Here is a 57,671-nt window from a genome sequence, read left to right on the forward strand (position 1 = left end):
CTTCAAACTGAAATATATGATTGTAATAGCCAATCTCTAACAGTTGGCGGCTACTGATAAGTGAACCCGCTTTAGGTTCAGTCGCGCCAAAAACCACACGTTTGATTCTTGCATGGATTAATGCACCAACACACATGGTACAAGGTTCAAGTGTGACGTATAAAGTGGCGTCTTCTGGCAGGCGATAATTTTCAATCTTTTGACACGCATTGCGCAGTGCCTGAATTTCCGCATGGGCTGTTGGATCATGCTGAGCAATCGGTTGATTATAACCTTCACCAATGACTTGCCCCTGACTTACAATCACTGCACCAACAGGAATTTCACCGATAGATGCAGCAAATGCAGCTTGCTCTAAAGCCAGCTGCATCCATTGTTGATCTATGTGTTGTTGAGTTTTTTCAGTCATACGACCTTAAATGATACCGTACTGACTTAGCAGCGCATTCCAACTGTCAATCGTTGTGACAGGTGGATTTTTAGCAAGTATTCCACGCAATGTTCGAGACTCAACCTGTTCCCACTCTGGTGATAAATCTTTATCCACCAAACGTGCACGTACCCCTTCAACAAAATCAGGATGACGAATTTTCCAATCAGAAATTTGTTTTTCTAATTCAAAAACCTCAGACCACGGATGAACTTGACGTCCCCACTGCCATAACAACCAGGTAATCGCAGCAGTACTTGGTGAGCCCTTTTGTAGATTCTCACTGGCTTGACGCAACCAATCACTACGCGCATCACTTAGGCCAATAATCGCTTCATAATCATGTTCAAAGTTTACACCACGACAAACACTATGAATCACATCCAAAGAGTTTTGCAACGGTCCTGGTGAAACAGGACGATGTAAACTATTTAAGGTGTCATCTAAAGCACGGAAATCACCAGCAGGATAATGATCCCAATCAATATCAATCAGTTTCTGTAAAACCACATCACGTTGGGCATCACAAATATGAGTTGCCCAACCAATCCCATAACCACCCGCTGCAGTCATGATCGAACCAGTTAAACCTGTGAATAAACCTATCGGACCACGATCTGCCAAGAAACGTGTAGCCCCCACATCTGGATATAGACCAATATTCACTTCCGGCATAGCAAGACGCGAATACGGAGTAACTAAACGAAATGGGGCAGCCATAAATAAGCCTAAGCCACCACCCATGACATAACCTTCACCCCAAACCACTACAGGTTTAGCATAATTATGCAACAGTAAATCTAAAGCATATTCCGTTTCAAAAAACTTATTGGCTGTTTCAACTTCATTGTTGATCACCAATTGACGCAGTTTACGAACGTCACCGCCTGCACAAAAAGCTTTAGGCGTGGTTGAATCTAACCAAATTGCCTTAACTGAGTCATCATGATGAAAATCCTCAAACAGCTTCAATAATGCCGCAACGATAGATTCATCAAGTGCATGAAGCGACTTAGGACGATTTAAGCGAATAATTCGCCATCCCTTTTTCGCTTCTTCGATAATCAGATCTGGGTGATAATTATTTATTTCAGGAGAGTTTGTCATGCGTCCAGCTGCCAGTCGATTGGCTCAATGCCATATTGTTTCAGATAATTATTTGTTTTTGAAAAAACCTTACAACCAAAAAAGCCACCACGATTTGCTGCCAATGGAGATGGGTGCGCAGCTTTTAATACCAGATGCTTCGTTTGGTCTATACGTTGTCCTTTTTTCTGAGCATATGCGCCCCAAAGTATAAATACAATGTGCTCTCTATGCTCATTCAACACATCAATCACATGATCTGTAAAATTTTCCCAACCGCGTTTTTGATGTGATGTTGGTTGCCCAGCTTCTACTGTCAATACACTATTTAAAAGCAATACACCCTGTTGAGCCCATTTGGTGAGATCACCATGTCGGGATATAGGTACAGCTAAATCTGTATTTAACTCATGAAAGATATTACGTAAAGACGGAGGCAATGCAACGCCTCTTTGTACGGAAAAACTCAAGCCATGCGCTTGATCAGGACCGTGATAAGGATCTTGTCCTAAAATCACCACTTTTACGTGATTCAATGGCGTTGTGTCTAATGCATTGAAAATAAGTGAGCTCGGTGGATAAATAGTTTTATTTGCATTTTTTTCAGCAACTAAAAAAGAACGCAAATCATCCATTTGCTGACTCAAAAGAAACTCAGCTAAACCTTCTTTCCAACTTTGATCTAACCGAACTTGATTTAATTTTGTTTGTTCGAGTTCAGATAATTGCATCAACTTTCATCCTAAATTTCATTTTCCTAAAAATTTATTTGTCCTAAAGATGGATTTCACTCATGAATCATCATTTAAATTTTAACCTGTAAATCCACTTCAGGGTTTTGAAACGGAATACCTTGTTTCAATTTTTCATACATTTCTGGGTCAGACCATTCAGATATGACCTGCTCAGAAAAAATAATTTTATCCAGATTCAACAGTCCCATCTGAGCATTTTCAATATCTTCTTGAAAACTTTGCGCATAACCTGTATCGGTTTCATGCACAATCACAGAATAGACTTCAACATCCCCTTCCCCATTTTGGGTAATGGTTGATTTTAAAATCTGTTGCGCGAGAAAAAAGAATATCCGTGAAAACTGTTCAGCCGATGGAGAAACTGGCAAAGCCACCCAACGAGCACTAAAAGTTTTACACGCCTGAATATATTCAGGGTTATCTTCTTGCCAAAAACAGATCGCATGGTCAAAACTGTCGAAAATTTCTTTAATTACACCTTTAAGCAATCCAAAGTCATATACCATTTGACCATGATCAAGTTTTGAAGCTTTAAGTAGTAATTCAACTTTATAGCTGTGCCCGTGTATAGACCGTTTGCAACGATCTGACGTGCAATTGCGCACAATATGTGCATTTTCAAACTTAAATAACTTACGAATTAACATGAGCCAAATTTTATAAACAAATCGGTAAAGAATCTCGATTATAAAGCAAAACTCGAACCCTGAGCATTAATTTTCACGTTGATTGCAATTAGCAAAAAGGATGATCTCATTTTTTAGGCCTATTTAGCTTATCGAATCATGTTCACTCAATCAACCAACCTTTTAACTACCTTTTGACTAACTTTTATAGTCATTTAAAATCATATAGTTAAAATAAATATTCACTAAAATTTTCAAAATGGCGCAAGGCTACGCGAATAAACATAAACTTGCGATTTATCATTACGCATAAAGCGCGTAGTAAATTGACGCTTTCGATTGCTTAAAGATACTTCGATGTTGGCTTTAAAATAATTGGATGTCACACCGAAAATCTTATCTGCCTCGGTTTTACTCGCAGCTTCCAATGTGTCAAATGGTGCGACTTTCATCAACTCACCTACATTGGCAAAGTGCTCAAGTTTTTCTTGTCGCGCTTTTAAAGCTGTTTGTATGCTATTTACGTCTAGTTTTTCATCCATGGCTGCCAAAACCATTGCAGGTGCTGTATTGACATTAATTCGTGTGGCAATATCAGGCAGTGCCGATATATAAGGTGCAATTAAATCATACTTTTTTTCTTCAAAACCACGTACTTGTTTAAGTTCTTCAACACTGGAAAATTTTCGATTTGCAGCCAAATATGGTTTAGGCAAACCTTGGTAATAACTTGTTTCAGCGCCGTATGAACCTATGGTTTCATTGTCTGGATCTTGCCAATCAATCACAGCTTGAACAGCATCAGCAGGTAAACCGACACGAACCAACAGTTTAGAAAAATATTTCTGTGCCGCTTCGTTGGGCTTACCTTCATTGGTTAATAAACTGTTTAAATTGAATTTACCTGACTCATCTTCCAATACACCTGTGACATATCCATCTTCAACGGGAAATGCTGGCATCGGTTTTGCCCATGTTTCTTGTAAGTAATCTGCCTCTTTGCTGTTTTCGCTGTCTTGTACCAATATCTCAGAATAAAATGCTTCCGCACTCTTTGCATAAAAAAGTGCTTGGCTTTGCCGTTTTAAAAACCCTGTACTTTCATTGGTGTAATTTTGACGTTTAGCAATCGTCGCAGCAATGATGGTTGCCAAAGCGACCATCACTAAAATCGTAATTAATGCGATACCCTTTTGCTGCTTTAATTGCATGAATGATTTACCTAAATTGATTGATCCGCATCTACCACAATACCGATTTAATTAGCTTCGCCGTTATTGATCAGATAGTCAGAATTGAGCAAACTAAAAATCCATTCATATTCTATATCACGAATCGTGACTTTAATTTTAATCCCACGCGGCAATTGCCCATCATTTTTAATCATATCGTTTGGCCAACGATCTAATTCTGTTGGATTTAAAACATCAATACGATATTGATCCACATCTGCCAACAACACACTCGACAAGGGCTGTTCTGAATTATTTCGATTTAAATTTGAATATTTTAACCGATAAAGTTTTTTCTCTTGTGCATTGTAAACATATTCAATTCGTTCATAGGGTGACAGCCCCTGTTTAAGCGGGTCGGTTACACCTGTTTTACTGAAAGAAAGTTTTTGATTGTCTAAGCGTAAAGCAGGTTCAATTTCCTCACCACTTCTCGCAGAAATAGGAACAATCTGTAAGGTATCACGCTGAATCTGTTGATAGGCACCTTGCAATTGACCTAAATTTTCCTCATGTATGACATTACGATCTTTAACCTTAATCAGATAGTCAAATATTTTCCAGCCCAATGCTGACAAAACAGCAAAGATTGCAATAGCCACCAAAAGTTCAATTAAGGTAAAACCCGTACTTTTCTGTGAATACACAGTTTGATTTTTTTTATGTTTGATTAGATTCATCATTATTTTTCTTTGATCGGATAATTAAAGAACACCATATTGGTAATCCCTGCTTCTACTTTGCCCGTATCAGGATTAAAAAGGCTCACTTGCACATCTATTTTTTGTACATTTGGGCTCAGTGTAGATTCTACTTTTTTATCTACCTGCCAAGTTTCACCTTGTGTGGTGATTTGTTTGGATGATGTTCCTGACAGCCATTCACGATTAATCATCATCATTGAGATTTCATTCTGTGCAACAAACTGAGCTTTGGTTCGTAAAATCGCGTTGGCTGTCGACTGCGTATATTGCATCGCGACTTTAGTCAAAGCCATTGCTGCGACTGCAAAAATCGCCAAAGCCACAACCACCTCAATTAAAGTAAAGCCCTTATTTTTCTTCATCTACTTTACCCAAATAATCAACTCGAATCACCCCACCCACTGGCTTTTGCTGATAATACATTTGAATTGTGACAGGTTTGACTTCACCATTTCCAAACCAAATCAATTTAGGTGCATTATTCCCCAAGAGTTCTGAGTTATTTGCATTTTGGAATTGATGATCTTCCGTTTCAATAGAAAATGAAACGTATTCTGGCAACGCTCTTTTAGGAAAGTCCGTCACTTCTTTCCATGGTTTATTGTCAACCACTCGAATACGTTGCTCAGCGTCTTCTTTGACTGGAATATATTCAATAACACCATACTGTGCATCTGCAACATCCGTAGCATTGTGTAATTCGAGTGCATAAATACGCGCTTGATCATTGGCTTCACGATTAATCTGCTTTAAATCGAGCAATAACATCTCGCGCGCTTGCATAGCTTTACGCTGATCTACGCCATCAATATTTAAAATGATCAATGAGGCAATAATACTGATGATGACGATCACCACCATCACCTCAATTAAGGTAAAACCTCGCATTTTTTGAGATGATCGTAGATTTTTCATTGCAACTAAGCCACCTGTTCTGAGGCTTGTGGATGTTTTGGCACAGCCAATGCCTGATCAATCAATGCGACACGTAAGGTATCTCGACAACCTAAATAACGTTGATAGAAGCTTGAATTCAATATCGCTGCTCCACCATGCGTAATTGACCAAATCGAAGCCAAATAATCACGTGCAGACATCAAACTTTGAATGGATTCTAGATAGCATTCTGTCATTCGAATAATGATACGTAAACGTTGTTTACGCACTTGATAGAGTTCACTAAATAAATGATGGATGCCTTGTCCAGTAGTGGATAATCGCTCTTCGATCTGATGGAATAACACTGCACGTTCAGGATGGTGTAAATGGTGCAACATAAAAAAAGCCAAATGCTCAGGAAATGCTTTTTCAGTATCACGTACCATTTCAAGTAACATACGTTCATTACGAATGATGAGTAGTATATACAACTCATCTTTACTCTGAAAATGCTTATAAAGTGTTCCCTTAGCTAGATCTAGTTCTGCAGCAAGGGCATCCAATGTCATCCCAGCTTCACCATTTTCTAAAAGCAGTTGTTCAGCAACCTGAAAAATCAATGCTTCTCTTGCTCTAAACTGAGCCTGTCGATCCATCTTCACCCGATAAACTCTCTTGTTAATTCTATCCGTTAATAAATTGACGCACTTCTATTGATTGCTTTTTAAATCAGTGCTTTTCAATCACTTTTGTTGAAGCAGATTTTCAAAATTTTGTGTGGTAATGAAAGCGATCTCTTCAAGCGTTTTATCATATACATCACTCAGCGCTTTGGCTACATAAGGAACGTATTTTGGTTCATTCGGTTTTCCTCGATAAGGCATCGGCGCCAAATAAGGACTATCCGTTTCAATCAACAAGCGATCTAAAGGTACCTGCTTTGCAACATCTCTTAAATCTTGCGCATTTTTAAATGAAACAATCCCAGAGAAGGAAATATAGTAGCCACAATCTAAAACCGCCTTTGCAGTCTCCCAATCCTCTGTAAAACAATGCAAAATACCATGTGTTGATTTTTCAGCCCGAATAATGTCTACAGTTTCATGCTTTGCTGAACGGGTATGGACAACTACAGGTTTTTTAAGCTGTTGCGATGCGTGAATATGTCGTGCAAAACAGGCTTTTTGTTCAGCAATAAATTCAGTACTATGAAAATAATCCAAACCTGTTTCACCCAAGGCCCAAACTTTTTCAGCCTGCGCCAATTCAACCAGTTTTTCAACACTTGCACGTTGCATCACTGCAGGATCTTCACATGGGTGCACACCAACACTATAGCCCACATCTGAATGTCTTGCGGCAATTTCTGCAAGTGCGATATGGTCATCCAAATCTACAGAAATCCCCATAAATTTGGACACACCAGCATCTCTTGCTTGTTGTAATGCGGCATCGAGATCCCCAGCATAAGGTTCAAGATTTAACATGGTTAAATGGCAATGCGTATCAACAAACACAGAAATTCCTAAATATTGAAAATTGGCTTACATTGTAAAGCTAGGACGGTCTAAAGACATACTGCCTGCGAGTAGTTTTTCTGCTTCCATTTTGTAATAGATGCCTTTTTCGCCAGTGAGTTGAATTGCAAAACCTTGTGGCTTAATTCCATTTTGCTTTTGCGAAATCCAAATCACTTTCCCTGTTAAAGGAACTTTCTGTGATTGATCTGGCAAACCTGCCAATACGAAAACTTCATCGCCCATTTTTACAGCATTCTTTGATGGTACAAATAAGCCACCACCTAAAATATAAGGCATATAACTGGCTTGTAAGGTTGCACGATCATTGATGTTGACTTGAATCAAACCGCCCATACGTGGTTGCATGATTATTCCCCCTGAATATTCAAATTTTATGTCACATTCATTAACTGAATCGACAATTGATCAATAATTAGATTTGTTTGTACATTTTGATCAACTTTTAGCTTAGATTGTTGTAAATCCTCATAAATAGAGAACAAAGTTTGCAATTGATACTGCGCTGCAAGCTCATCCAACTGCAAATCTGAATTCTTTACAACTTGATTCAGCTTGACACAAATTATATCTGACAACAAGTATTCAAACATTTGTAAAAAATCATAAAAGCTCAGTTCTTTATTCCATTTTGAAGCGAACTGTAAAGGCATGCTTTTTTGACTGACCAGTTTTTGCCAATCTTGTAAAAATTCCCCACGTCGGTTTAACCAATCCAGCTCAGCAAGCGCCAATGCTTGCAATGGCATGTTATTGGATAAATTCATCAACAAGTTAATTTTAGAATGCATTTCACTTGGTAAATGCTGTTGCAAATATTGTTCTGAAAGCGTGGGGCTAATACGATCCATTGCAAAGTGCTGTAACCGACTACGAATCGTTGCAGGCAGCTTTAGATAATGTTCTGCAAGTAAGATAATCTGTACCCGATCACCTGGCTCTTCTAGTGTTTTTAATAATGCATTTGCAGAAGCAATGTTTAAAGCTTCTGCAGGTTCAATCACAATAACGCGCCAACCATCTACTGTTTGCTGCACAAATGGTAGTAAATCACGGATCTTCTCGATCTTAATTTTCGCGTTTTGCTTCTTATTCTCTTCATCGGTCGTGATATTAACATAGTTAGGGTGGGTATCCGATTTGAGCCACTGGCAACTTGCGCACTCTCCACAAGCACCTTGTGGTGTTTTATTTAAACACAAAACCCATGATAAAAAATGTTGGGTAAATGCATGTTTACCACAGCCTTTTTTACCATAGAACAATAAACCATGCCCTAATTTTGGAAAGCGACCTGTTAAGGTTTCCCATGTCTGTTGCTGCCAAGGATAAACCTGAGAATTAGAAGCATCCATGAATCAAAAACCTAAATACAAGTGAGGTAAAAACAAGTGACGTAAATATAAATAATGCAAAGACAAACTATTCAAAAACCGCTACATCTAAGGCGTTTAAGCGATCCAAATCTGTTTGAGTATCGACACCTGGTGGTAAGTTTACTTGTGCGATATCAATCGCAATACGATGTCCATTTTCTAAAACGCGTAATTGCTCTAAACTTTCCAACTGTTCCAAAACACCCATATCCCAAGTGACATATTCTTGTAAAAGCTTGACACGGTAAGCATATAAGCCCAAATGGCGATAAGCATGCTGATGTGGCTTTTGCTCAGCCTGTTTAACCCCCTCTCGATCATAAGGAATTTGTGCACGACTGAAATAAAGCGCTTCATTGAACTTTGACATCACCACTTTCACGATGCTGTCACGCTGAAACTCGTCAAGCTGATGTATCGACTCACATAAGGTCGACATTGAACAATCTGCTTTCTGTGCTAGCAACTCCGCAACTTGAATCACCAATTGTGCAGGCAACAAAGGCTCATCGCCCTGTACATTCACAATAATATCCTCAGCATTCCAACCTTTGATCCGAGCAACTTCACTTAAACGATCTGTGCCTGAAGGATGACTCGGATCAGTCATCACAACATCCACACCTTCTGCTCGGCAAAGCGCAGCAATACGTGGGTCATCTGTTGCCACACAAAGATCATCAAACCCCTGTACTTTTTTTGCTTGATCAACCACACGTAAAATCATGGCTCGTCCATGAATTTCTAAAAGCGGTTTACCCGGAAGACGTGAACTCGCAAAACGCGCAGGAATAACAATATGTTTCATCAAATTAACCTTGTATTAGATCAATACCAAGTTGAGTAAGCTGTTGGTTGAGTAATAGATAACATTCATCAGACAAGACCGCTCCCACTGGAACCACCCAAATCTCACGACTAAATGTAGAATGATTTTTCAATAATGGTAAAAGCTTTACTGCATCTTTTTCAGTGGTGATAATCGGATTGTTATCTTCAAACTGTAAATCATCAATTTCATAATCATAATGGTCTGGAAATTCATGACATTGAAATTGAGTTACACCTATACTTTCCAAGGTATTATAAAAGCGTTGAGGAAAACCAATTCCAACAACTGCATAATAATCAAGTGTAGGATCAAACTGTTCAGATTGGTCAAAACTTGGATTTAATAGATAAGGTTCTGTCACTTCTAAATGCATATTTAGAGCTGAATGCGGCTGATGCGCATGCTCAATCACGGTACCGTGTTTTAAACGGCTCACAGGCTCGCGCAAATAACCTTCAGGAAGCAGTTTCTGATTGCCCAAACCACGGTTATTATCCAGTACAATCCATTCGATTTGACGCGCTAAAGCCCAATGCTGTAAACCATCATCACTGATGATTAAATCAAGCTGGTAATGTTGCAGTAGTAACTCAATATTGGCTTGGCGATTGCCACCCACCACCATGGCAACCTCAGTAGACTGAACAATTAAACAGGGTTCATCGCCCACTTGATCAGGCACAGAATCTAAAGTAACCAGTGCAGGAAAAGGCCCTTGACCGCCATAACCACGACTAATTACACCAACACGAACATGCTGATGTTGCAAATATTTAACCAACTGAATCAATAACGGTGTCTTCCCACTCCCGCCCACAGTAATATTTCCAATAATCATCACTGGGACAGGTGCTTTATAGGTTTTTTTTATACCTTTTTGATACAGTTGCTTATTTACCGTAAAACCGAATTGATATAACCATGACAATGGCCGCAATGCAATCAACCACTTGGACTGTTTATTCCAAGCATCTTGAATGATTTGCGCAATAGACATGTTCGATTATTCCTCAAAGTTACGTTCATACAATTGATAGTAAGCGCCATGCTTCGCTAATAACTCCGTATGAGTACCTTGCTCTATGATACGCCCTTTATCCATAACCACAATCTTATCCGCTTTCTCAATTGTGGATAGACGGTGAGCGATCACAATCGTGGTTCGATTTTGATCAAGCATCGCTTCATCAAATGCTTTTTGAATAAAGTGTTCAGACTCATTATCTAAAGCACTGGTGGCTTCATCAAGGATAAGAATTGGTGCATTTTTAAGGATTGCACGTGCAATGGCAATACGTTGACGTTGACCACCAGAAAGACTTAAGCCTTGCGCGCCCAAAGGTGTGTCATAACCATTTGGTAACTCCATAATAAAGTCATGTGCATAGGCTGCTTTAGCAGCGGCAATAATGGCTTCATCGGATGCTTTTTCTAACTGACCATATGCAATATTTTCACGCACTGTTCGATCAAATAAAACCACTTGCTGGTTGACCATTGCAACTTGAGTACGTAAACAACTGAGTTCAATATCTTGAATAGGCAATTGATCTAGATAAATCTGCCCTGCGCTAATTTCCTGAAAGCGTACCAACATATTCACCAAAGATGACTTACCAGCACCTGAACGCCCAACCAAAGCAATGGTTTGGCCTGCTTGTATGTCTAATGACAAATCATCAATTGCTTTTACATTATTTTTATAAATCAAAGACACATGATCAAACTTGATATCACCCAATAATTTTGGCGTTAACGTTCCAGTATTTTCTTCATGTGGCAAATCTAGGACTTCAAATACGGAATATGCCGCAGCAATACCACGTTGTAATTTTTCATTAATATCCGTTAAGTTTTTAATAGGTTTCGCCAATAGCCCTGCTGCTGTGATATAAGCAACGAACTCGCCAGCCGAAGTATCGCCTAAAATTTGTGGACGTAATGCCAACCAAATAATGATACCCAGAGCAAAAGCCATGACCAATTGTACCAGTGGACTATTTAGGTTTTGTACAACCACCATTTTCAAGCCACGTTTTAAGTTTTCTTCTGACGACTTATAGAAACGTTGTTGTTCACTTTCTTCACCTGCAAAACTCTTTACAACAGCATTACCACTGACTGTTTCTTGTACAATATGGTTGACATCCCCCATCGTATTTTGTACTTGAATAGAGAGTTTACGCATACGTTTTGAAGCTTTACGTACCAATAAGCCAATAATCGGCATAAAGATAAAAATACATAAAGTTAAACGCCAATTGGTATACAGTAGATAACCCAATAAACCTAAAGCAATTGCGCCATCACGAATTAATGTTTTTAATGATTCAGAGGAAGCTGCGGTTAACTGCTCAACGTTATACATAATTTTTGCAGTGATATGGCCAGATGAATTATCCAAGTAATACTGTGCTGGTAGTTTTAACAGTTTGGCATAAACTTCTTGGCGAATACTAAATACCAAACTTCTTGAGATGACTGCAGTAAAGTAGCCTCCCATAAACAAACCTAAGCCACGGAAGAATATCAATAGAATAATCAGTGCTGGGAACCAATCAAGATCACCACGATTACCACCTTGAATTGCATCAATAATATACTTGAGTAATTTCGCTACAGAAACTTCAGTTGCCGCATTTATGCCAAATCCAATAATAACGAGTAAGGCTGCCCCCCAATACGGCTTTAAATATGCCAAAAGACGGACATAGACCTTAAAATCCTGATTCACTAATTAATAACCTCGAGATGGAACTTTGGTACTGATATTGATGTTAACGAAACCTAGCTGTCCTGCGACGTCCATCACTCGAATAACATCTTGATGCGTCGCTTTAGCATCTGCAGCTATCACAAACATCAGATCACGATTATCATTTGCTGCATGCTTAATTGCAGTACTTAAATCAGCCGACTCTTTACTCGAAAGTGCCTGCCCATTTACTGCATAATGTCCTGCCGAGTCTACCATGACTTCAATTTTATTTTTGTATTCTTTTGGCGGAACACCTTGTGCATCCGGTAAAGAAAGATTGATCCGGCTTTGCTGGTTAAAGGTGGTGGTCAGTAATAAAATCACCAATATAAATAACAAGCAATCAATCAATGGCGTAAGATTGATATGAATATCTTCAACTGTTCTGCGTCTAAATTTCATGAAACACCCCTAAAACGGATTTCACCAGCTTTCTTTTTTTCATTTTCAAGGTGTTTCTGAAAAAATAAGGCGGCATGAAATAAAGTCGACTGTTGCTCGAGTTCAGCCACATATTCCTGAACTAGGCGCTGAAAATAACGGTAGGCAAATAGTGCTGGAATAGCAATCACCATACCAGCAGCTGTGGTAATTAATGCCTTAGAAATACCTGGAATCATCATGGTTGGATTGGCATTCGTACCTAAATCAATGACTAAAAAGGATTCGATAATCCCAATCACTGTACCCAACAGGCCCAATAACGGTGCAACAGCGCTCAATGTACCTAAGAAATTGATATTTTTTTCTAAATACCCAATTTCGCGTGAAGCAGTCGCTTCCATCTGAGCACGTGCATATGCTTCACCTTGAGCGTAAGCATCGATACCATCTTTAAAAATATAACCCAATGCCGTTTGGCAAACCGCTTGATCTTGTTCCATTTCATCTAAAACATCGTCAACATTGCGGCCTTTTTGCATCATAAGCGACTTAGGTAGAACTAAAGATCGTTTCAGCCGTATAAATCTCTCGATTGAAATCGCAACAGTAAAAATTGAACATAAAACCAATGGCAGCATTAACCAACCGCCGGCTTTAACAAGTTCCCACATCTTTAGTTCCCCAAATTAATTAAATCGCTTAAACATTATTGTTCTGGTAAACAGATATTTAAAATTCCATCTAACTCATCAAGCGAGTTATAACTGATGACCAGCTTGCCTTTACCCTGTTTGTTATAGTCTAATTTTACACTGGCACTAAAACGCTCTGACAGTTTCTGAGTCAGTTGTTGTACATCTGGTGCGAGTGGGTCTTTAGATTTTTCCTGCTTTGGTGTATTCCAATCACGCACCAACTGCTCGGTTTGACGAACAGATAAACTCTTATCAATCACAATTTTTGCAATTTGCAATTGATCTTTAGCTTTTAGTGTCAGTATCGCACGGGCGTGTCCCATGTCTAACAAACCTTGCTGCATTAAATCTTTGATTTCATCTTCTAGGCTTAATAAACGCAATAGGTTACTCACGGTAGTACGTGCTTTACCTACGGTATCCGCAATTTCTTGATGACTAAGCCCAAATTCTTCATGGAAGCGTTGTAATGCCAACGCTTGATCAACAGGGTTTAAATCTTGACGCTGAATGTTTTCGATCAATGCCAAGGCAATCGCAACCTGATCGGTCAAATCACGTACAATTGCAGGGATTTCAGTTAAACCCGCCAATTGCGCAGCACGCCAGCGACGTTCACCTGCAATGATTTCATAGGGAGTTTCGTCATTTTCAATCGGACGAATCACAATCGGCTGCATTACACCATGTTTTTTAATTGACGCTGCAAGTTCTTGTAAATCTTGCTCACCAATAAACCGACGGGGTTGATATGCACCACGTTTTAATTGGGTTACATCCATCTGTTTTAATTGGCCATGATCCAATGCTTGAACTTCAAGTTGTAATTTTTCTTTTTGGATTGAACCTAATAATGCATCTAAGCCACGACCCTTTGCCAACCCTCTTTTTTTCACGGTCATGCTTTATTTCCTTTTTTCACTTTACTCTTTTTCAACATTTCAGCTGCTAAATTTAAATATGCAATTGCACCTTTAGAGCTTTTCTCAAAATAAATAATCGGTAATCCATGTGCTGGCGCTTCGGCCAACCGCACATTACGCGGAATCACTGTATCATAAAGTTTCTTACCAAAATACTGTTCTAATTCGGCAGAAACATCTCGAGTGAGTGCATTACGCGCATCATACATGGTACGAAGCACCCCAATAATTTCCAATTCAGGGTTTAACGCCTGCTGAATTTTATCAATAGTCTGGGTCAGATCTGCCAATCCTTCTAATGCATAATACTCACATTGCATTGGAATAATCACTGCATCGACTGCGGCTAAAGCATTGACCGTAATTAAACTTAAACTTGGTGCACAATCAACAATAATATAATCAAAGTCTTTTTCAATCTGCTGTAAAGCATTACGCAAAATAAACTCACGTCCATCTTGCTCTGCGATTGCCAATTCAACACCTGCCAAATCACGATTTGAGCCAAGCACTTTATAACCGACTTCAGCTTTACTAATTGCAGTTTCAATCGGTACTTCACCCAGAAGTACATCGGTGACTGAATACAACAAATCATTTTTTTGAATACCCGACCCCATGGTAGCATTACCCTGTGAGTCCATATCCACCAATAAAACACGCTTTTTCAACACTGCCAAAGAGGCAGCCAAATTCACGGCTGTCGTGGTTTTACCTACGCCACCTTTCTGGTTTGCGATAGCAATAATTTGAGCCATGGTAACCCCAACCCTTAGTCTGTTTTAAATCTGTTTTAATAAAAGTAAATGACGTTGTTCGTCCAACCGAGGTACATGCAATTCAATAATGTCACAACTCCACTTGTCTTTTAAAGCATCAACTTCTTCAGTGGGAATCAAACCTTTCATTGACGCAATGATACTGCGTTCATGCATATAAGGTTCTGAAGCTGTCACAAAATCTGTCAATGAAGCAAATGCACGACTGGTGATCACATCAAATTGCCCTAGATCATGGATACTATCTTCATTTTCTACACGTGTCTGAACTGCGACAACATTTTTTAGTTTTAAATCTGCAATAAACTGTTTCAGAAAACGAATTTTCTTACCATTTGAATCCAACAAAACACATTGGCGTTCAGGTTGGCACAGTGCAATGATCATCCCTGGCATGCCCCCGCCAGTACCAATATCGAGTAAACGACCAGCGGGTAAATCATTTAAAATACTTAAGCTATCCAATAAATGTTTAACCAACATTTCTTTTGGATCGCGAATCGCTGTTAAGTTATAAGCTTTGTTCCACAGGACGAGTGCATCTTGATATTGCAACAATAATCCTAATGCTTCATCACTAAGTTTTAAGCCAAGCTTTAGACTGCCTTGCTTTAACTCTTGAAAAAATGGATGCATGATCAAATAACATCTCTAAAAAGTTAGCTGAAAGTATACCTATTTCTCGCCCGTGGAACAGTAGTTAACGATGAGTTAATACGCACTTAGGCGTATTTATCCTCACTTAAATATACTCACCCTGTCTTATTTGCAAATCCAAGGCTGTTAAACGTTCAGGTGTACCCACATCAACCCACGCTGCCTGCATTTTCTCAGCAGAGATTTTACCATCTAGCATGCCTTGTTTAAGCAAGGGTGCAAGCGGTCTTTTACCATGCTCCAGACCATCAAACATTTTTGGGTTGATCACAGCGACACCACTGTAAGTTAAATTTTCACCTTGCTGATTTTGATCAAAGGTATAAGCGCGACCATTTGCCAAGGTAAAATCGCCCTGAGGATGCTGTTCAGGATTATTAACAAAAACCAAATGCGCAAGATCATCGGCAAGATTGATATCTAATAATGATCCAAAATCAAAAGTGGTCCATACATCGCCATTGACCAGAATAAAAGGTTGATCACCGAGAAGTGCTAAGGCATTGATAATCCCACCTGCAGTTTCCAAGCCCTCATCTTCACGCGTCCAGCGTATAGTCACACCAAATTGTGAGCCATCCCCCAAGGTGCCAATCAGAATATCTGCCAACCATGCAGAGTTAATCACGATTTCAGTCACACCAATTTTTTTTAATTTTTCAATATGCCATACAATTAGTGCTTTGCCGCCTACTTCCAATAAAGGCTTTGGCTTATAGAGGGTCAAAGGTCGCATTCTATTGCCTAGACCAGCAGCTAAAATCATCGCTTTCATGCTGCAACTACCTCATATGTGCCATATTTTTCTTCAAATTTCGGCAAAACCCGTGCATGGATAAAATGCATAAACGATTGTAATTCTGGGTAAGGTTTTGCCTCTTCCAGTAAATACCACATGACACGAGGCAAGTCCTTGAGATAACCAGACTTACCATCACGCTCAAACAAACGAACGAAAATACCTAAAATTTTGATATGGCGCTGAATTGCCATAAAGTCAGCATCTTGTTTGAATTGATCAAAATCACGATCTTGCTTCGCAGATTCTGGCAATAAGTCATAAAATACTTTAAACCACGCATACACACGCTCAGGACCCCACTGTACGTAGGCATCACGGGTAATAGAAATCAAGTCATAAGTATCCGCACCGATCACTGCGTCTTGAAAATCAATCACGCCTTGGTCTTTCTCACCTTCAAGAATCATCAGATTACGACTATGGAAATCACGATGTACGATTACTTGAGGTTGTGCCAAAGCGGCATTGGCAAGGATAGCAAAAGTTCTTTTAATTAACGCATGTTCTTCATCTGTCACTTGGATTGCTAATGATGGTAACAACCAATCCGTTAACAATTCCATTTCTGAAATCAACTTTTCATAGGCATATGCTGGCAATTGTGATGAAGCAGTAGCAATAGACTGTAACTGCACCAACTGCTTAAAACTTTGCGCATAATGTGCATCTACCGTTTGATCATTCAATTGTGTAGATAGCAATACATCGCCAAAATCTTCAAGTAGCAACAAACCTTGATCTAAGTCCTTGGCAACAATATGAGGTACACGCACCCCATTTGTGTCAAAGAATTCATCAATCGCAACAAAAGGACGACAATCTTCCTTCTCAGGAGGTGCATCCATAAGCATAAATGTTTTATTATTCAAGGTAATTCGTGCATAACGACGGAAACTCGCATCGCCTGCTAAAAAATTGATTTCAAATTGATCTGAACTGAGTACAGATGTTAACCATGTTTGTATCAATTGTTCACGTTGTGTATTCATTTGCAATTTAATCTAATTCAGGCTGAATTTTTGAAGTGCTAAGTGTAGCTACTTATCGACTTTTTCTCTATGATGCGACAATAATTAATTGCGATTAGCATATTTGGTTAATGAGACAAATGAAGCATCAGTTTAAATTTAATCCTTTAGCGACTGCTATTTTGACACTTCTTTGTGGAAGTTCAGTATCCAGCTATGCTGAATCGACAGACACTGTTTCTGAAGTTAATAATAAGCAACTGAATGCAGCCATCAAAGAAAGCTTTGCAGGGCAAAATTTCTTTGAACAATATTATGTGGACAAAAACTCACCTGAAGCACAGGTACGTGATTTAAAAAATCCAAGTACCCGTTATTGTGAAGGTGTCTGGGTAACGCCTTTTAGTACTCAAGCTAAATCGACAAATCCAGAAGAAGCCTCATCTGTGATTACCGCAGATAATGGGTATTACAATCCCAATGGCGACTCCTTTCTGTCTGGTGATGTGGTCATTGATCAATCTGGACGCATGATCCGTGCTGATGAAGTGACCATTGATAAAACACAAACTTTCGCCAAAGCGAAAGGCAATGTACAAATGGCGCAAGGTGGTATTATCGCGCAGAGTGATCAGATCGATTACAACCTTAAAGATGAAACTGGGCAATTAAATAATAGTTTCTATATTGCAGAATTGACTCACGCACATGGTCATGCAGAAAAAATAGAAAGAACCTCACCAACCAATATCATCCTTGAAAATGCAACCTATACCACCTGCCCACCTGATGAAAAACCCACTTGGAAAATTCAGGCCAATAAAATTGAATTGGATCAAGATACTGGTCGTGGTGTAACGCGCGGCACTAAACTTTATGTTAAGGATGTGCCTGTACTCGCAGTTCCATACTTTAACTTCCCGATCGATGACCGCCGTACAACCGGGATTTTAAGCCCGAGTTTCGGCTTTACCAATGATGGCGGTTTTGAACTCGCAGTTCCTGTTTATTTAAATTTGGCACCTAATTATGATGCCACCATTACACCACGACTGATTACTGACCGTGGTCTTATGGCTCAAGGTGAATTTCGCTACTTAACTGAGAACTTTGGTGCTGGTAGCGTTTGGGGAAGTTACTTACCCTCTGACCGCGACTATAATGATGAAGATCGTAAAGACCTCCATTTCCTACACAAGTGGGATATCACCAAACAGTGGTCAACCAATTTAGAATATAACTATGTTTCTGATAAAGACTTCTTCTCGGATCTAGATAGCAATCCAAATTCCCGCACAGAGCTTAACCAACGCCGCGCTTGGGAACTTAACTATAATCACGGTATTCCTGGGTTAAAAGCTCAGCTTAAAGTTGAAGACTTTCAAACACTTGATAAAACCATCAAAGATGTTGATAAGCCATATGCCCGCCTACCACAGTTTTTACTGAACTATGTCGCTGGAAATCCGCAAGGTTTGGAATACGAATTTAATAACGATACTGCGTATTTCCAAAAAGACATCAACGATGCTGATTATAATAACCAACCGAGTGGTACACGTTTATATAACCAATTTGCGACACGTTATAATTTCCGTAATCCATGGTCTTTTGTAATTCCTGAAGTTTCTGTACGTAGTTTAAATACCTTCTATGATCAAACTACAGTAGATCAACTTAACCTAAATAACCAAAGTCAAGATAGCAAAAACAAATCTGTTGTTGTTCCTCAATTTACTTTGGATACGGGTTTAACTTTTGAAAAGGACGGAAAATTCCTTCAGACCATTACACCTCGCGCTTTCTACGCTTATGCACCATATAAAAATCAAACTGGATATCCAAACTTTGATTCAACTACAGCTTCTATCAGCTATGATCAATTGTTTAGCCCGTACCGTTTTTATGGACACGACCGCTTAGAAGACAATAACTTTTTATCGCTTGGCTTAAGTTATAGTTTATTTGATACAGTGGGCTTAGAACGTTTAAGAGCCAGTATTGGTCAAAGTTATTATTTTGATGATCGAAAAGTTACACTGCTTAACAATACTGATGATTTAGACAGAGAAAAACATACCGGCCCTGTGCTGAGTCTTTCTAGCCAACTTTCACAAAACTTCACACTGAGTACCAACTCAGCGTGGATGTCAAATGGTGATAGCGCACAACATGACTTCCAACTGTATTATACAGGCCAGCGTGGAAACCTTTATAACCTCGGTTATTTTTATCGCAATAACCTTCCTGACCGTCAACGAGAATATGATCAAGCAGTTGCATCATTTATACAGCCTGTAAAAGACAACTGGCGTATTATGGGGCATGTTCAATATGACCTTGACAACCATGTCGCACGCGAATATCTATTAGGTGTGAATTATGAATCTTGTTGTTGGGGAATTTCCGTCTATGGTCGTTCATACTTTAATGATCTAGATGACGTTTCTCTTCCTGATACAAAGCCAAAACGCGCAGTGATGGCTGAGATCACACTAAAAGGACTTGGTGGTTTGAACAACAAGTTAAGTTCATTACTTGAAAATCGTATTTTAGGTTTTGATAAAGCTAATCAATCTTGGACACATTAATGAAGACGCAAAAATTTAAAAAATTATTTAAAGCATCAACCTTAGCTTTACTCATCTCCACCTCGGTATCAGTTTATGCTGCTCCGCAGGACCAAATCATTGCAATTGTTGGTTCTACAGCAATTTTAAAAAGTGATTTAGACCAAGGTGTTGCTGAAGCGACACATCGACTTCAGGCACAAAAGAAAGAAATCCCACCACAAAACATTCTGCAACAGCAAGTACTGAGTCAGCTCATCACCCATGATGCACAGCTTGAACAAGTGAAGAAGTATGGCTTAAAAGCAGATGAAAAAAGCTTAAATGAAGCCGTATTGAAAGTTGCCCAACAATCTGGTGCAAATTCTTTAGAAGCTTTTCAAAAAAAATTAGATGCTGTTGCACCCGGTACCTATGAATTACTTCGTAACCGTGTTGCAGAAGATTTACTCATTCAACGATTGAGTCAACAACAAGTAATGTCTCGTATCAAGATCACTGACCTTGATGTTGAAAACTTCTTAAAATCACCTGAAGGTCAAGCTGCAGTTGGTAGTCAAGTCCATGTACTACATATGCGTATTTCAGGAGAAGCGCCTGCAAGTGAGTTAGAAAGTATTGCAAAAGCAGTTCGTACTGACTTGAAAGATAGTAATGACGTTAAAAGCATAGAAAAGAAATTTAGCACAGCCCAAGTTAAAGTCGATGGTGCTGATATGGGCTTCCGTCCGCTTTCAGATATTCCAACAGATCTTGCTGCACGTGTTACGACTCTTGAGCCAGGACAAACCACTGACTTAATTCCAGCAAAAGACGGCGTTCATGTTTTAAAATTATTAGAAAAAAAATCGAATGAGCAAAAAGCTTTAGTTCCACAATTTAATACACGTCATATCCTGATTAAAACATCAGAAGTTGTTAGCCCTGAAAATGCAAAGCAAACCATTGACAGTATTTATAACCGCTTAAAAGCGGGCGATGATTTTGCTACGCTTGCTTCAACCTATTCAAATGACCCTGGTTCTGCTCGTGATGGCGGAAGTCTTGGCTGGGTAAGCCCTGGCATGATGGTTCCTGAATTTGACAAACTCATGCAAAGTTCGCCAGTCAATGAAATCAGTAAACCATTTCAAACTCAATTTGGCTGGCATATTCTCCAAGTTACAGGCACACGTCAACAAGATATGACCTCAGAGTACCAAAAGCGTATGGCTCGCCAAATTTTAGGTGAACGTCAATTCGAATCAGAATATGACGGCTGGTTAAGAGAGTTACGTGCAAATACTTACATTGAAATCAAAGATCCAAGCTTAGATCCAAAGAAAAATGAAAGTTAAGTCTGTGCTGAGTCGTTAAATTAAAAACCAGTGCTTTTGCACTGGTTTTTTTCTCTCTAAATTTAGCAACACCAATAAAAAAGAGACGCCAATTTGGCGTCTCTTTTACAATCGTTCTTGTTAAATCAAGAAATTAACGATTGTTTTCATCTTCTTGTGAATCTTCAAATTTTGTTTCGCCGCCAAAGTCAGCACCTTGACCGCCGAAGCCGCCTTGACCACCGAAGCCGCCTTGACCACCGAAGCCACCTTGACCACCGAAGCCACCTTGACTACCGAAACCACCTTGACCGCCGAAACCGCCTTGTTGACCACCAAAGCCGCCTTGTTGACCACCAAAGCCACCTTGACCACCGAAGCCACCAGCTTGACCGCCGAAGCCACCAGCTTGACCGCCGAAGCCGCCAGCAGCGCCTTGAGCACCAGCAGGAGCACCAGCAGGACGTGGATTACGTGCAGGTACTACAGTTGAAATAGCATGCTTATAAACCATTTGGCTTACTGTGTTTTTCAACAAAACAACATACTGGTCAAAAGATTCAATATGACCTTGTAATTTAATACCGTTTACAAGAAAAATAGAAACAGGAATACGTTCTTTACGGAGAGAATTTAAGAACGGATCTTGTAAAGTTTGACCTTTAGACATTTTATACTCCAAAAAAAATTAAAATCAGCGCAAAAACTACCTTTATTTTTCAATTAAAATTTATAAAAAAGGTAGTTGTTAAATTTTGCTTTATCCGTATAAGTTTCGCAAGTCTTCTTGTGCTTGGTTTATCGTAAAAAAAGTTTGAAAAGAGTGTGTTTCTTGCAAAGATCGTAACCATGTGTATTGACGTTTTGCTAATTGTCGTGTCGCAAATAGTGCTTTATCCTTCATTTGACGCTCACTTTCTTGACTCAAATCACTGTTTTTTAAAAAATCTATCGCTTGTCGGTATCCAACAGAGCGTGAAGAAGGTAAATTTTCTTCGAGATCGTATTTTTTCATAAGATTTTCAACCTCATTTAAAAATCCGATTTCCCACATTTTTTCCAAACGAAGTTCAATTCGCTTGTGCAGCTCTAGGCGATCAGGCAATAAAGCATAATTATGAAAATCATATCGGTACGGTTGATTCTTCGGTTGTTCCGCCTGTAGTTGAGTAATCGGACGACCAGTAACTTTATACACCTCTAAAGCGCGAATGATTCTTTGCTTATCACTGACTTTAAATTTTTCACCTGCCAATACGTCAACAGATTTTAATTCATCATACACCGATTGCCAGCCTTCCGTTTCACCTTTTAACTCAATCGCAGCACGAATCTCGTAATCAGCACTTGGTAAATTTGTAGAGAGCCCCTCAAGCAACGCTTTAAAATATAGCATTGTACCGCCAACTAAAATAGGTGTTTTACCGCGTGCATGGATATCATCAATCAGTTGACAAGCATCCTCGACAAATTCAGCAGCGGAATAAACCTCTAGTGGGGTAATAATATCAATCAAATGATGCGGATAACACTCCTGCTCCGCTTTGGTTGGCTTTGCAGTACCAATATCCATATCTTTATAGACCAAGGCAGAATCTACAGAAATAAGCTCATAATTCCCATGGTCATACAATTCACATGCCAAAGCAGTTTTACCGCTTGCGGTTGGTCCCATTAAATTGATGACGGGCAATTGATTTGACATGTACAACTACTCTCCTCGAGCAAATAATTTATCTAATTGGGGTAATGGAAATGCTCGCCATGTTGGTCGACCATGATTACACTGACTGGCAAATTCTGTGTGTTCCATTTGACGCAACAAAGCATTCATTTCGGAAAGACTCAGCATTCGATGAGCACGCACTGCACCATGGCATGCCATGCCTGCTAAAATTTGATCACGCTTTTGCTGTAGCGCCTGCGCTTCATCATTTGGATCTAAATCATTGAGTAATTCAGGTACCAAGGATTCAAAATCTGCTTTATGTAAAATCGCAGGCACACCACGTACAATCACTTGATCATCACCATATTGATCGATTTCTAGGCCTAAGCGTTCCAACTGTGGTTTTAAATCATCAACACGGGTTGCCTGCATACGGGTAATCGAAATGACTTTAGGAATAAGCAACTGCTGTGAGGTCCAAAATTCTGGTTTATCCCATGCAGATTTCATTTGTTGTAACAGAATACGTTCATGCGCTGCATGCATATCGACAATAATCAGGCCTTCCGTATTCTGTGCAAGAATATAAATTCCATGTAATTGCGCTATTGCAATTCCCAACGGATATTCATCAACCTGATAGACCTGTTTATTTTGGATTTCTTGTACAGATCGCTCATAGGACGCTTGATCTGTTAATTCTTGATCAGCATCCCCAGACTCACGTAAAGGAGCTAAATAGCTTTTCAAGGCGTTATTGAGTTGTTGAGTGCCACGATACTGCTGTTGTGGTTCATAGTGGGAATAATTGACTGTTTGGGCATGTCCATCACTAAAATCTGTTAGACCACTATGCTGTATAGACCCATCTGAATTGCTTCGGTTATTTTGATCACTTACATCTTGCTCAGCTGGCGCATTGCGATGTAAATGAAATTGTTCCTGATAACGTGGCTGTGCTGGCAATGCTTGATTTTCTTTTGCGCCATCCTGCTTCATTGCAGAAGACAAATCCGCAGTTGCAGTTTGGAATTGAGATAAGGTGTCTTTAGCAAAATGTCGTACAAACTCATGTACTTCACGTTGATTTAGGAAGCGAATTTCATGCTTAGTTGGATGCACATTCACATCAATATTTTCAGGATCAACTTCTAAAAACAGCAAATACGCTGCATGTTGATGTCCATGCAAAATACCATCGTATGCCATACGCAAAGCATGAGAAATGGTTTTATCTTTGACGATACGACCATTCACATAGACATATTGCAAATCGGCTTGTGCACGCGCATCTGAAGGATGTCCTAACCAGCCTGATAAACGCATGCTAATACTGTCTGCATCTATCCAGTAAGCATTTTCAGTGAATTGGCGACCTAATAATTGCTGTACCCGTTGAAATCTTAGCTCACCACTATCTGCAATCGGTAAATTAAGACGAATATTGTCATTATGTTCTAAAACAAAGCGGATATCGAAATGCGTAAGTGCCATTCGACGTACAATTTCTTCAATATGACCAAATTCAGTACTTGGTTTCTTTAAAAATTTACGCCGTGCAGGCACATTAAAAAACAAATCCTGAATACGGATATGTGTACCTTGTTGGGTTGCTACAGCTTGAATATCTTGATGATCAAATGCTGTACCATTGACTTCCAGTTGGTAACCGACACCTGAATCATCCTGACTACTAGTTAAGGTTAAACGCGAAACCGCTGCGATAGAGGCAAGCGCCTCTCCACGAAAGCCCAAACTCACAATTGCATGTAAATCTTCAGCAGATTGAATTTTACTGGTTGCATGACGGGTGACTGAAAGTGCTAGATCCTCAGCGTGAATACCCCGACCATTGTCAATAATTTCAATCAGGGTACTGCCACCATTTGCCACACGAATAATCAGCTCAGTCGCACCTGCATCAATCGAGTTTTCAAGCAACTCTTTTACTACCGATGATGGTCGTTCAATCACCTCACCTGCAGCAATTTGGTTGGCCAGTGCTGGATCTAGATTTTGGATACGTCTTAAACTGATATCTTCGCGTTGCATTCAATTAACCTAAAAATTTAAATAAATTAAAATATATGATGGACTTAAAATGCTGAAAACATTGATCAAGTCAACGCTTCAATCAATTCAGCAGAAATACTTTCAATGACCACTTCTCGTGCAGCTTCATCTTCTGTTTTTAAAATGCGAATGACGTGATCTGGCTGTGGAATTTCATCACCGCCCTTAGAAGGCCATTCAAATAAGAATAAAGCATTCTCGACCTCTAAATAATCACGAATACCCATCAATTCAAGCTCATAAGGATCATTTAAACGGTATAAGTCAAAATGAAACACCTCTTTCGCATTGATATTATAAGGTTCCACCAAGGTATATGTTGGACTTTTAACCGCACCTTGATGACCTAAACTTTGCAACCAATAGCGTGTAAGTGTGGTTTTACCTGCCCCCAAGTCACCGATTAAATAAATCACGCCTTTTGCAATATGTTGAGCTAACTTTTGTGCCAACATTTCGGTGTCTTGTTCATTGCTCAGACTTAATTTATATGAATATTGCATAACGCTCACGACATGATTCAAACCAGACAATATGATAGCATTGCGTGACTTTAAAACCTATGTTGCATTGTTTAGAAATCATGTTTTGATACTTTCCAACTCGCTTAGAGCACTCACTTTAAACTTATCTGCATAAAAAATACGCTTATGAAACCCGTCACCCTTGTTTCAGAATATCAACCACCAATGAGAGATGGTGTAACTGCATCAAAAGTTTATCTCCCCAAGCGAGCAGCTTTACCTAAAAATTTATTCAGTTATTTATGTGAACATTTTCCACATATTTCAGCCAATGAATGGCAACAACGTTTTCAAGAGCAACTCATCATCGATATGCAAGGTCAAGCATTAACGGTTGATCAGCCTTATCTAGAGAATACCCATCTTTACTACTATCGATTTCTAACCCATGAAATTCATGTACCATTTCAAGAAAAGATATTGTTTGAAAATGAAGATTTAATTGTCGTAGACAAGCCTCACTTTTTAACCATCAGCCCATCAGGGCAATATATACAAGAAACCTTATTAGTTCGTTTAAAAAAAACCACAAACAACCCAGACCTCACCCCAATCCATCGCTTAGATCGGGAAACTGCTGGCATTGTATTGTTTTCTAAACGGCCTCAAACACGTGGTTTATATCAACAAATGTTTGCTGAAAGGCAAGTCAATAAGACCTATCAAGCGATTGCTCAATTCAATACTGATTTAAAATTTCCATGTGCTGTGGACTTGAGAATGGAAAAGGGCGAACCCTTTTACACTATGAAAGTTGTTGAGGGAAAATCAAACTCATATACCGAAATTGATCTAATTGAACACAATCAAATTTGGGCAAAATACTTACTAAAGCCGACTACAGGTAAACAACATCAATTACGAGTACATTTAAATTGGTTAAATATTCCAATTAAAAATGACCCTTTTTACCCGCAAGTTCTACATAAAGATGCTGCTGATTTTTCACAACCCTTACAGCTGTTAGCCAAGAAAATTGAGTTCCTTGACCCGATTACACAAGTCGAATATTTCTTTTGTTCTGACTATGAATTGACACTGTAATTTTGACGTAATGACAAATATATGACTTTTTGACGATTAAGCATTGAAATTCCGAAAGCTTTGATTAAAATAAGCATTCAAACTCAAATTTTGTTTGGTCACTATTCATGAGAAAAACCGAAGTCTATCAAGTACGCCTTGATTCACAAGAAAAAAAACTAGCATTTGCTGTTTTTAAACAATTGGGGATTACGCCTGCACAAGCAGTTCGACTGTTTTTTAAACAAGTTGTCATCACAAAATCCATCCCTTTCGCCATAGAAAATCAAAATATCAATATGGATCAGTTATTCAAGCTGAGAAAACTTAAGCAAGACCAACAAAACGGACAACTCAATTCTTCTGTTGATTTAAATGATGACGACGAAGATCTATTTGCAGAGCTGAATGCCATCTTGGGTGAAAGTGACAAAAAATAACACTGTCGCATTTTTAAACAAATAATTAAGTTTACTTTTCTATTTTTTGGTTATGCTCTTTTGCAAAGATAAAAATCATTGCAAGGAGTAATAAATGATCGTTAGACGAGCGACCAAAGAAGATTTAAATCAACTTGCTACTTTATTTGATGAATATCGCCAATTTTACGGCGCATCTTCCAATATCCAAGAGTCCTTTAATTTTTTAAAACAACGTTTTGAAAATCAAGAAAGTGTTATCTTTATTCATGTAAAAGATGATGTTTTTACAGGCTTTGTGTTGTTATACCAAGGCTTTTCATCAGTTTCTTGTTCAAAGTATTATATTTTAGATGATGTTTATGTAACACCTGTTTTTCGTCGACAAGGTTCTGCCAAACAACTGATTGATACTGCAATTCTGTTTGCGCGTCATGAAGATGCGCAACGGATCAGTTTAGAAACCCAGAAAAACAATTACCATTCACATCAACTCTATGAGCAAATGGGCTTTGTTAAAGACAATGAATTCCAAACATTTCATTGTTTCCTCAAGTAGTTTTTTTACAATGCATTTTTCAATCAATTCAACGTAGGTTTCCACATCTTTGCGAATTTAAGTACATTGGGTACCGTGTCCTGTGAAATAGGAAAAACCACTGCACAGGATTTCTTAGCATCCAATACTGTACTTTCATGCCCTAAATAACACTTTAATTGAGCAATTTTATCAAATTCTTTTTGATTCACCTTGACCACAATTTTACGAAAAGAATGTTCTAACCAATTTTTATAACTTTCAGCATCAGCATCTTGAACAAATTGTAAGTGCGCAGCCAAGACTGCATGCGCAACAAGGGTTGGAACCATAAAGTCTGGCATTTCATCTAAAACAGCAATATAGAGCTTTAAAGCCATGATCAAATCACTATTTGTTCATTTTGACTATTTCTAGCAGCATTCACCTGATCTTCTGTCAAATAAACCCACTCACCTTCAACTAAGTCTTTGAGTGCTAATTGCCCGACTTGTGCACGATGCAAGCTTTCAACCTTATTCCCCACAGCAGCCAACATCCGTTTGACTTGATGATAAACCCCTTGGTGCACAGTGATTTGTAATGCATATTCAGCCAAGCGCTGTACATCTGTTGCTGCAAATGTACCCTTTTCATTGCGTAATTCTACACCCTGTTCAAGTTGTTGAATCTGATCATCTGTAATCGGATCTGCTGTTTGTATTTGATAAACTTTAGCCACATGCTTTTTAGGATGAGTCAATGCTTGCAAAAACTGCCCATCATCCGTCAGTAGCAATAAACCTGTCGTGTCCTGATCTAAACGACCAACAGTTTGTAAACCTCGGTTCATAAGTACATCATCAAATAAATCAAAAACACTAAAATGGTGTGTTGATTGATGGGAACATTCGTAATCCTGCGGTTTATTTAAGGCAATATAGACTTTTTCACGGTATTGAAATGTTTCGGTATAGACTGAAAATACTAGATTTTGGGTATCAAGTTTAAATTTGGGGTCTGTAACGACCTCGTTTTGGATTTGAATTGCACCATTTTTAATGAGTTGTTGGCAATGCTTACGTGAACCAAAGCCTTGTGATTGCAACATTTTTTCCAAGAACATAAATCAATACCTTAAAAATTCACGTTACATTTTAAAGTATCGTGAATTGAAACCCAAACAACATTCAGGCTTTTTTAGCCTTATTGATTAATCAATATATGCTTTTATTAAGTATTAAAGATAAATGACTTATGTACAGCAACACCCGCCAGTGCTCCATCTGCGACTGAGTAAGCAACTGAACCACCTGAACCACCTGAACGGGTGATATCACCACAAGCATATATCCCTTTAAGATTGGTTTCTTTCATCGCTGTGGTTTGAATGGCTTCGCTATATTCATTTACATCAAGCACTATCCCAAGCTTTTTAATCCAAGGGGCGTTGATGCGCATAAAAGTGGAGATGAATAATCCATCTAATTGAACCTGCTCACCATCTTCAAAGACTAAATCACAATGATTGTGTATTTTGACAATTTTGCGTGTATCCAATTTCACATTTCTTTGTTTAAGCTGCTCAAGTGTGACGGGATCTAATTCAGCTTGTGAAATTACATCATTTAAAAATAAAGTGGTATTACCCCAGTCGGGTAACATCAGTGCCATATGGATCGAATGTAAACCTGAACATAACATTCCAAGTGTCCCCAGATTTAACTCATAACCATCACAGTATGGACAATGAAAAATGCTTTTCCCCCACCGCTCTGCTAAACCATCGATTTTAGGTAAATCATCTTTAACGCCTGTAGCAATAATTATTTTTTTGACTTGAATGGTTGTACCCGTGTCATCAGCTTGGTCTATTTGAATCTCATATTGCTGCCCGACAGCGCTCACATCGGTGACTGATGCGTTAATACATGACAAAGTTTGGTATTTGTCTAACTGTAATTTTGCATCACGAATAATTGCTGCTGGCGTATTGCCATCTTGGGTTAAGAAATTATGCGAATGTTCAGCAAAACGATTACGACGCATGCCTGCATCAATCATTAACACTTTTTTTCTAGCACGAAGCAATGGTAATGCTGCTGACAAACCTGCATAACTCCCACCAATAATTACGACGTCATAGTTCATTTTCAACACCAATAAGTAACTTTTAAAGTTACTATATTGAGTTATTTTTATAATTGCAACTTTTAATGTTACAATTAACAAAAGAGTGTTGACTAAAAAACTATGCGTAAAGACAGTAAGCTTTCTCGAATGTTGCATGTGCTATTACATATGGCCCGTGAAAAAAAACCGTTCACCTCTGAACAAATTTCAATCATGTTAGACACCAATCCTGTTGTAGTACGTCGTACCATGTCTGGTTTAAAAAAAGCAGGCTTTGTGCATGCAGACAAAGGCCCCGGTGGAGGCTGGACCTTAGTACAAGCTTTAGAGGAAATATCGTTATTTGATATTTATCAGGCTGTTGGAGAACCTACTATTTTTGCCATTGGCAATGAACAAGAAACACCCAACTGTCTGGTTGAATTGGTGGTGAATAAAGCTTTAAACCAAGCTATGCAAGAGGCACAAAACATTTTAATGCAACAACTTAAATCAACAAATCTGTCTAAACTGGCACAAGACTTTGAGTATGAATGGAATTTATTGGGTGCTGAAACTGAAAAATTTATTGTCCACTAAATCCACACTCGACTGAATTTAAATGTGAATCATTGCCAGACAAGGCAAATTCACATACCGCTTTTCAGTATAATGGATGGATATATTAATTTTTAATGCTGAATATTGATGAGTCTTTCTAGTCTAGACCTAAATTTAATTGTGCTCCTTGTTTTATTGGCATGTGGTATTTTTAGTCACAATACTGCGGTCACTATTGCAGCTGGGGTTTTGATCGTCTTTAGAATCACACCTTTAAGTGAGTTTTTCCCATTATTACAAACTCACGGTTTAGAAGTCGGCATTATTATTTTAACCATTGGCGTGCTTACTCCAATTGCCAGCGGCAAAATCCCCGGTGATGTCATTTTAAAATCATTTATGCATTGGAAATCATTAACAGCCATTGCGATCGGTTTATTGGTTGCATGGTTAGGTGGTCGTGGCGTTTCCTTAATGACCAGCCAACCCAATGTCGTTGCAGGCTTATTGATTGGAACAGTCGCTGGGGTTGCATTACTCAGAGGTGTTCCTGTGGGTCCCTTGATTGCTGCAGGAATCCTATCTTTACTGATTGGAAAAACTTAAAGTATTTTTAAATCACCAATTGTGTATCTAAAAAGAATGTGCTCGCTGAATTTTATCAATAGACTTACTTTCGCCAGTAATTCTATTGATAAAGCGTAAATTTAGAATTCTTCACGCATCATTTATCATCCTTCCACTGCTTTAATAAGATTAATTTTTTAAAATCTACTTATTATATTAGGACTTTTGCATAAGTCCTTTTTAAAACCAAAGCTCAATATAAAATCCCCCTCATCCTAAACTTCTCCCAAAGGGAAAAAAGAACGTTCAACCCCCATACAACTCACTTTTCATGATCACTTTCTGAGTTTTAAAAGATCTTTATTCATCAGATAAATAACAATTTGTTATCATAAAATAAGTGAACAAATCACCGTTTTCAAAATAGAAACTCAAGATATTTTAATCAAACAATTACAAGTCATCGCTACACTTGTTTTTTCTTAGACCATTCATCGGGTTTATCATCTGGTATAGATAAGCTAATATATAAGCTTGTATAAAAATACTTTTTAAAATCAGAATCAATACAGAAACATTTTTAGATTCGTTCACCTTACCATTTTTTGATTTGCTCAAATAAAATGAGGAACCATATTGGACATGAAGAATAATGCAAATTCGATAGAAATACAGTCTTCTACGCTGCAATCAGCAAATTATCAGACGCAAATGCAAAGCAACATTGTCGATCATAATGGAAATACTTTATTTAGTATTGTTTATCCAAATCCCGACAAAGAGACACTAATTTTATTGCATGGAGGACCTGGTTTTCCAAGTGATCTCTCTGCCATTGCCGATCTTTTAAAAGACCATTTTCAAGTGATCACATTTCATCAAAGAGGAACCCAAAAATCTCCTTGTCTTGATAAAGACTATTCTATGCAGGCTTATTTAAGCGATATAGAAACTGTTCGAGAGTTCCATAAAATCAATAAGTTTCATTTATGGGGCCACTCTTGGGGTGGACTTTATGCACAAATCTATGCTGAAAAACATCCCGAAAACTTACTCAGTCTTTTTTTATGTAGCCCAGGTTCAGGTACCAATACGCAATGGAAACAAACTGAGAAAGAAGTCATGCAACTCAACAAGTCTAAAACAAGTGCTTGGGCATGGACAAAAATGGGATTAAATAGCCTTTTAGGCGCACTTGGAAGCGATGAAGCTTATAAACGTCTCTTTAAACAAGTCATGAAAAACTATAATGAAGGATTTATTGCAACAGATCATCCGGATCTCACTGATGATTTTGATTTACTGAAAGCAGAGCCGATCAATAAAACCAGACCTGAAATCATCAAGTATCTGCTGTTAACTGGATTAGAAAAACCAGATTTTAAAATTACCATTGTCTATGGAGATCAGGACATCTATACAACAAGTAAAAACTTCGTGATCAATCGATACCCTACAGCACATTTATTTACACTTTCAAACTCAGGGCATATTCCTTGGTTACATCATCCAGAGGCTTATAACGATGTAGTGAGGAATCATTATTAGTAATGAGTTATTATCAGCGCTAATATGTATTGCTCAAACCTGATCTGACAGTTACCGATATTTGATTGAGACTGTCAGGTTAAATTTGAGCTACATTCAATTCATAAAATTGATAAATGCGCGTACATAATGATTGCAAATACTTTCAATACATATTCGCCATATCAATGATATTAAATAAACCTAAACTTCACTAAAACTCACTTCCTATTAAAGATCTTAAATCTCAAGTATTTAGATTAATCATTTTTCTAGAACGTTTATGTTCATACATTTTAAGGTCTGCAAATTCAATCAACTTATTGAGTTCAATACCATCTTCAGGAAATAAAGCCAGACCTACACTTGCACCCATGGTTAATTTGACATTTTCAAATACAAACGGTAATCCACACGCCTCAACAATACGATTCATGACTTTTTTTGCCAGCTCTTGATCGCCAAGACTACTTAATATCACTGCAAACTCATCGCCACCTAAACGTGCAACCAAATCATCGTGTCGGGTAATATTGACGATACGTTTACCAATTTCTTTTAATGCCTCATCACCTAAACGATGTCCATATTGATCATTAATTGGTTTCAAACCATCCATATCAATGATCAAAATTCCAAGTAACTTTTGTGTACGTTTAGCTTGTTCAACACCTTGTCTTAAACAATCGAGGAATAAAGCACGGTTGGCAAGTCCTGTTAACTGATCCTGTGTCGCAAGTTTATAGAGTTCTTGAGCACCAAACTTACTGGCATGATACATCGCAGCAGCAATCAGTTCAGACATGAGTGTAAGTAAATTGATATCACTTTCTTTGAAGGCATTTACCCGTTCTGAATAAATTTTTAATACACCAATCGGTTCATCACAATGAATTAGCGGTACAACAGCCATAGAACGCAGTCCAACCCGTCTACATGCTTCACGATCTACACGCTCATCAGTTTCACTGTCTTTGCAATACAAAGTCGTATTCTGCGCGATACAAAGCCCTGAAAGGCTAGAATCCATCTTTAAGCGTAGGCCTAGAAATTGATTTGCACCATTCGAAACGGCACGATAGACCATATCACCTTCTTCAGCGAGCTCTACAATTGCACCTTTTGCATGGGTAATCAATTGAACTTGCTCTGCCACTAAAGTCATGACAGCATTGATATCCAAGCCCAATTTTGCAATTGCTGTCTGCGTCTGAATCACTGACAGTAATTGTTTTGAGGTTGGTTGTTTCGTTTTAGACATACATCATCCTAGACGAGTGTGATCCAATTTAAGTATATAAGCTCAAACGCTACACTGATGAAATAAATGCAAGTGCCTAGCTCTGACTTAATTTCAAAGCTTGAACACGTAAAATATATCAAATACAGCGTTTGTGGCATACATATTATGATGATTCATATTTAAAGTATATTACTGTGTTCATTAAATTTTTGAGTAAAACTTCAATCCGTTACAGCCTTTAAGCGTTGATCTCGCTCAAATATTCAATTCCTCATCGAAGCGTTTTTGAAAATTTAAAGTCACCAACAGAAAACCTTAGTCTAAATCAAGATTTATTGCAGCCATATGAATTGTATAAAACAGTGTGAGATTCAAAAGAATAATGATCAAACTAATTTAAATACAAAAAAAACAGCCACTTTTTGTGGCTGTTTCCCAAATGCTTAAGTCATCACATCGCTTTTTCTAACAGAACATTTAAAAGAACTTTGTAATGGTTTGAATAACAACGGCATTCACAATATCAACAAAAAATGCGCCGGTTAGAGGAATAATTAAAAATGCTTTATGCGATGGCCCATAAGTATTGGTTACCGCTTGAATATTGGCAATAGCAGTCGGTGTTGCACCTAAATTTACCCCACACTGACCTGCACACAATACTGCTGCATCATAATTTTTACCCATAACTCGGAAAGTGACAAAAAATAGATATAAAGCAAGAAAAACAGTTTGAACGATAAGAATAATTACCAATGGACCAGCTAAATCAGCAAGTAACCACAATTGCAAGGACATCAAGGCGATAGCTAAAAATAATGCCAGCGAGGCATTACCAAATACATCGATACAACGGTCAAACAATTCAATTTTAAATACATATTCCAGTGTATTACGTAAAAATACCCCACAACCCAATGCCCATACAAAAGTCGGTAACTCAAACCATTGTCCTTTAGCAACACCGGTCATGAAATTAGCAAAGACGATACACAGTGCAAACATTCCTATGGTTTTAACCGCATCATCAGCGGTAATCAAACGGGTTTTTTCTGGATATTCAAATGGCGCTGTTTCAGCAGATGGAGGAGCTTGCATACGCGCTGCAGATGGTGCTATTTCTTCAGCCAATTGATAACGACGAATCAGAAATTTTGCAACTGGACCACCCATCATTCCACCAATGACCAGACCAAATGTCGCACTCGCCATTCCTAAGACAATCGCACCTTTGATACCATAATTTTCTTCAAAAATACTGCCCCATGCTCCAGCTGTACCATGCCCACCAGTTAAAGTGACGGATCCTGCAATCAAGCCAATCAAAGGATTTAAATCTAGTGCGGTTGCCAAACTTATCCCAACTGCATTTTGCAATAGCACATAAATCACTACGCAGACCATAAAAAGGATCAGTGACTTTCCCCCTTCTTTTAACTTAATCAGACTCGCACTCAGCCCAACAGAAGTAAAAAACATCAACATAAAACTTTGTTGAATATCAGCATTAAAATTTACCGTCATATTAAATTGCTTAAAAAGCACAAAAGTCACAGCAGCAGCAATTAATCCACCTACTACAGGTTCAGGAATATTATATTGCTTTAATATACTGATCTTATTTACAAGAAAATAACCAATAAAAAGAACGGCTACAGCAATTGCAATCGTGCCAAAAATATCAACATTAATGTTCATTGTTAACCATTCAAAACTTTTATGGCGTTATTAATACTTAAATTTACTCAATAATTCATTAAAAAATATGTAAAAAATAAATTTAAAAACTCTTATTCGGCTATTCGTTGGTCAAAATATTTAGAAGAGTTTTCATCATTATGCAGATTTAATTCATCGTTTTTATGGTTAAGCGCTTTCAGCATTTGGAGCAGATAAAGCCAGGATTGATTCGTATCAGCCAATATAAGGATGGATACAGCTATGCAGATGATGACTGCTGAGTCTAAATAATTCACTACTTATATCATGATAAATGGCAATTACTCATTTTCATTTTAGAGTCAATTCATTATTAAAAAAAATTTCACGCTGAATCAATTCATCCCACTCCCTATAACTGTACAACTTCAAATTTTCGACTTTATTACCTGTTAATAAATAACGTCCATCCCATGACAATACTTCACGACAGTCATCAGGTTGAATTTCCGAAAATTTCGGTAATTGAAATAAATGCTGTTCTAAAATCATTCCTATTTCCAATAGTTCTTTGAGATTTTTCACATTTTTTGGAATCATTGAAAACAACGGACACAAAGTTAAAATCTCTGCCACGATTCCGATTGGTTCTTCATACAAATCATCTAGACACCAGTTTCCATCCAAAGTTCCCCAGATATAGATATTCCAATGCCCTATACCAATAGTTAATGTTTCAGGATCGGCATCAGGTTCTTGATAATACACTTGATATTTTAAAGACGCTGTAGACACGATATTCATTTGAGGAAGTTTTAAATATGGATGATTTTGAAAAATTTCCTCAAAAAATGATTGCAATCGGTTTTGTAAAATATCTAGCCCAAAACTTTCAGAAAAAATACTCACGAATTTAGCTTTCTGTTGTTCAGAAAGATTAAATTTATTCATCCAAATACTCACTCAGGTAACTTATACCCACAATTTGGACAGAAACAATACTTGTTTTTTTCTCTTTCCAATTCCTGTTCTTTACGTTCACGAATCAGTTGTAAAACAATATCTCGTGTCTGCTCAGCAGATAAGCCAACATCTCTACGAATATCATCAATCTTGTCTTCATCATGAATGATGTCAATTTCACAGCTTTCTAACAGATCTCGAAACTTTAACTCCAGTTGTTGCTTTCTTAATTCCAATTCATTGGCTAAACCATTTGCCAAGATACCAGCGGGTAAAGCGGCCAATCCGACACCAAGTATGGTAATCAGAGCGCCAAGGAAGCGTCCAAGTGGGGTAATTGGCGTTACATCACCATAACCCACAGTAGTGAGCGTCACCACCGCCCACCACATAGATGCAGGGATTGAGCTAAAGACATCAGGTTGCGCACGACCTTCGACAACATAAATGCCTGCTGCCGCCATCACGATCATAATCACCAAAATAAAAATCACGGCTTGAAATGAACCCTTTTCACGTTCTATAACGCGCAGTAGAATCTGTAATGAAATAAAATATCGGGTAAGTTTTAATAAACGCAGTAAGCGTAGAATCCGCAAAAATCTCAAATCAATATGTACAAAGAAGTTGATATATGCAGGTAAAATCGCCAGTAAATCGATAATCGCAGCACCACTGGTCACATATTTCCAGCGTACTCTCCACTCAGAATCAAACGGTTCTTTTTCTGCAACACTCCAAAAACGTAAAATATATTCAACGGTAAAGACAATGATTGAAAAATCCTCAAATGCATCGAAGTAAAGCTGATAGGCTTTATAAACATCATTGATTGACTCTAAAAGTACCGCGACAACATTACCAATGATTAGAAAAATCAAAGAGAAATTGATCGCACGACTAAACCACGTTTCATAATCTTCATTATGCAAATTGTCATATACAAATTTTCGGAGTGTGTACCAAGCTGTGAATCGCATGCATTATTCTTTATTTTAAAGATAAATCATCTTAATACTTCTCGATTTAATTGCACATCTTCAGCTGCTTGAGTTTACAATTTTGTTGATTATTTTGACTGTTTAAGCATCGAACTCAAAGTATAAATATATCTTATTCATTGCATAATTTTTTGTTATACAATAAATAAGATTACAATGTCTTATTGAATCATATGCAATTTGTGAAGGCGCGGTTGAATTTTATCGTTTTAAAACTATTTTTATAATTTTTTTAAAGCGTAGAATAAGGTCGCGGACAGTATCGTTAAAGGCACCCTTTCCTCTAAAGATACTATCCGCTAAATCAAAGCCAGTCTCCCAAATGTCTTTGATTTGATAAGTTTATTCTAGCGTTCTACTGAATAGAATGTTTCCCGTATTTAATATAAATCTCCAGTATTTTCGGAATGATTTTTCATATATTTCATTATTCTCGAAAATATTTTCTGTGGTAAAGCTCATGAATGAAAGTCAGTACACTTTAGATAGGATTGATCGCAAAATTTTATCGGCACTTCGAAAAGATGGTCGTTTAACGGTCGCTCAGCTCTCTGAACTGGTTGGACTCTCCTCTTCGCCATGTTGGACACGTGTTAAACGTCTAGAATCTTTAAATGTCATTGAAGGCTATACTGCCACCATTAATGCCAAAGCCATCGGGATTAATGAACTATTTTTTATTGAGATCACCTTAGAACGTCATGATGACGAAATTTTAGAGCAATTTAGTGATGCACTCAGTCAAATGCCTGAGGTTGTAGAAGCGCATTTGGTAACAGGTGATTATGATTATTTGGTCAAAGTTGCGGTGAAAAATGCTGAACATTATGAGCGCTTTTTACGTAAAAATTTATATTCAATGAAAGGTATTCGTCATACCCGCTCTATTTTTGCTTTGCGTCCTTTAAAGCTTGAAAATAAATCAGACCTCATGATGATTGAATAAGCAAAAAATCTTGAGAAGAGTTTTCATATTGAGGCTGGAAAACTCTTCTATTCAGTACATTTTTTAACCAATTTAAAGTTACAAAAAGCTTAACACCTACAAAAAATAGTACTTTAGTCTAAGACTTTTTTGAATATTTATTACACAAATATACTAATCAAATTTTAATCTGGTTGTTTTTCGCACACATCTTTACAAATTTAAAAACAAATTATTTCATATATTTAAATCATTTACGAAAAAAATCATTACACAAACTAACATTTATGTAACTTTTCTACATTACAATATTATTAAAACTTGATGAAACAGGAAATATATGAAGAGATTTTTTAAATACCTACTGATTGTCATCGGGGTTATATTTGTTATTGGATTGATCTTTTTATTCAGACCAATTGCTTCTAAAAAAGTCAACACAACAGCAGATGAGCCAGTTGTAGATGTGGTACTTGTTGGTGGCGGTATTATGAGTGCAACCTTGGGGACTTACCTCAATGAGGTTGAACCAGACTGGACCATCAATATGTATGAGCGTTTGGATCAGGTAGGTCAAGAAAGTTCTGCAGGATTCAACAACGCAGGAACGGGACACTCTGGCTTTATGGAAATGAACTATACCCCTGAGAAAGACGGTAAAGTTGATATTAAAAAAGCCATTGATACTGCTTCACAGTTTGAAGTAAGTAAACAATTCTGGGCTTATCAGGTCAAAAATGGCGTGCTGGGTCAACCAAACAGCTTTATTAATCCTGTACCACATATTGCCTTTGTTTGGGGCGATAGCGTGAACTACATGAAAAAACGTTATGAAGCGATGAGCCAAAGCCCAATGTTCGAAGGATTAAAATATACTGAAAATCCTGCTGAAATTAAGCAATGGGCGCCTTTAGTTATGCAAGGCCGTGATGCAAACCAAAAAGTTGCTGCAACACGTATGGACGTAGGTTCTGATGTAAATTATGGTTCAATTACGACCCAATTAATTGATCATTTGAAAAAACAGCCTAAATTCAAACTTGAAACTTCATCTGAAGTAACAGGTATTAGTCAAAATGCAGACAAAACTTGGACTGTATCGTTTAAAAATCTAAAAACCAACACAACCAGCCATGTTAAAACTCGTCATGTGTTTATTGGTGCGGGTGGTGCTGCGATTAGATTATTGCAAATGACAGGTCTGGAAGAAACTAAGCAATATGCTGGTTTCCCGATCGGTGGTATTTTCTTGATGACAGACAATCCAGCTGTTACATCACAACATACTGCAAAAGTCTATGGTAAGCCTGAATTAGGTGCACCTCCAATGTCTGTACCACACATTGATACTCGTTATGTTGATGGTAAAAAGTATGTATTGTTTGGTCCATTCGCAACCTATTCAAACAAGTTCCTAAAAAATGGTTCTCAGTTTGATTTGATTGATGCGACCAATAAAAACAATGTGATTCCGATGGCAACCATTGGTATGGAAAATCTGGACTTGGTGAAATATTTAGTCAGCCAAGTGGCGATGTCTAAGCAAGATCAGTTCAATGAATTGAAAAAGTATTATCCAGATGCAAAAATTGAAGACTGGACTTTAAGCCAAGCTGGCCAACGTGTTCAAATTATCAAAAAAGCACCGGGTAAACCTGCAACACTTCAATTCGGTACTGAGATCTTCACCTCTAAAGATGGTTCAATCACAGGCCTTCTTGGTGCTTCTCCTGGTGCATCAACCTCTCCATACATTATGTTGAGCTTGATGGAAAAAGCGTTCCCTGAGCAAGTGAAAGGTAAATGGAATCCAAAATTGCATGAGATTGTGAAGTCTTATCAACAGGATTTAAATACCAACCCTGCTCTGCTTGATCAAGTGCGTACATATACCAGCTCAACTTTAGGTTTAAACTACACACCTACTCGTAAAGCTGCAAATGATGCGACAGCCGCTACTGCTCCTGCTGTAGCAAATGCACATTAATTTTCTTGTGTAAAAAAGATGAGCTACGGCTCATCTTTTTTATGGCTGAATATCTCATTTTGTGTTTTAATACGACCAGTATGAGATGAGCCTTATATAAGTATAGAGTGATCTATACGACTAGCCCCTGAATAAGGGGCTTTTTATTGTCTGATCATTTGATCAATAAGTTAAATGAGTATTATTATTTTAAAACACAGTTAGAATATAAAAGTGATAAATTTCAAAGACACATACGGCTTCATTTTAATTATATCAAGTTAGATTAAATTGTTTAAAATCATTATGTATAATGAGATAAATAGAAAATGAAGATCAATCGTAGAAGATTAATAAATATGAGATATAGAATTAGGACTTATTTTTAATCAAGCTATGTATAAACTGTTTTAAATTATCTTGAATATCTTTAGGCAGTGGTATAAATAGTCCATCTATGGGTATCTGATCCCAGTTCTCAGCAATGCTTTCATCGTCATCAAAACTCTCTGCCAATAAAAACAATTGCGCTACAGTGTAATTAAATGCTTCAGCAAGGTACTGGAGTATTGCAGGACTGTACCCTTGATTACCGTTCTCAAGATTGGAAATATTACTTTTTGAAGTATTGGAAAAATCGGCTAATTGCTGCTGAGTCCAGCCCTTCCGTTTTCTCAAATAACGTATTGCATGACCGATATTCATTCTATCTAGTTTTAAATACTCAGAATATGCAAAAAAAAGTTAATTATTATATTGAGTATTTTAATTCAGGCTCCCCTTGTCTTATCGATAATTTTGATATCACTCCACTAACAAATACATTGTTTGATTCTGTGAACACTGATTTTGATCCATCGAGCATCAATCATTATGTCGTTATTTTAGATTTTAAAAATATGATGACTGATATTCTAAAAATGTATATTTAACAGATTTTTATTTTTATCAATAACATATTAAGAATATGAGTATTCCACATTTAAAGAAAAATACTCATCGATACCTTTTATTTTATTAATATCTAATAATTTATAGCAACAGAAACTTTAGCCTCAATATCTCCAACAATTTTAATTGGTGCGATTACAAAAAGAAGCATCTCCATTAAATATGGCTTACTGCCTTTCCCGTAAACCTCAACTGATAACTCTTTCATTAATTTACAATATTCTTGATAAGCACTTTTATTGCTTCTGTACACATATTTTTTCTTACTTAATCGAAAAATAGTTTGCATGTCATATTTAGCTAACTCAGAGCTTCTCCCTAAAGGTTGATAAAACAACTCCATTTCAGGTGCATAATTAAAAATCAACCAATTTAATGCATAAATCACTCTTGAATCATAAATTGCATGATTATCAGGATTAATAAATGAAGCAACTTTAGAAAATGAAGAAATACAATCAAATGAATTTTTAGTTAATTTATCTTGCCCCATTTCAATTATAAATTTTTTGATTCTGGCATCATTAACGTCATTTTGTTTAAAAGAACCGATGCCACCCCACTGTTGGATAATCCAATAATAACAATCTAGAGAGTGCTGTTTTAATAAAAAATCTTTTAAATTTTCTTTTAGGTATCTATTTTTTTCAAAATTAGAGTCATTTAGTTCTGGAATTTCTATTGGACAACTGCTTGGAATTCCCCAGTCATAATCTTCGAGATTAAACTCTTCTGATAAATCCTTTAAAACTGTTATTAATTTTTGCATCATTTCAATTCTGTACACACTATATCTAAAAACTAAGGGCTGATTAATCAGCCCTTAGTTTTAACTCAATTTAATCTATTTTTCAATAAATTAGCTCAATTGAGCAGCAGCAATTTTCTTAGTATCAATGTCTTTAGCAGCATCTGTATACTCGCCCATCTTGTCGAAGTTCAAGTATTGATAGATGTCAGCAGACATGCTGTCGATTTGAGCAGCATATTGTTGATACTCTTCTGGAGAAGGCAATTTACCAAGTACCGCAGCAACAGATGCAAGCTCAGCAGAAGCTAAGTATACATTTGCGCCTTGACCTAAACGGTTCGGGAAGTTACGCGTAGAAGTCGATACACAAGTTGTGTTCGGAGCTACACGTGCTTGGTTACCCATACATAATGAACAACCTGGCATTTCAGTACGCGCGCCAGCTTTACCATAAATGTTATAGAAACCTTCTTCCATCAATTGATGCTCGTCCATACGTGTTGGTGGAGCCAACCATAGACGAGTAGACAATGAACCACCAGGTACTTTATCAAGTAATTTACCAGCTGCACGGAAGTGACCAATGTTCGTCATACAAGAACCAACGAACACTTCGTCAATCTTAACGCCTTGAACGTCAGAAAGAAGTTTAGCGTCATCTGGATCGTTCGGGCAGCAAAGAACTGGTTCTTTAATGTCAGCAAGATCAATTTCATACACTTTAGTGTATTCAGCATCAGCATCAGCTTGAAGAAGTGATGGATTCGCTAACCATTTTTCCATGTTCTCAACACGGCGCGCCATAGTACGTGCATCGCCATAACCTTGAGAAATCATCCACTTCAACATTGTGATGTTAGAGTTCAAGTATTCAGCAACTTTCGTTTCAGAAAGTGTGATTGAACAACCAGCAGCAGAACGTTCAGCAGAAGCATCAGAAAGTTCGAATGCTTGCTCTACAGTTAAGTCTGTTTCCATTTCTGTTAAGTCGATTTCTAAGATACGACCAGAGAAAATGTTTTTCTTACCTTTTTTCTCTACAGTTAAGTCACCCGCTTGAATCGCGTAGTAAGGAATTGCATGTACAAGGTCACGTAGCGTGATACCAGGCTGCATTTTACCTTTGAACTTAACAAGTACCGACTCAGGCATATCCAACGGCATAACACCAGTTGCAGCAGCAAACGCGACAAGACCAGAACCCGCTGGGAATGAAATACCGATTGGGAAACGTGTATGTGAGTCACCACCAGTACCAACTGTATCTGGAAGAAGCATACGGTTTAACCAAGAGTGAATAATACCGTCACCTGGACGTAATGAAACACCACCACGGTTCATGATGAAATCAGGAAGCGTATGTTGCATTTGAACGTCAACTGGTTTTGGATATGCAGCTGTGTGACAGAAAGATTGCATCACAAGATCAGCAGAGAAACCTAAGCAAGCTAAGTCTTTCAATTCATCACGAGTCATCGGACCAGTCGTATCTTGCGAACCAACAGTCGTCATTTTCGGTTCACAGTAAGTACCTGGACGAACGCCTTGACCTTCTGGAAGACCACAAGCACGACCAACCATTTTCTGAGCTTGAGTAAAGCCTTTACCAGTGTTTTCAGGTTGAACTGGAACACGGAATAAAGTAGATGCTGGAAGACCTAAAGCTTCACGCGCTTTAGTTGTCAAACCACGACCAACGATTAAGTTGATACGACCACCCGCACGAACTTCGTCAAGAAGAACAGGCGTTTTCAACTCAGATTCAGCGATTTGCTCGCCTGCTTTAAATGCAGTGACTTTTGCAGCAGCATGATCAATTTTAAGAACGATTTCATCGCCCATGTTCATGTTAGCAACATCAATTTCTACAGGTAACGCACCAGCATCTTCCATTGTGTTGAAGAAAATTGGAGCGATTTTAGAACCTAAGCAGTAACCACCGTCTTTTTTGTTCGGGATGTGAGCAATGTCATCACCAAAGAACCAAAGCACTGAGTTAGTCGCAGATTTACGAGAAGAACCCGTACCAACAACGTCACCAACATAAGCAACTTGGTTGCCTTTTGCGATGAGTTCTTTGATTTGGTTTAATGGACCAACTTCACCAGGAACTTCTGGGTTGATACCATCACGTACGTTTTTAAGCATTGCGTTTGCATGCAATGGGATATCTGGACGGCTCCAAGCATCTTGTGCAGGAGACAAATCATCAGTATTTGTTTCGCCAGTTACTTTGAAAACAGTAAGTTTGATTTCTTCTGGAACGTCTTTACGGCTAGTAAACCATTCAGCATCAGCCCAAGATTGCATAACGGCTTGTGCATTTGCATTACCCGCTTTGGCTTTTTCAGCAACGTCATGGAACGCATCAAATACAAGAAGCGTTTTCTTCAATGCTTCAGCAGCTAAGCTTGAAAGTGCAGCATCATCAAGCAATTCAACCAAAGGTGCTACGTTATAACCACCAAGCATAGTACCTAGTAAGTAAACCGCACGCTCTTTAGAAACCAATGGAGAAGTCGCTTCACCTTTAGCAACAGCAGTCAAGAAAGCAGCTTTTACATATGCAGCTTGGTCAACACCTGCTGGAACACGGTTTTCAAGCAAATCTACTAAAAATGCTTCTTCACCCGCTGGTGGATTTTTTAGTAATTCAACCAAGTCAGCAGTTTGAGCATCGTCAAGTGGCTTCGGTGGGACTCCGAGTGCGGCACGTTCTGCAACGTGTTGGCGGTAAGCTTCTAGCACGGTGTAATTCCTCTTTTTAAAAATTTACCTGTGAATTCCTGCTTATTAAAGCTTCACAGGCAATATGGACTGTCAAATTTTACTAAAAATCAAGCCAAAAGTTAATGCAATGAGCGTATTAATTCGTGATGACCATTATTTTATAAATAAATACTCATCACTTTTCGCTTCATTTAACTACAGATCTACACAGTACGCTTTCATCAGACGTTTATGTAAATTATTTCTCAAATTAATTTGAAAAAGCTCTAAAAATATTATCTTTGTAAAACATGAACTTCACTTTAATAAGATTGAAGTTATGTTTACCTTGCCTTTAGACTGTTTCAGCCATAAAAAAAGCAACATATGTTGCCTTTTTTTTAGAACAAAGTACATTCCACCTTAGTGGACTGTCGTACTGTCTACATACTTTTGGAATTCCGTACGACAACCTTCAAATTTCATTTGCACTTCATCTTCATGAAACATTGAATGTTCAGTACACGCAAATGAAATTTTTACTTGGTATAACTTTGCTCGTTCATCAATGACTTCTTGAAAAAAAACTTGATCACCTAAACTCAGCACATAATGACTTCCGCTAATCACAGCGACACCATTGTCATCTTCTAAGAGCAAATCTGCATTATGTAAATAAGCAACTACTTCCATTGTCTCACTCCTATGCTACTTTTTGTTTTCTATTTCTATATTGTATATATGCTTTTCAATTTTTATGCTAATCATTTTTTGTGACGAGGCTTGTCGATTACTTATATATTCTCGATAACTCAAGATAAAAAAGACCATGTCATGGTAATCTTCATGCAAAAAACACACATAAACGATTTAAAGCGATGAGCACTCAAAAGCCTGCATGTACTGATTACTCAAACTTCACGTTTCTAATGTACACAAATCGTATTCTTTCATTGTCTGCTGATCAGGTATATAGCCTGCTTGTTGTGCTTTAAGCCATAAAAAACCGCTCCTTAGAACGGTTTATAATCTGGCATTTTTGTCGGATCATGCGGTGTATTTAGACATTGTTCAAATGCTTCGTTCTTAAACTTTGCTTGAACTGCATCTTTATCCGCTTTTAGCTCTGCATCTGATAATGCATAGACTTTCTCTAAATACTCAAGTACAAAGCCCTTAGTTGTTGGATCAGTGACTTTATTTGCATATTCAATTGCTTCTTTCTTGGTAATTCCATTTTGACGATCTAAAGTAATAGAACGTGCAGCATTACCAATACTGGTACAGTAACCTTTCCAAATTTCTTCAGGAGTTGCAGGCTTTTTCTCAGTACAACCCGCCATCAATAAAACAGTGCTTATCGCACCTAAAATTACGAACTTCTGCATTAAAAAATCTCCAATTCCACACTATGATACTTAATTTTTCAGTAAATTGGAGAGTTTCTTGCTTTGAAATCTTACATTCCTCGCCAATCTACACGTGCATTGCGCTCAGTGGCGTAAATTCTTTTCACGTATTGCCCTAAAGGCAGTTCTAACAAATGTTGGCTAAATTCGGTAAATTCTTGAGAAATATTTTCTGCATATTCCTTTTCCCACGGTGTAGCAGGCAATTCTAATAACGGTGCAAGGATTGAACATACCGAGATATCTGCCAAACCAAGGCGATCGCCAACAAAATAACGGCAACCGTTATCAATCAAAATCTTATTTAAACTGTCGATAGTCAGTTCTAAATTGTATTTAGATTCTTCGACTTTCTCTTTGTCCAATTGATAACTTTTTGAAACCATGGTTTTAAGAATAGGCTTTGAAATTTTTTCAAATTGACGTAAATAGCCTTTTTCACCAATCATAATTTCTAGCGGTTCATCGCCTTCTGCTAAAGCATGTGCCAATCCCCAACGACGTACATGAATACCTAACTCATTGGCAATCAAATCAATTTCTAAGGTTTTTTCGCGAAGCGTGTGATCTGTACGAAGCAGTCGATGTTCAGGATAAACGTCATCTAGATACAATGCGATTTGAGTTGACCCCGCAATAAAACGTTCTCCATCTTTTAAAATAGGCAGCTTGTTTTGCCCTGTTTTAAGTTGTGCAAATGCTCGATGGACACCTGGGATTAAATTCTGCGCAACAAAATCCAATTCTTTATGATCAAGCAACCAACGGGCTTTTTCACAGTAATGCGAGAGTGGGAATTGGTACAACGTACGCATGTAGTCTCCAAATTATTTTTTTAATTAAAAGCTTAGATAAATCTAAAAGTTAAGATTAATCCTGAGTAATCTTGTGTACTTTAGACATTCATCACCTGAATTACAATGTACTTTTTACTTCAATCGCTCGTCATATGACCCAATGCTTATTCTATGGTTATATCAGTTTCTTTATTCTTTATTCGTGATAGGAATAACAAAGCTGCTTCAGACTAAGAGTTCGACCAGAGAAATTCAAAACAAGTTATAAATTTCAATTATTTAACATATATTCAATATTAAAAAACTTTGCGATTTTTATCCTAACAATAATTTTAGATAAGTTAAGCACAATAGTTCGTTTAATTTTTACCGCAATATTGCTTAGCGTTTTGGTATCTATTGAAAGGTGCCAATATGTCTAGTTTGAATTCTTCTACCTCAGCCTTTGTGATCCAAAACGATCAACAAGCAATAAATGCAGCTTACCAAGTTGCTGATTTTGCTTTGGTAGAACGAAATATACGTGATCAACAACGAATTTTACCTGTTGATGTCATTCAAGAATTAAGCCTCAAAGGATTAGGCGGAATTCGTATTGCCAAAAAATATGGTGGCGCTCAAGTTTCAAATAAAACCCTTGCGCATGTTTTCCGTATTTTATCCAAGGCAGATGCCAGTGTTGGTCAGATTCCTCAAAATCAATTTGGCTTGTTAAATGCCATTGAGCATATTGCCAATGAACAGCAAAAACAGTTTATTTATACTGAAATTTTAAATGGTAAACGGCTTTCTAATGGTGGCCCAGAACGCAATACCAAAGATACCCGCACCATTGAAACACGTTTAGAACAGATCAATGGTCAATACCTTTTAAATGGTGAGAAGTTTTATTCAACGGGTTCATATTTTGCCGATTGGTTGGCGATACGTGCAATTCACCCAGATGGTCATATTGTTTTAACGATTATTGATGCAAAAGCTGACGGTGTTGAAATTGTTGATGATTGGGATGGCTTTGGACAACGTACAACAGCAAGTGGCACAGTGCGTTTAAAGAATGTTGTGGTTCATCCAGATCTTATTATGGATGAAAAACCACTTGCCGATGCGTCAAAATATCGTGGGGCGTACTCACAACTGATTCAGGTTGCGATTGATGTGGGCATTGCAGAAGCTGCCTTTGCTGATACTTTATCTGCAATCCATAAAGCGCGCCCAATCATTGATGCCAATGTGGATAAAGCCAGTTTCGAAGCGTATACCCTACAAGAAGTCGGCAAGCTCAATATCTTACTCGATGCATCCATTTTATTGCTTGATGAAGCCGCAGAATATTTAGATCAGTTAGATTCACAAGACATCGTCAGTCCTGAACAAGCCAGTAAAGCCTCCATTATCGTTGCTGAGGCAAAAGTGTATGCCAACGATGCAGCACTCCTTATCTCTGAAAAGCTACTTGAATTAGGCGGTAGTCGTTCAAGTCTAGAAACTCATAATCTCGATCAACACTGGCGTAATGCTCGTGTACATACCTTACATGACCCTGTGCGTTGGAAACTTCATGCCATTGGAAACTATTACTTAAATGGTACGCAAAATCAGCGCCATGCGTGGATTTAAAGTTAAACGACTTTGTTACTCATCAGGGAAATATATATGACAACTTATCAAGATATCAATAAAACATTGGATGTACACAATCATCCCTTTGCGCAAGCACATATTATTCAAAATGATCAAGAAGCTTTAGAAATCGCGCAACAGTTGAGTCAGCAATTTAAACAAAATGCGGTACTCCGTGATGCTGAAAGAATTTTACCATTTGATGAGGTTGAAGCTTTTAGTCAATCAGGGTTATGGGCGATCACAGTACCGCGGCAATATGGTGGTGCAGAAGTATCTAGTCACACTGTTGCTAAAATAATTGCATTATTCAGTGGCGTAGATGGCTCTATTGGTCAAATCCCACAAAACCATTTTTATGCATTGGAAGTATTACGTAATACGGGTACAGAGCAGCAAAAGGAAAAACTCTATAGCGAAGTACTTCAAGGCGCACGTTTTGGCAATGCCCTCGCTGAATTTAAGACCAAGACTGCTGCACAAAAGCATACCCAAATTAGTCAAACTGAACATGGTTATGTGGTCAATGGGGAAAAGTTCTATTGCACGGGCAGTCTATTTGCCCATCGCATTCCGACATTAGTCCGTGATGCTGAAGAACGTGAATATTTAGCTTTTATTTCTGCCGATGCACAAGGCTTACAACGTATCAATGATTGGTCAGGCTTTGGACAAAAAACCACAGGCAGTGGCACCGTTAAATTCAATCAAGTTTTTGTGGAATCTGAATATGTCATTCGTTTTGACACCGCATTTTCTGAACCCACCCTCGTTGGGCCATTTGCACAAATTATGCATGCTGCGATTGAAACAGGCATTGCACGTGCAGCTTTTGAAGAAACAATAGAACGGGTTAAAAAAGCACGCGCATGGATTGATGCCAATGTAGAACGTGCAGACCAAGATCCACTGACTATTTATGAATTAGGTCGTGTTGCTGCGGATGTAAGAGCAAGTGAGGTTTTATTAAAACAAGCTGCTCAATCTATTGATGCAGCAAAACCACAACCTACAGTTGAAAATATTGCCAAAGCCTCACTAGATGTAGCTAAAGTCCGTGCACACAGTACAGAAACAGCATTAAAAGCGTCTTCAAAATTGATTGAGTTGGCTGGAAGTCGTGGTAGCCAACGTGCCGATGGTTTAGATCGACATTGGCGCAATGTACGGGTACATACACTGCATGATGCATCACGCTGGAAATATTATTTTATTGGAAACTATGTATTAAACAACATCCTTCCACCACGCAGAGGGACATTGTAATGACAAATACATCTCAACATGCAACACAAAAAAAACAAATCTTACTCAATGCTTTTGATATGAACAGTGTCGGTCATATCAATCACGGCTTATGGACCCACCCACGTGATGAATCTCATCGTTTTAATGAGCTCAATTACTGGACTGATCTCGCTAAGACCTTGGAGCAAGGTTTATTTGATGGGTTGTTTATCGCAGACATTACCGGTGTTTATGATGTCTACCAGAATGGTATAGATTTAACCTTAAAAGAGTCGATTCAACTGCCGAGTCATGACCCATCTACTCTGATTTCCGCAATGGCAGCGGTAACCCAAAATCTAGGTTTTGGCGTGACCGTAAACCTAAGTTATGAAACACCGTACCAATTCGCACGGCGCTTCGCGAGTTTAGATCATCTGACACAAGGTCGGATTGGCTGGAATATTGTGACGGGGTATTTGGACAGTGCTGAACGCTTAATTGGGCAAAAAGGTTTAAAAGATCATGACTTACGTTATGAACAAGCTGAAGAATTTTTAGAGCTTTGCTATAAGTTTTGGGAAGGTTCTTGGGAAAATGATGCAGTACAAAAAGATAAGCAAAAGCGTATTTTTACTGATCCTAAAAAAGTTCATCAAATTAACCATCAAGGGCGCTTTTATCAAAGCCAAGGTGTTTTCCAAGTCTCACCTTCACCACAGCGTACCCCTGTGCTCTTTCAAGCAGGCGCTTCACCACGCGGTTTAGCATTCTCCACACGTCATGCGGAATGTGTCTTTATTGGAGGTGATCAACCTGCAAAAATCAAACTACAAGTGGATAAGATTCGAGAATTGGCTGTGCAGCAAGACCGTAATCCAGAAGATATTAAAATCTTTGTGGGAATCACAGTGGTTACAGCAGAAACAGATGAATTAGCTCAAGAGAAATTAGCTGAATATGCACGCTATGCAAGTCCTGAAGCTGGTTTAGCACATTTCTCAAGTTCAGTCGGTATCGACCTATCCAAATATGCTGATGATGAAGCCATCCCATATCAACAAACCAACAGTATTGCTTCAGTCAATAATAAATTTAAGGAAAACCAGATCACGCCTAATGATCTTAAAGCTCAGCATCAACTCGGTGGTCGTTATCCACTGATTGTTGGAAGTGGTGAAACAATTGCTGAAAAATTAATTCAGTTGATTGATGAAACAGGTATTGATGGCTTTAACCTAACGCGTACTGTCGCGCCTGAATCACATCATGACTTTATTCGTTTTGTGATTCCTGAACTGCAACAACGTGGCAGATTTAAAACCAAATATGAAAGTGGTTCTTTACGCAACAAAATCTTTAAACAGGGTAATCATTTAACCCAACAACACCCTGCTGCTGATTTTCGATGTCAAAACTCAAATCATAACAACAGCATCGAAACGGCAGATCGGCAAAAGCAAACTGCCTAAATAACCTAATCAGCAAACATGATGAATTGAATAATTTCACTTTAAGGGGTGTCACATGACTCAAATAAACTCACCTGCTAATGGTAATCCATCCAAAAAATCAGGCTCCAAGAATAAATTTATTTTGCTTGGCGTGATCATTATTGCCGTGATTGCAGGACTTTTTTATTGGAACCAACATAAAAAAGCCGGTTCAGAAGAAATCACCATTGGTATTAGCCCACCCTTTGCCAAGCCTTTACAAGTTGCAGCAGAGGAAGCCAAGAAACAAGGGATTCATATTAAACTGGTGGAATTTTCAGATTGGAACACACCGAATATCACACTAAATCATGGTGATATTGATGCAAACTATTTCCAACACCAACCATTTTTAAGCAATGCGTTAAAAGAAACTGATTTTAAACTGAAACCGATTGCCACAGGTGTTGCAACTCATGTGGGTTTGTATTCTAAAAAATATGATTCTTTAGCGGCGGTACCTGAAAATGCACGTGTGGTGATTCCAAATGACCCAGTCAACCAAGGTCGTGCACTGTTACTTTTACAACAGGCTAAACTCATCACCTTGAAAGATCCGAATAACCATTTATCAAACTTACAAGACATTAGCTCAAATCCTAAAAACTTTAAATTTATTGAAGTTGAAGGACCTCAAACTGCGCGTGCTGTAGATGATGCTGATTTAGTATTTAGCTACCCACTTTATTTACGTCTTGCAAAAACCATTGATCCAAACAAAGCATTATTACTCGATGATAATACCAATACACGTTATGCCATCTTGTTTGTTGTAAAAGATGACTATGAGCAAAAGCACCCAGAAAAAGCCAAACAGTTAAAAGAGTTTGTAAAAATTTACCAAACTTCAGACAAGGTCAAACAGGCTTTAAATGATGATATTGGTGAAAATTTATGGTTCCCAGGTTGGAAATAAGGAATAACTCATGTCCCAAGTTTCCAAACTCAAAAACAAGAACCTGCTGATTGGTCTTGCTGTTGTCATCGTATTATTAGGACTTTTTGCCTATCGTTATGTACAAAATCAACAAAAGGATAATGTACTCACGATTGGCATTAGCCCACCTTATGCCGAATTACTACAAACGGTTGCCAAAGAGGTAGAGAAAGATGGTATCCATGTCAAACTGGTCGAATTTTCAGATTGGCAAGCACCCAATGTTGCGGTACAAAACCGTGACATTGACGCTAACTTTTTCCAACAAAGTGTATTTTTAAAGAATGCCATTAAGCAAACCAATTACGATTTGCATGCTTTTGGTACAGGTAGCGGCAGCCATGTCGGTTTATATTCAAAACAATATAAATCCTTAGCAGCCTTACCTCAAAATGCTCGTGTTGCCATCCCGAGTGACCCCGTTAACTCTGCGCGTGCTTTGATCCTGCTACATCGTGCTGGGTTAATTCAAATCAAAGACATCAACAATGAACTTTCCACACTTCAGGATATTGTTTCAAACCCTAAACAGTTGAAGTTTTTAGAAGTCGAAGGTCCACAAACAGCTTTAGCTTATGATGATGCAGATCTGATTTTTGGTTTTCCACATTACTTAAATATGGCAAAAAAAGCCGATCCGCATAGTGCCCTGTTTTTAGATCCCGTTGATAAAAAGTACGCCATTCTTTTTGTGACACGTACCGATTATCAAGACAAAAATCAAAAGTTAGAGAAATTTATTCAAGCTTTCCAAAACTCACAGCAAGTTCGAGATATTTTAGATAAAGATTTCGGCAAAGATATGTGGTTTGCAGGCTGGAAATAAGGAGAATAGAAATGGTGAGTTTCGGTTCGCATGTTGATTTTTCAGTCCCACATATCAAAATTCGTGATCTGAATAAATACTATGATGGGCAAGATCAACAGATCCATGCGTTAAAAAATATCAACTTAGATATTCCTCAAGGCAAGATTTTCGGCATCATCGGTAAAAGTGGCGCAGGTAAATCTTCCTTAATTCGAACCTTAAATGGTTTAGAAGGTATTTCTGAGGGCAGTATTCATATTCATCAACAAAATTTGGCTGAACTCAGTCATGCTGAATTGATTCAAACACGTCAAAGAATCGGGATGATTTTTCAGCATTTTAATTTAATGTCTGCCAAAACAGTTTGGGACAATGTGGCTTTGCCCTTAAAAATTGCCCATGTCGATAAAGCTGAAATTGAAACACGTGTCAACGATGTTTTAGAACTGGTCGGATTGGGAAATAAAGCGCATAACTACCCTTCACAGCTGTCTGGTGGTCAAAAGCAACGTGTTGGTATTGCTCGTGCGCTGGTGCATCATCCTGAAATTTTATTATGTGATGAAGCTACGTCTGCACTTGATCCTGAAAGTACCTCAGTGGTGTTATCCTTGCTGAAAAAAATCAATCGAGAATTGGGGATTACCATTGTTTTAATTACCCATGAGATGCAAGTGATTCGTGAAATTTGCGATCAAGTGGTGGTGATTGAACATGGTGAAATCGTTGAGTCAGGACAAGTCTGGTCCGTGTTTTCACAGCCTCAGCAGAAAATCACACAAGAATTGTTAAACCTAGAACAACTCGATTTGCCCTTTCCAGTGCATACAGAGCTGCAACAAGATTCAACCCATAGCATTTTAAAACTACGTTATGAAACCGATCCGAAAAATTCACCTGATTTAGTGGAACTTTTTCAAGTTTTTGAAGAATCCGTACATTTATATCAAAGTCATATCGACAATATCCAAAACCATTTGATTGGAACGCTGATTGTCGGTACTGAACAAACCCATTTAGACCTGCATAATTTACAAGAAAGGTTAAAACATCAAATTGCGCAAATAGAGGTACTTGGCTATGCAAGACCAACTCATTGATTTATTGCTGACAGGAACCATAGATACCTTACTGATGGTTGGCGTATCTGCCATTGTTGCCTTTTTGATTGGCTTACCTTTGGCAGTGATTTTGGTCAATACATCTGAACAAGGGATTTATCCATCTAAAAAGATTAATCATGCATTAGGCACGGTGATCAACATTACCCGATCTGTTCCCTTTTTGATTTTAATGGTGGCGCTGATTCCTTTAACCCGATGGATTGTCGGAACCAGTTACGGAGTCTGGGCAGCTGTTGTTCCATTAACTTTAGCAGCGACACCTTTCTTTGCCCGTATTGCAGAAGTTAGCTTACGTGAAGTTGATCAAGGTCTAATTGAAGCTGCACAAGCGATGGGCTGTAACCGTAAGCAAATCGTTTGGCATGTACTTTTACCTGAAGCGTTACCCGGCATTGTGGCAGGTTTTACAGTCACAATTGTCACCATGATTAACTCCTCTGCAATTGCAGGTGCAATTGGTGCTGGTGGCTTAGGTGATATTGCCTACCGTTATGGTTACCAACGCTTTGATATGCAAATGATGTTTGCTGTGATTGTGGTCTTGGTGGCTTTGGTCATGATCGTTCAAGCATTTGGTGACAGTCTGGCAAGCCAGTTGGATAAGCGGAAGATTTAAGTTTTGAATGCTCATCTAAGCGTTTAAATGAGTTTTAGATGAGCAATTATTTTACTTGAAAATAATGAACAGATTTAAAAGAAATGCCTATTACTCTATTCAAATGCTACAAAACAAATTATAAAAATAACTCTGGATAATAAGAATAGCGATACAAAATCATGCGTCAGCTTAATCAAATCAAAGTCCTCGTTTTTGATATTTTCGGAACTGTTGTCGATTGGCATTCGTCAATTGTCAAAGAACTCGATGCAATGAATTTAGCCTTAGATTCTAATCAATTTGCATTGGACTGGCGAGCAGGATACAGGCCTGCTATGGATAAAGTACTTGTAGGCGAATTACCATGGACATCAATTGACGATCTGCATCGTATTATCTTAGATGAACTATTGATCAAATATAATATTCATGTACTGAATGAAGCACAGATTATTCATCTTAATCATGTATGGCATCGGTTGCTTCCGTGGCAAGAATCGGTCAAAGCTTTAGAATACCTTAGAGAAAAATATATTATTTGCACACTTTCTAATGGGAATATTCGCTTATTGGTCGATATGGCAAAAAATGCAAAACTGCCTTGGGATTATATTTTTTCTGCTGAAAACTTTAGAGCGTATAAACCATCTCCAAAGACTTATTTAGGTGTCACTGAACTTTTAAATGTTGCACCTGACCAAGTGATGATGGTCGCTGCTCATCATGATGACCTTGCTGCTGCACGCGAATGTGGTTTATTGACCGCTTATATCGAAAGACCGTTAGAATTTGGTTCATCTCAAATTAAAAATGTTTCAGCTCGCGCTGAAAATGATTTACATGCAACGGATCTATCGGATTTGTTCAATCAATTAAAATAAAGAATGGGTATTTTATCCGCTTAAACACTGAAAATTAAATCTATGTGTCTTAGACCTGACTTTGTCATGGCTTTCATGTAAAATCATCCGCAATTTTTATATAACACTTTGTGAGTTATTTCATGGGTTTTAATTGCGGTATTGTCGGCTTGCCGAACGTTGGTAAATCTACACTTTTCAATGCATTGACTAAAGCTGCTATTGCTGCGGAAAACTTCCCATTCTGTACCATTGAACCAAATACAGGCATCGTACCTGTACCTGATCCACGTTTAGACAAATTAACAGCCATTGTTAAACCACAACGTGTTATTCCAACTACGATGGAGTTTGTGGATATTGCAGGTTTAGTTGCGGGTGCATCTAAAGGCGAAGGTTTGGGTAACCAATTCCTTGCAAACATCCGTGAAACTGATGCAATTGCACACGTTGTACGTTGTTTTGAAGATGAAAACGTAATTCATGTAAATGGTAAAATTGATCCATTAGATGATATTGCAACGATTAATACTGAACTTGCACTTGCTGACTTGGAAACTGTAACTAAAGCCGTTACACGTTTGGCAAAATCTGCAAAAGGCGGTGATAAAGAAGCCCTTGCAACAAAAGCAGTTTTAGAAAAAATTCTACCTTTACTTGATGAAGGCAAGCCAGCTCGTGCAGCTGATTTAGATGATGATGAACGTAAACTTGTGCGTGGTTTTGGTTTAATGACATTAAAACCGACCATGTATATCGCAAACGTTGCAGAAGATGGTTTTGAAAACAACCCACACCTTGAAGCTGTGAAAAAGTTAGCTGCTGAGGAAAATGCAATCGTTGTTCCGCTTTGCAACCAAATCGAAGCTGAAATTTCATTGTTGGATGATGAAGATCGTGCTGAATTCCTTGAAGCATTAGGCATGGAAGAACCAGGTCTAAATGTGGTAATTCGTGCAGGTTATAGCTTACTTGGCTTACAAACTTACTTTACAGCAGGTGTTCAAGAAGTGCGTGCTTGGACTGTAAAAGTGGGTGCAACTGCACCTCAAGCTGCGGGTGTAATCCACACTGACTTTGAGAAAGGCTTTATTCGTGCAGAATGTATCGCTTATGACGATTTCATCCAATACAACGGTGAAAACGGCGCTAAGGAAGCAGGAAAATGGCGTTTAGAAGGTAAAACTTACATCGTTCAAGATGGTGATGTCTTGCACTTCCGTTTTAACGTATAAGCAGATCTCATGCTTTGATGAGACAGGTTGAAGACTTCTTCAACCTGTTTTTTTTCATCATAGAATCTTTCGCTGGTTCTAGTTTGGTTTATAAATGTCTGACGAATATTTAAAACTTGTTTTCTAAATGTAGATTCAACGATCTTTTGATTGATTTGCGGATCACTTTGACCATTCTCCTTATCGATCTAATTTTAACTCTGCTTTTTAATGAAACACGTATTCAGGTTTTTATAAAAAAATATCAACATTTAAAATTACAATATTCCAGTAAATATACGCGATATTTATTTACATCTTAAAACGCACCAAGCCTCTATCGCTAAGCCCCTGCCTCAATTGATCATTTCTATTTTGAAATCAGCTACACAATAATAAAGTTAAGTAGGTTGCACTTTTGATGCTCATATATAATAATGATAATTATTAGCATTATCACTATACTTAACATCATAGGATTGATTCATGGCTTACTCGCTTCCACAACTGCCTTATGCATACGATGCACTTGAACCTAATATTGATACAAAAACAATGGAAATCCACCATACCAAGCACCATCAAACCTATATCAATAATATCAATGCCACAGTTGAAGGCACAGCATGGGAAAAGTTGTCGATTGAAGAACTGGTTTCAAAAGTGAATGAAGTTCCTGCTGATCTTAAAAATAGCGTGATTAATAATGGTGGTGGACATGCTAACCACTCTTTATTCTGGACAGTAATGAGCCCTCAAGGTGGTGGAGAGCCGATTAAACAAATCGCTGAAGCAATTGACAGAGATATTGGCAGTTTTGAAAACTTTAAAGAAGCCTTTACTAAAGCAGCACTGACACGATTTGGTAGTGGCTGGGCATGGTTAAGCGTAACCCCTGAAAAGAAAGTCATCGTAGAAAGCAGTGCCAATCAAGATTCACCACTGATGAATGGCAATATCCCGATTCTGGCTTTAGATGTCTGGGAACATGCTTATTATTTAAAATACCAAAATCGTCGTCCCGAATATATTGCGGCATTTTATAATGTTGTGAATTGGGAAGAAGTGAATCGCCGTTATTTAGAAGCAATCCAATGAAATACTATACAGA

At 38.0% G+C, this 57,671-nt stretch carries 59 protein-coding genes (1 of these 59 only partly in view); 20 read left to right on the top strand and 39 right to left on the bottom strand.

Annotation, left to right across the window (positions count from 1 at the left end; all coding sequences use genetic code 11):
• The 22 genes from tadA to CQZ96_RS03965 all read right to left on the bottom strand — a co-directional run.
• A protein-coding gene (tadA, locus tag CQZ96_RS03860; protein ID WP_056510868.1) for a tRNA adenosine(34) deaminase TadA crosses the window boundary here: on the bottom strand, positions 1 to 409 show its 5' portion. The gene continues 116 nt to the left of window position 1, outside the view; the window shows 409 of its 525 coding nt (coding positions 1–409); its start codon is at positions 407 to 409; its stop codon lies off the left edge, out of view.
• 6 nt (positions 410 to 415) lie between these two features.
• Positions 416 to 1,537, bottom strand: coding sequence for an enoyl-CoA hydratase/isomerase family protein (locus CQZ96_RS03865; RefSeq protein WP_004720808.1), 1,122 nt, complete (start codon positions 1,535 to 1,537; stop codon positions 416 to 418).
• Entirely contained in the window at positions 1,534 to 2,247 is a 714-nt protein-coding gene (gene ung, locus CQZ96_RS03870) for a uracil-DNA glycosylase (RefSeq protein ID WP_105712763.1), read from the bottom strand. Before ung ends, CQZ96_RS03865 begins: the two co-directional genes overlap by 4 nt.
• Before the next feature lie 74 nt (positions 2,248 to 2,321).
• Positions 2,322 to 2,918 carry a 6-pyruvoyl trahydropterin synthase family protein gene (locus CQZ96_RS03875; RefSeq protein WP_004720811.1) on the bottom strand — a complete coding sequence of 199 codons (597 nt, stop codon included), beginning with the start codon at positions 2,916 to 2,918 and terminating at the stop codon, positions 2,322 to 2,324.
• Positions 2,919 to 3,151: 233 nt separating this feature from the next.
• A complete protein-coding gene (gene gspK / locus CQZ96_RS03880; RefSeq protein ID WP_105712764.1) occupies positions 3,152 to 4,108 on the bottom strand; it encodes a type II secretion system minor pseudopilin GspK in 957 nt (318 codons plus the stop codon).
• 47 nt (positions 4,109 to 4,155) lie between these two features.
• Entirely contained in the window at positions 4,156 to 4,812 is a 657-nt protein-coding gene (gene gspJ / locus CQZ96_RS03885) for a type II secretion system minor pseudopilin GspJ (RefSeq protein WP_105712765.1), read from the bottom strand.
• Positions 4,812 to 5,195 (bottom strand): type II secretion system minor pseudopilin GspI, encoded by a 384-nt coding sequence (gene gspI, locus CQZ96_RS03890; RefSeq protein ID WP_105712766.1) that lies wholly within the window; start codon positions 5,193 to 5,195, stop codon positions 4,812 to 4,814. Before gspI ends, gspJ begins: the two co-directional genes overlap by 1 nt.
• Positions 5,182 to 5,748, bottom strand: coding sequence for a prepilin-type N-terminal cleavage/methylation domain-containing protein (locus CQZ96_RS03895; RefSeq protein ID WP_105712767.1), 567 nt, complete (start codon positions 5,746 to 5,748; stop codon positions 5,182 to 5,184). Before CQZ96_RS03895 ends, gspI begins: the two co-directional genes overlap by 14 nt.
• Positions 5,749 to 5,753: 5 nt before the next feature.
• On the bottom strand, positions 5,754 to 6,368 hold the full coding sequence (locus CQZ96_RS03900) for a TetR/AcrR family transcriptional regulator (protein WP_105712768.1): 615 nt from the start codon (positions 6,366 to 6,368) through the stop codon (positions 5,754 to 5,756).
• An 87-nt stretch (positions 6,369 to 6,455) separates the two neighbouring features.
• Positions 6,456 to 7,229 carry a TatD family hydrolase gene (locus CQZ96_RS03905; protein ID WP_004720827.1) on the bottom strand — a complete coding sequence of 258 codons (774 nt, stop codon included), beginning with the start codon at positions 7,227 to 7,229 and terminating at the stop codon, positions 6,456 to 6,458.
• A gap of 27 nt (positions 7,230 to 7,256) precedes the next feature.
• Positions 7,257 to 7,598, bottom strand: a complete 342-nt coding sequence (locus CQZ96_RS03910; RefSeq protein WP_004720833.1) for a PilZ domain-containing protein — start codon at positions 7,596 to 7,598, stop codon at positions 7,257 to 7,259.
• Positions 7,599 to 7,624: 26 nt separating this feature from the next.
• Positions 7,625 to 8,605, bottom strand: a complete 981-nt coding sequence (locus CQZ96_RS03915) for a DNA polymerase III, delta' subunit (RefSeq protein WP_004720835.1) — start codon at positions 8,603 to 8,605, stop codon at positions 7,625 to 7,627.
• 67 nt (positions 8,606 to 8,672) lie between these two features.
• Positions 8,673 to 9,434: a 3-deoxy-manno-octulosonate cytidylyltransferase gene (kdsB, locus tag CQZ96_RS03920; protein WP_105712769.1), complete on the bottom strand. Its 762-nt coding sequence runs from the start codon at positions 9,432 to 9,434 to the stop codon at positions 8,673 to 8,675.
• 4 nt (positions 9,435 to 9,438) lie between these two features.
• Positions 9,439 to 10,455, bottom strand: a complete 1,017-nt coding sequence (gene lpxK / locus CQZ96_RS03925) for a tetraacyldisaccharide 4'-kinase (protein WP_105712770.1) — start codon at positions 10,453 to 10,455, stop codon at positions 9,439 to 9,441.
• Positions 10,456 to 10,461: 6 nt separating this feature from the next.
• Complete coding sequence (gene msbA / locus CQZ96_RS03930) at positions 10,462 to 12,192, bottom strand: lipid A export permease/ATP-binding protein MsbA (protein WP_105712771.1); 1,731 nt, start codon at positions 12,190 to 12,192, stop codon at positions 10,462 to 10,464.
• Positions 12,193 to 12,195: 3 nt separating this feature from the next.
• Positions 12,196 to 12,618 (bottom strand): ExbD/TolR family protein, encoded by a 423-nt coding sequence (locus CQZ96_RS03935; RefSeq protein ID WP_056510829.1) that lies wholly within the window; start codon positions 12,616 to 12,618, stop codon positions 12,196 to 12,198.
• The gene (locus CQZ96_RS03940; RefSeq protein WP_105712772.1) at positions 12,615 to 13,271 is read right to left on the bottom strand and encodes a MotA/TolQ/ExbB proton channel family protein; all 657 of its coding nucleotides are present in this window, start codon (positions 13,269 to 13,271) and stop codon (positions 12,615 to 12,617) included. The genes CQZ96_RS03935 and CQZ96_RS03940 overlap by 4 nt, the downstream gene beginning before the upstream one ends.
• Before the next feature lie 35 nt (positions 13,272 to 13,306).
• Positions 13,307 to 14,197: a ParB/RepB/Spo0J family partition protein gene (locus CQZ96_RS03945; RefSeq protein ID WP_004720851.1), complete on the bottom strand. Its 891-nt coding sequence runs from the start codon at positions 14,195 to 14,197 to the stop codon at positions 13,307 to 13,309.
• A complete protein-coding gene (locus CQZ96_RS03950; protein ID WP_004720853.1) occupies positions 14,194 to 14,976 on the bottom strand; it encodes a ParA family protein in 783 nt (260 codons plus the stop codon). The genes CQZ96_RS03945 and CQZ96_RS03950 overlap by 4 nt, the downstream gene beginning before the upstream one ends.
• Before the next feature lie 24 nt (positions 14,977 to 15,000).
• The gene (gene rsmG / locus CQZ96_RS03955; RefSeq protein ID WP_004720854.1) at positions 15,001 to 15,633 is read right to left on the bottom strand and encodes a 16S rRNA (guanine(527)-N(7))-methyltransferase RsmG; all 633 of its coding nucleotides are present in this window, start codon (positions 15,631 to 15,633) and stop codon (positions 15,001 to 15,003) included.
• 106 nt (positions 15,634 to 15,739) lie between these two features.
• Entirely contained in the window at positions 15,740 to 16,429 is a 690-nt protein-coding gene (gene murU, locus CQZ96_RS03960; protein ID WP_105712773.1) for an N-acetylmuramate alpha-1-phosphate uridylyltransferase MurU, read from the bottom strand.
• Complete coding sequence (locus tag CQZ96_RS03965; protein ID WP_105712774.1) at positions 16,426 to 17,445, bottom strand: aminoglycoside phosphotransferase family protein; 1,020 nt, start codon at positions 17,443 to 17,445, stop codon at positions 16,426 to 16,428. The genes murU and CQZ96_RS03965 overlap by 4 nt, the downstream gene beginning before the upstream one ends.
• Positions 17,446 to 17,564: 119 nt before the next feature.
• On the opposite strand from CQZ96_RS03965, the gene CQZ96_RS03970 reads away from it, so the two are divergent.
• Entirely contained in the window at positions 17,565 to 20,015 is a 2,451-nt protein-coding gene (locus CQZ96_RS03970) for an LPS-assembly protein LptD (protein WP_105712775.1), read from the top strand.
• The gene (locus tag CQZ96_RS03975; protein ID WP_004821208.1) at positions 20,015 to 21,331 is read left to right on the top strand and encodes a peptidylprolyl isomerase; all 1,317 of its coding nucleotides are present in this window, start codon (positions 20,015 to 20,017) and stop codon (positions 21,329 to 21,331) included. The genes CQZ96_RS03970 and CQZ96_RS03975 overlap by 1 nt, the downstream gene beginning before the upstream one ends.
• A 133-nt stretch (positions 21,332 to 21,464) precedes the next feature.
• Here CQZ96_RS03975 and hfq read toward each other — a convergent pair whose 3' ends face one another.
• From hfq to tsaE, 4 genes are all read right to left on the bottom strand, one after another.
• Positions 21,465 to 21,980 (bottom strand): RNA chaperone Hfq, encoded by a 516-nt coding sequence (hfq, locus tag CQZ96_RS03980; protein WP_105712776.1) that lies wholly within the window; start codon positions 21,978 to 21,980, stop codon positions 21,465 to 21,467.
• A 90-nt stretch (positions 21,981 to 22,070) separates the two neighbouring features.
• The gene (miaA, locus tag CQZ96_RS03985) at positions 22,071 to 23,015 is read right to left on the bottom strand and encodes a tRNA (adenosine(37)-N6)-dimethylallyltransferase MiaA (protein WP_105712777.1); all 945 of its coding nucleotides are present in this window, start codon (positions 23,013 to 23,015) and stop codon (positions 22,071 to 22,073) included.
• Positions 23,016 to 23,021: 6 nt separating this feature from the next.
• The gene (mutL, locus tag CQZ96_RS03990; RefSeq protein WP_105712778.1) at positions 23,022 to 25,031 is read right to left on the bottom strand and encodes a DNA mismatch repair endonuclease MutL; all 2,010 of its coding nucleotides are present in this window, start codon (positions 25,029 to 25,031) and stop codon (positions 23,022 to 23,024) included.
• 65 nt (positions 25,032 to 25,096) lie between these two features.
• The gene (gene tsaE, locus CQZ96_RS03995; protein ID WP_105712779.1) at positions 25,097 to 25,555 is read right to left on the bottom strand and encodes a tRNA (adenosine(37)-N6)-threonylcarbamoyltransferase complex ATPase subunit type 1 TsaE; all 459 of its coding nucleotides are present in this window, start codon (positions 25,553 to 25,555) and stop codon (positions 25,097 to 25,099) included.
• A gap of 147 nt (positions 25,556 to 25,702) precedes the next feature.
• Here tsaE and CQZ96_RS04000 point away from each other — a divergent pair, with 147 nt between their 5' ends.
• The 3 genes from CQZ96_RS04000 (at position 25,703) to CQZ96_RS04010 (ending at position 27,577) form a co-directional block, all read left to right on the top strand.
• Positions 25,703 to 26,620, top strand: coding sequence for a pseudouridine synthase (locus tag CQZ96_RS04000; protein WP_105712780.1), 918 nt, complete (start codon positions 25,703 to 25,705; stop codon positions 26,618 to 26,620).
• 107 nt (positions 26,621 to 26,727) lie between these two features.
• The gene (locus CQZ96_RS04005) at positions 26,728 to 27,039 is read left to right on the top strand and encodes a type II toxin-antitoxin system RelB/DinJ family antitoxin (protein WP_004720870.1); all 312 of its coding nucleotides are present in this window, start codon (positions 26,728 to 26,730) and stop codon (positions 27,037 to 27,039) included.
• A gap of 94 nt (positions 27,040 to 27,133) precedes the next feature.
• Positions 27,134 to 27,577 carry a GNAT family N-acetyltransferase gene (locus CQZ96_RS04010; protein ID WP_004720871.1) on the top strand — a complete coding sequence of 148 codons (444 nt, stop codon included), beginning with the start codon at positions 27,134 to 27,136 and terminating at the stop codon, positions 27,575 to 27,577.
• Between the two features lie 23 nt (positions 27,578 to 27,600).
• Here CQZ96_RS04010 and CQZ96_RS04015 read toward each other — a convergent pair whose 3' ends face one another.
• The 3 genes from CQZ96_RS04015 to CQZ96_RS04025 form a co-directional block, all read right to left on the bottom strand.
• Positions 27,601 to 27,936, bottom strand: a complete 336-nt coding sequence (locus CQZ96_RS04015) for a peptidyl-tRNA hydrolase (RefSeq protein WP_105712781.1) — start codon at positions 27,934 to 27,936, stop codon at positions 27,601 to 27,603.
• 2 nt (positions 27,937 to 27,938) lie between these two features.
• A complete protein-coding gene (locus tag CQZ96_RS04020; protein WP_004720873.1) occupies positions 27,939 to 28,661 on the bottom strand; it encodes a pseudouridine synthase in 723 nt (240 codons plus the stop codon).
• Between the two features lie 107 nt (positions 28,662 to 28,768).
• A complete protein-coding gene (locus tag CQZ96_RS04025; RefSeq protein ID WP_105712782.1) occupies positions 28,769 to 29,686 on the bottom strand; it encodes an NAD(P)/FAD-dependent oxidoreductase in 918 nt (305 codons plus the stop codon).
• A 102-nt stretch (positions 29,687 to 29,788) separates the two neighbouring features.
• Here CQZ96_RS04025 and CQZ96_RS04030 point away from each other — a divergent pair, with 102 nt between their 5' ends.
• The 3 genes from CQZ96_RS04030 to CQZ96_RS04040 all read left to right on the top strand — a co-directional run bounded on the left by CQZ96_RS04030 (position 29,789) and on the right by CQZ96_RS04040 (position 32,323).
• On the top strand, positions 29,789 to 30,247 hold the full coding sequence (locus CQZ96_RS04030; protein ID WP_105712783.1) for an Rrf2 family transcriptional regulator: 459 nt from the start codon (positions 29,789 to 29,791) through the stop codon (positions 30,245 to 30,247).
• Positions 30,248 to 30,355: 108 nt separating this feature from the next.
• Complete coding sequence (locus CQZ96_RS04035) at positions 30,356 to 30,814, top strand: DUF441 domain-containing protein (protein ID WP_056510794.1); 459 nt, start codon at positions 30,356 to 30,358, stop codon at positions 30,812 to 30,814.
• A 603-nt stretch (positions 30,815 to 31,417) separates the two neighbouring features.
• Positions 31,418 to 32,323, top strand: coding sequence for an alpha/beta fold hydrolase (locus tag CQZ96_RS04040; protein WP_105712784.1), 906 nt, complete (start codon positions 31,418 to 31,420; stop codon positions 32,321 to 32,323).
• Between the two features lie 226 nt (positions 32,324 to 32,549).
• Here the strand turns inward: CQZ96_RS04040 and CQZ96_RS04045 are convergent, their stop codons facing one another.
• The 4 genes from CQZ96_RS04045 to CQZ96_RS04060 form a co-directional block, all read right to left on the bottom strand.
• Positions 32,550 to 33,563, bottom strand: a complete 1,014-nt coding sequence (locus tag CQZ96_RS04045) for a sensor domain-containing diguanylate cyclase (protein WP_056510791.1) — start codon at positions 33,561 to 33,563, stop codon at positions 32,550 to 32,552.
• Between the two features lie 459 nt (positions 33,564 to 34,022).
• The gene (gene gltS / locus CQZ96_RS04050) at positions 34,023 to 35,243 is read right to left on the bottom strand and encodes a sodium/glutamate symporter (protein WP_105712785.1); all 1,221 of its coding nucleotides are present in this window, start codon (positions 35,241 to 35,243) and stop codon (positions 34,023 to 34,025) included.
• A 312-nt stretch (positions 35,244 to 35,555) separates the two neighbouring features.
• Positions 35,556 to 36,155, bottom strand: coding sequence for a hypothetical protein (locus CQZ96_RS04055; protein WP_105712786.1), 600 nt, complete (start codon positions 36,153 to 36,155; stop codon positions 35,556 to 35,558).
• An 8-nt stretch (positions 36,156 to 36,163) separates the two neighbouring features.
• Positions 36,164 to 37,147: an ion transporter gene (locus CQZ96_RS04060; protein ID WP_004821177.1), complete on the bottom strand. Its 984-nt coding sequence runs from the start codon at positions 37,145 to 37,147 to the stop codon at positions 36,164 to 36,166.
• A 481-nt stretch (positions 37,148 to 37,628) separates the two neighbouring features.
• Between CQZ96_RS04060 and CQZ96_RS04065 the strand changes: the two genes are divergently transcribed.
• The gene (locus tag CQZ96_RS04065; protein ID WP_004720894.1) at positions 37,629 to 38,114 is read left to right on the top strand and encodes an Lrp/AsnC family transcriptional regulator; all 486 of its coding nucleotides are present in this window, start codon (positions 37,629 to 37,631) and stop codon (positions 38,112 to 38,114) included.
• Between the two features lie 319 nt (positions 38,115 to 38,433).
• Positions 38,434 to 40,080 (top strand): malate dehydrogenase (quinone), encoded by a 1,647-nt coding sequence (gene mqo / locus CQZ96_RS04070; protein ID WP_105712787.1) that lies wholly within the window; start codon positions 38,434 to 38,436, stop codon positions 40,078 to 40,080.
• A gap of 351 nt (positions 40,081 to 40,431) precedes the next feature.
• Here mqo and CQZ96_RS04075 read toward each other — a convergent pair whose 3' ends face one another.
• The 6 genes from CQZ96_RS04075 to CQZ96_RS04100 form a co-directional block, all read right to left on the bottom strand.
• Positions 40,432 to 40,764, bottom strand: a complete 333-nt coding sequence (locus CQZ96_RS04075; protein WP_056510780.1) for a helix-turn-helix domain-containing protein — start codon at positions 40,762 to 40,764, stop codon at positions 40,432 to 40,434.
• A 319-nt stretch (positions 40,765 to 41,083) separates the two neighbouring features.
• Positions 41,084 to 41,782 (bottom strand): hypothetical protein, encoded by a 699-nt coding sequence (locus tag CQZ96_RS21620; protein WP_227515071.1) that lies wholly within the window; start codon positions 41,780 to 41,782, stop codon positions 41,084 to 41,086.
• 87 nt (positions 41,783 to 41,869) lie between these two features.
• Positions 41,870 to 44,509, bottom strand: a complete 2,640-nt coding sequence (locus tag CQZ96_RS04085) for a bifunctional aconitate hydratase 2/2-methylisocitrate dehydratase (protein WP_004720906.1) — start codon at positions 44,507 to 44,509, stop codon at positions 41,870 to 41,872.
• Positions 44,510 to 44,893: 384 nt separating this feature from the next.
• Complete coding sequence (locus CQZ96_RS04090; RefSeq protein WP_004720907.1) at positions 44,894 to 45,163, bottom strand: hypothetical protein; 270 nt, start codon at positions 45,161 to 45,163, stop codon at positions 44,894 to 44,896.
• A gap of 320 nt (positions 45,164 to 45,483) precedes the next feature.
• On the bottom strand, positions 45,484 to 45,858 hold the full coding sequence (locus CQZ96_RS04095) for a hypothetical protein (protein WP_004720910.1): 375 nt from the start codon (positions 45,856 to 45,858) through the stop codon (positions 45,484 to 45,486).
• Positions 45,859 to 45,929: 71 nt separating this feature from the next.
• Positions 45,930 to 46,694, bottom strand: coding sequence for a glutathione S-transferase family protein (locus CQZ96_RS04100; RefSeq protein WP_004821170.1), 765 nt, complete (start codon positions 46,692 to 46,694; stop codon positions 45,930 to 45,932).
• Between the two features lie 396 nt (positions 46,695 to 47,090).
• On the opposite strand from CQZ96_RS04100, the gene CQZ96_RS04105 reads away from it, so the two are divergent.
• The 10 genes from CQZ96_RS04105 (at position 47,091) to CQZ96_RS04150 (ending at position 57,658) form a co-directional block, all read left to right on the top strand.
• Positions 47,091 to 48,296, top strand: coding sequence for an SfnB family sulfur acquisition oxidoreductase (locus CQZ96_RS04105; protein WP_105712788.1), 1,206 nt, complete (start codon positions 47,091 to 47,093; stop codon positions 48,294 to 48,296).
• Positions 48,297 to 48,332: 36 nt separating this feature from the next.
• On the top strand, positions 48,333 to 49,565 hold the full coding sequence (locus tag CQZ96_RS04110) for an SfnB family sulfur acquisition oxidoreductase (RefSeq protein ID WP_105712789.1): 1,233 nt from the start codon (positions 48,333 to 48,335) through the stop codon (positions 49,563 to 49,565).
• A complete protein-coding gene (locus CQZ96_RS04115; RefSeq protein WP_105712790.1) occupies positions 49,565 to 50,998 on the top strand; it encodes an LLM class flavin-dependent oxidoreductase in 1,434 nt (477 codons plus the stop codon). The genes CQZ96_RS04110 and CQZ96_RS04115 overlap by 1 nt, the downstream gene beginning before the upstream one ends.
• A 55-nt stretch (positions 50,999 to 51,053) precedes the next feature.
• Positions 51,054 to 51,935: a MetQ/NlpA family ABC transporter substrate-binding protein gene (locus CQZ96_RS04120; protein WP_105712791.1), complete on the top strand. Its 882-nt coding sequence runs from the start codon at positions 51,054 to 51,056 to the stop codon at positions 51,933 to 51,935.
• A gap of 10 nt (positions 51,936 to 51,945) precedes the next feature.
• Entirely contained in the window at positions 51,946 to 52,782 is an 837-nt protein-coding gene (locus CQZ96_RS04125) for a MetQ/NlpA family ABC transporter substrate-binding protein (protein ID WP_105712792.1), read from the top strand.
• Between the two features lie 11 nt (positions 52,783 to 52,793).
• Positions 52,794 to 53,864, top strand: a complete 1,071-nt coding sequence (locus CQZ96_RS04130; protein WP_105712793.1) for a methionine ABC transporter ATP-binding protein — start codon at positions 52,794 to 52,796, stop codon at positions 53,862 to 53,864.
• Positions 53,845 to 54,504: a methionine ABC transporter permease gene (locus CQZ96_RS04135; RefSeq protein WP_004720927.1), complete on the top strand. Its 660-nt coding sequence runs from the start codon at positions 53,845 to 53,847 to the stop codon at positions 54,502 to 54,504. The genes CQZ96_RS04130 and CQZ96_RS04135 overlap by 20 nt, the downstream gene beginning before the upstream one ends.
• Before the next feature lie 161 nt (positions 54,505 to 54,665).
• Positions 54,666 to 55,367 carry a haloacid dehalogenase type II gene (locus CQZ96_RS04140; RefSeq protein WP_105712794.1) on the top strand — a complete coding sequence of 234 codons (702 nt, stop codon included), beginning with the start codon at positions 54,666 to 54,668 and terminating at the stop codon, positions 55,365 to 55,367.
• 122 nt (positions 55,368 to 55,489) lie between these two features.
• A complete protein-coding gene (gene ychF / locus CQZ96_RS04145; protein ID WP_105712795.1) occupies positions 55,490 to 56,581 on the top strand; it encodes a redox-regulated ATPase YchF in 1,092 nt (363 codons plus the stop codon).
• Between the two features lie 465 nt (positions 56,582 to 57,046).
• Complete coding sequence (locus CQZ96_RS04150; RefSeq protein ID WP_105712796.1) at positions 57,047 to 57,658, top strand: superoxide dismutase; 612 nt, start codon at positions 57,047 to 57,049, stop codon at positions 57,656 to 57,658.
• Positions 57,659 to 57,671: the final 13 nt, after the last annotated feature.

Source organism: Acinetobacter sp. MYb10, assembly GCF_002980175.2.
Taxonomy (GTDB): Bacteria; Pseudomonadota; Gammaproteobacteria; order Pseudomonadales; family Moraxellaceae; genus Acinetobacter; species Acinetobacter guillouiae.

Excerpts from the sequence above, each read along its gene's own strand:
- CQZ96_RS03865 (WP_004720808.1), bottom strand. The coding sequence starts at position 1,537 with ATGACAAACTCTCCTGAAATAAATAATTATCACCCAGATCTGATTATC.
- ung (WP_105712763.1), bottom strand. The coding sequence starts at position 2,247 with ATGCAATTATCTGAACTCGAACAAACAAAATTAAATCAAGTTCGGTTA.
- CQZ96_RS03875 (WP_004720811.1), bottom strand. The coding sequence starts at position 2,918 with ATGTTAATTCGTAAGTTATTTAAGTTTGAAAATGCACATATTGTGCGC.
- gspK (WP_105712764.1), bottom strand. The coding sequence starts at position 4,108 with ATGCAATTAAAGCAGCAAAAGGGTATCGCATTAATTACGATTTTAGTG.
- gspJ (WP_105712765.1), bottom strand. The coding sequence starts at position 4,812 with ATGATGAATCTAATCAAACATAAAAAAAATCAAACTGTGTATTCACAG.
- gspI (WP_105712766.1), bottom strand. The coding sequence starts at position 5,195 with ATGAAGAAAAATAAGGGCTTTACTTTAATTGAGGTGGTTGTGGCTTTG.
- CQZ96_RS03895 (WP_105712767.1), bottom strand. The coding sequence starts at position 5,748 with ATGAAAAATCTACGATCATCTCAAAAAATGCGAGGTTTTACCTTAATT.
- CQZ96_RS03900 (WP_105712768.1), bottom strand. The coding sequence starts at position 6,368 with ATGGATCGACAGGCTCAGTTTAGAGCAAGAGAAGCATTGATTTTTCAG.
- CQZ96_RS03910 (WP_004720833.1), bottom strand. The coding sequence starts at position 7,598 with ATGCAACCACGTATGGGCGGTTTGATTCAAGTCAACATCAATGATCGT.
- CQZ96_RS03915 (WP_004720835.1), bottom strand. The coding sequence starts at position 8,605 with ATGGATGCTTCTAATTCTCAGGTTTATCCTTGGCAGCAACAGACATGG.
- kdsB (WP_105712769.1), bottom strand. The coding sequence starts at position 9,434 with ATGAAACATATTGTTATTCCTGCGCGTTTTGCGAGTTCACGTCTTCCG.
- lpxK (WP_105712770.1), bottom strand. The coding sequence starts at position 10,455 with ATGTCTATTGCGCAAATCATTCAAGATGCTTGGAATAAACAGTCCAAG.
- CQZ96_RS03935 (WP_056510829.1), bottom strand. The coding sequence starts at position 12,618 with ATGAAATTTAGACGCAGAACAGTTGAAGATATTCATATCAATCTTACG.
- CQZ96_RS03940 (WP_105712772.1), bottom strand. The coding sequence starts at position 13,271 with ATGTGGGAACTTGTTAAAGCCGGCGGTTGGTTAATGCTGCCATTGGTT.
- CQZ96_RS03945 (WP_004720851.1), bottom strand. The coding sequence starts at position 14,197 with ATGACCGTGAAAAAAAGAGGGTTGGCAAAGGGTCGTGGCTTAGATGCA.
- CQZ96_RS03950 (WP_004720853.1), bottom strand. The coding sequence starts at position 14,976 with ATGGCTCAAATTATTGCTATCGCAAACCAGAAAGGTGGCGTAGGTAAA.
- rsmG (WP_004720854.1), bottom strand. The coding sequence starts at position 15,633 with ATGCATCCATTTTTTCAAGAGTTAAAGCAAGGCAGTCTAAAGCTTGGC.
- murU (WP_105712773.1), bottom strand. The coding sequence starts at position 16,429 with ATGAAAGCGATGATTTTAGCTGCTGGTCTAGGCAATAGAATGCGACCT.
- CQZ96_RS03965 (WP_105712774.1), bottom strand. The coding sequence starts at position 17,445 with ATGAATACACAACGTGAACAATTGATACAAACATGGTTAACATCTGTA.
- CQZ96_RS03970 (WP_105712775.1), top strand. The coding sequence starts at position 17,565 with ATGAAGCATCAGTTTAAATTTAATCCTTTAGCGACTGCTATTTTGACA.
- CQZ96_RS03975 (WP_004821208.1), top strand. The coding sequence starts at position 20,015 with ATGAAGACGCAAAAATTTAAAAAATTATTTAAAGCATCAACCTTAGCT.
- hfq (WP_105712776.1), bottom strand. The coding sequence starts at position 21,980 with ATGTCTAAAGGTCAAACTTTACAAGATCCGTTCTTAAATTCTCTCCGT.
- miaA (WP_105712777.1), bottom strand. The coding sequence starts at position 23,015 with ATGTCAAATCAATTGCCCGTCATCAATTTAATGGGACCAACCGCAAGC.
- mutL (WP_105712778.1), bottom strand. The coding sequence starts at position 25,031 with ATGCAACGCGAAGATATCAGTTTAAGACGTATCCAAAATCTAGATCCA.
- tsaE (WP_105712779.1), bottom strand. The coding sequence starts at position 25,555 with ATGCAATATTCATATAAATTAAGTCTGAGCAATGAACAAGACACCGAA.
- CQZ96_RS04000 (WP_105712780.1), top strand. The coding sequence starts at position 25,703 with ATGAAACCCGTCACCCTTGTTTCAGAATATCAACCACCAATGAGAGAT.
- CQZ96_RS04005 (WP_004720870.1), top strand. The coding sequence starts at position 26,728 with ATGAGAAAAACCGAAGTCTATCAAGTACGCCTTGATTCACAAGAAAAA.
- CQZ96_RS04010 (WP_004720871.1), top strand. The coding sequence starts at position 27,134 with ATGATCGTTAGACGAGCGACCAAAGAAGATTTAAATCAACTTGCTACT.
- CQZ96_RS04015 (WP_105712781.1), bottom strand. The coding sequence starts at position 27,936 with ATGGCTTTAAAGCTCTATATTGCTGTTTTAGATGAAATGCCAGACTTT.
- CQZ96_RS04020 (WP_004720873.1), bottom strand. The coding sequence starts at position 28,661 with ATGTTCTTGGAAAAAATGTTGCAATCACAAGGCTTTGGTTCACGTAAG.
- CQZ96_RS04025 (WP_105712782.1), bottom strand. The coding sequence starts at position 29,686 with ATGAACTATGACGTCGTAATTATTGGTGGGAGTTATGCAGGTTTGTCA.
- CQZ96_RS04030 (WP_105712783.1), top strand. The coding sequence starts at position 29,789 with ATGCGTAAAGACAGTAAGCTTTCTCGAATGTTGCATGTGCTATTACAT.
- CQZ96_RS04035 (WP_056510794.1), top strand. The coding sequence starts at position 30,356 with ATGAGTCTTTCTAGTCTAGACCTAAATTTAATTGTGCTCCTTGTTTTA.
- CQZ96_RS04040 (WP_105712784.1), top strand. The coding sequence starts at position 31,418 with ATGAAGAATAATGCAAATTCGATAGAAATACAGTCTTCTACGCTGCAA.
- CQZ96_RS04045 (WP_056510791.1), bottom strand. The coding sequence starts at position 33,563 with ATGTCTAAAACGAAACAACCAACCTCAAAACAATTACTGTCAGTGATT.
- gltS (WP_105712785.1), bottom strand. The coding sequence starts at position 35,243 with ATGAACATTAATGTTGATATTTTTGGCACGATTGCAATTGCTGTAGCC.
- CQZ96_RS04055 (WP_105712786.1), bottom strand. The coding sequence starts at position 36,155 with ATGAATAAATTTAATCTTTCTGAACAACAGAAAGCTAAATTCGTGAGT.
- CQZ96_RS04060 (WP_004821177.1), bottom strand. The coding sequence starts at position 37,147 with ATGCGATTCACAGCTTGGTACACACTCCGAAAATTTGTATATGACAAT.
- CQZ96_RS04065 (WP_004720894.1), top strand. The coding sequence starts at position 37,629 with ATGAATGAAAGTCAGTACACTTTAGATAGGATTGATCGCAAAATTTTA.
- mqo (WP_105712787.1), top strand. The coding sequence starts at position 38,434 with ATGAAGAGATTTTTTAAATACCTACTGATTGTCATCGGGGTTATATTT.
- CQZ96_RS04075 (WP_056510780.1), bottom strand. The coding sequence starts at position 40,764 with ATGAATATCGGTCATGCAATACGTTATTTGAGAAAACGGAAGGGCTGG.
- CQZ96_RS21620 (WP_227515071.1), bottom strand. The coding sequence starts at position 41,782 with ATGATGCAAAAATTAATAACAGTTTTAAAGGATTTATCAGAAGAGTTT.
- CQZ96_RS04090 (WP_004720907.1), bottom strand. The coding sequence starts at position 45,163 with ATGGAAGTAGTTGCTTATTTACATAATGCAGATTTGCTCTTAGAAGAT.
- CQZ96_RS04095 (WP_004720910.1), bottom strand. The coding sequence starts at position 45,858 with ATGCAGAAGTTCGTAATTTTAGGTGCGATAAGCACTGTTTTATTGATG.
- CQZ96_RS04100 (WP_004821170.1), bottom strand. The coding sequence starts at position 46,694 with ATGCGTACGTTGTACCAATTCCCACTCTCGCATTACTGTGAAAAAGCC.
- CQZ96_RS04105 (WP_105712788.1), top strand. The coding sequence starts at position 47,091 with ATGTCTAGTTTGAATTCTTCTACCTCAGCCTTTGTGATCCAAAACGAT.
- CQZ96_RS04110 (WP_105712789.1), top strand. The coding sequence starts at position 48,333 with ATGACAACTTATCAAGATATCAATAAAACATTGGATGTACACAATCAT.
- CQZ96_RS04115 (WP_105712790.1), top strand. The coding sequence starts at position 49,565 with ATGACAAATACATCTCAACATGCAACACAAAAAAAACAAATCTTACTC.
- CQZ96_RS04120 (WP_105712791.1), top strand. The coding sequence starts at position 51,054 with ATGACTCAAATAAACTCACCTGCTAATGGTAATCCATCCAAAAAATCA.
- CQZ96_RS04125 (WP_105712792.1), top strand. The coding sequence starts at position 51,946 with ATGTCCCAAGTTTCCAAACTCAAAAACAAGAACCTGCTGATTGGTCTT.
- CQZ96_RS04130 (WP_105712793.1), top strand. The coding sequence starts at position 52,794 with ATGGTGAGTTTCGGTTCGCATGTTGATTTTTCAGTCCCACATATCAAA.
- CQZ96_RS04135 (WP_004720927.1), top strand. The coding sequence starts at position 53,845 with ATGCAAGACCAACTCATTGATTTATTGCTGACAGGAACCATAGATACC.
- CQZ96_RS04140 (WP_105712794.1), top strand. The coding sequence starts at position 54,666 with ATGCGTCAGCTTAATCAAATCAAAGTCCTCGTTTTTGATATTTTCGGA.
- ychF (WP_105712795.1), top strand. The coding sequence starts at position 55,490 with ATGGGTTTTAATTGCGGTATTGTCGGCTTGCCGAACGTTGGTAAATCT.
- CQZ96_RS04150 (WP_105712796.1), top strand. The coding sequence starts at position 57,047 with ATGGCTTACTCGCTTCCACAACTGCCTTATGCATACGATGCACTTGAA.